The sequence below is a fragment of the Streptomyces sp. NPDC027185 genome (genome assembly GCF_055567035.1).
In genome coordinates, this window is record NZ_JBVHRF010000005.1 from 256,707 (window position 1) to 314,377 (window position 57,671).

A 57,671-nucleotide genomic window follows, 5' to 3' on the forward strand; every position below is an offset into this window, starting at 1 on the left:
TTTCGGTGATCAGGTCATGAAGTCATGAACGGTGCGGGCAGCGTCCCCGTGACGGTGCGCCTGGCGCACGGCACACGGGCGGAGTTGTGCGAATTGTTGCGGCGTCAACGGGACAGACGGCGCGAACTGGCGGCCGACGAGAGGTGGAACACCGGCGGGCTCGGCCGGCGGGAGGCGGCCGCGGTACGCGCCGGATGGCGGCAGGAGCTGGCTGAATTGCGGGAGCGCGGCCGTCTTCTGGACTCGCTGGACGCCCTGGCCGCCCTGGGCGTACGCCGCGAGATGGCGGCGCGGGGCTGGGACCGCCCCTGGCCGGACTGTCCGCCGCAGGCGCGCGGCCTCGGGCGGTGGCCCGGGTCGGCGGACGGCGGCTTTCCCGAGCAGCTGCCGCTGCGGCTGCCGGTGGCCCTGGAGAACCAGGTGCGGGCGGCGTGCTGGTACACGTCGTCCGAGGCGATCGAGGAGCTGGCGGAGTGGCGGCGCCGCTATCCGCAGGTGATACCGCGCCGGAGGTGGGCGCCGCCGGGGCTGGAGGGCGCGCTCGACGCGTACGACCGGCTGGCCGCGCGGGTGACGACCACCGGCCAGATCTGGCGGGCGGGGATCGCACGCGGTATGCACGCCGCGGCCGGGAACGGGCCCGTGGGCGCCGGCGGGCTCCCGCGGTGAGCCGGCTCCCGGCGCCGGGGCGGGCCCGCCCCCGCCCTCATGCCCGTTTGTAGTAGTAGCCGGAGCCGTGGGCGGCGCCGACGTTGTGCTGGAGGCCGGTGCCGTTGAGGGTGAAGTACGAGGGGTCGAGTGTGTCGTAGCAGTAGCCGGGGTTGGGGCCGATGCGCTTGGCGGCGCTGACATTGATACGGCTGCTCGTCCGGGAGGTCACCCGGCCCTCGTAGAGGCAGCTGTTGTAGGGGAAGTTGTCGTAGCTGACGGTGCCGGAGCGGGAGACGCGGACGGTGCCGGGCTGACCGGGGTTGTACGTGTCGCCGTACGTCCAGTTGCCGGCGAAGGACGCGGGGACGGAGCCGTCGCCCGAACCGCCGGTCGAGCCGGAGTCCGAGCCGCCGGAGGAGCCGGAGCCGCCCGAGGTGCCGCCGCCTGCGGACGAGCCGCCGGAGCCGGAGCCGCCGCCCGTCGCGGTACCGCCCGCCGGGGCGTCCGCACCGCTCCGGGCGTCACGGCCGTCGCGGCCGTCCTTGCCGTCCTCACCCTTCGAGGCGTTGTCACCCTTGCCGTCGTCCTTGCCGTCCTTGTCCTTGGGCGGGTGGGAGGCCGCGGTGTCGCCGGACGGGGCGGCCGGGGTCACCGGGGCGGTGGCGTGCGGTGCGCCGGCCGCGGGCGGCGGCGTGACGGAGCGGCTGTACGGCGCGAGCACGGCGAACGTCCCGCCGCCCGCCGCCAGGACCAGCACCACGGGCACGGAGATCCGCCAGCCCCGCCGCCGCTCGGACTCCTTGCCTGCCTTTTTCCCCGATGGTTTGCCGGTCCTCCGGCCGGCGCCCTTGCCCGCCCGGGTGACGGGCGCGGCGTCCTCGGGCGCGGCGTCCTCGGGCGCGGCCCCGGACGGCTCCCCCGCCGGTCGCGCCTCGCCCTGGTCCGGTTCCCGTACGGTCGCCGGGGCCGCGGGCGCCGCCGGGCGGAGGCCGACGGTCTTCCGGTCCGGGGCCGCGGGGCCCGGGGCCTCGGCGTCAGGGGCTCCGCCGCCGGGCGTCTCCCCGGCGGGCGTCTCCTCGGCGGGCGCCGCCTCGCGTACCGGGGCCGCCTCCGCGTCCAGGAGGCGGGCCGACTGGCGGGCGAGACGGCCCAGGACCTCCGGGGGCAGCCACGCCGTCCCGGCGCCCTCGCCCGGGTCGTCCCCGTACTCCGCCAACAGCGCGTCGACGGAGGGGCGTTCGGCGGCGTCCTTGGTCAGGCAGCGGCTGATCAGGGTGCGCAGCGCGGGGTCGCGGACGGCGTCGAGCGCGGGCTCCTTCTCGACGATGTGGTACATCACCGCGTGCTGGTTGCTCACGCCGCGGCCGAACGGCAGCTCGCCGGTGGCCGCGTACGTCAGGACGCAGCCGAGTGTGAACACATCGCTCGCCGGGCCCGCGCCGTCGCCGAGGATCTGCTCGGGGGACATGAAGCCTGGCGAGCCGATCACCATGCCGGTGCTGGTCAGCAGCGATTCGACGGAGGTGCCGACGGCGCGGGCGATACCGAAGTCGATGACCTTGGGGGCGTCGGCGGTCAGCATGACGTTGGACGGTTTGAGATCGCGGTGGACGATCCCGGCGCCGTGGATGTCGCCCAGGGCGCGCAGCAGTCCGCCGGCGAGGGCGAGGACGGACGCGGCGGGGAGCGCGCCGTGGCCGCGGACGGTCTGTTCGAGGGAGAGCCCGGGGACGTAGCCGGTGGCGACCCAGGGTTGCGGGGCGTCGGGGGCGGCGTCCAGCACGGGGGCGGTGTAGCGCGCGCCGACCCGGCGGGCGGCGTTGATCTCGCGGCGGAAGCGGGCGCGGAACTGCGGGTCCGCGACGTGTTCCTCGTGCACCACCTTGACCGCGACGGTGCGGCCCGCGGCGGAGCGGGCGAGGTAGACGCGGCCCATCCCGCCGGCGCCGAGCCTGCCGAGCAGCAGATAGGGGCCGATGCGGGCGGGGTCGGTGGCGGTCAGCGGGGTGATGCCGCCGTCGGGGCCTGCGCCGCCGTTCCCGTGATCCTCGCTGTCCTCGTGCGCGGCGTTGTGGACGTCGGTCATGGCCGTGTGATCCCCCGGTCGTCCCCGCCGTCGGTCCGGTGGCGGGGAGAGGTCGTCGTTGGAGCGGTGTCAGAGGGGACGCCCTCGACGGCGCCGCGGGTTTCCGCGGCGCCGTCGGTGGTCCGTACGTTCCCGCCGTCCGGCCGGCGGACGGCGGGAACGTGCGGACGCGGCCCGGCGGGGGCCCGGCGCGGACGCCGGGCCCCCCGCCGCGCTGCGTCCGCACACGCAGTGTGGTGCACGCGCCGACTTTCCGGAATAACTTCCGGAAAAAATTCCGGAATATTCTTCTATGCTGACCGCGAGGCGCCCCGGGGCGCAGGGCCCAACCGGGAACGAGGCGGCGGCGATGAGTCCGAAGCAGCAACGCGGCGCGGCGACCGCCGCGCAGATCCTCGACCGCGCACTGGAGATCTACGCGGCGGACGGCGAAGCCGGCCTCACCGTGGGCGCGCTCACCGCGGCCAGCGGCGTCAGCGCCGGCAGCATCTACCACCACTTCGGCAGCCTCCCCGGCGTGCTGACCGCACTGGCGCAGCGCTGGCTGGGGCGGCTCCTGGAGGAGTTCGTCGCCGAGTTGGGCAAGGTGGCGGACGCCCGCTCCGGCGTCCACGCGATCGTCCGGGTCTATCTGCGCTTCATCCGCACACACCCGGACGCGTCCCGGCTGATGCACTCGGCCCCGGTGGACCGCGAGGGCATGGCGCGCGCCGTCCAGCTCCGCGGCTCGCAGGAGGCGCGACTGGCCCCGCTCGCCGCCTGGCTCCAGGACCGCCAGGCCGCGGGCGAACTGGCCGCGCTCCCGCTGCCCGTCCTCGAATCGCTGATCCTGGGCCCGGTGACGGCCCTCGCCCGCCGCTGGCTCACTCTCGGCGACATCGACCTGGAAACGGCCATCGACCAGGCACCGGAACGGATCTGGCGGTCGGTCAGTCCGTAGGCGTGACACGGGCGGGGCCGCGACGCGGGGGGGGCGGCGGCGCCGGGCCCGCGGTCGTACGGCGGTGGGCCCGGCCGCGGGGCACGACGTCCGGGCCCGCGGGCGGAACGCGACGGGCCCCGCGGACCGGAGTCCACGGGGCCCGAAAGTGCGCGAAGCGGTCAGTCCGTGCCGGATTCCATCGCGGCGCGGTCCAGTGCCTCGTCCTCGGCGGAGACCTGGCCGCGGGAGGCGATGGCCTCGGCGCCGCCCTCCGGCATGGAGCCGATCAGACCGGTCGCGGCGGCCTGGGCGGCGCCGACGGCGGGGCTGGTGGTGCCGATCAGGCCGATGCCGGCGTACTGCTCCAGCTTGGCGCGCGAGTCGGCGATGTCGAGGTTGCGCATGGTCAGCTGGCCGATCCGGTCGACGGGGCCGAACGCGGAGTCCTCGGTGCGCTCCATGGACAGCTTGTCCGGGTGGTAGCTGAAGGACGGGCCGGTCGTGTCGAGGATCGAGTAGTCCTCACCGCGCCGCAGCCGCAGGGTGACCTCGCCGGTGACGGCGGCGCCCACCCAGCGCTGGAGCGACTCGCGGACCATCAGCGCCTGCGGGTCCAGCCACCGGCCCTCGTACATCAGCCGGCCCAGGCGGCGGCCCTCGTTGTGGTACTGGGCGAGGGTGTCCTCGTTGTGGATCGCGTTGACCAGGCGCTCGTACGCGGCGTGCAGCAGGGCCATGCCGGGCGCCTCGTAGATACCGCGGCTCTTGGCCTCGATGATGCGGTTCTCGATCTGGTCGGACATGCCCATGCCGTGGCGGCCGCCGATCGCGTTGGCCTCCATGACGAGGTCGACGGCGGAGGCGAACTCCTTGCCGTTGATCGTCACCGGGCGGCCCTGCTCGAAGCCGATGGTGACGTCCTCGGTGGCGATCTCCACCGACGGGTCCCAGAACTTCACGCCCATGATCGGCTCGACCGTCTCCAGGGAGACGTTCAGGTGCTCCAGGGTCTTCGCCTCGTGGGTGGCGCCCCAGATGTTGGCGTCGGTGGAGTACGCCTTCTCGGTGGAGTCGCGGTAGGGCAGGTCATGGGCGACCAGCCACTCCGACATCTCCTTGCGGCCGCCCAGCTCCGTGACGAAGTCGGCGTCCAGCCACGGCTTGTAGATCCGCAGGTTGGGGTTGGCGAGCAGACCGTAGCGGTAGAACCGCTCGATGTCGTTGCCCTTGTACGTGGAGCCGTCGCCCCAGATCTGGACGTCGTCCTCCAGCATCGCCCGGACCAGGAGGGTGCCGGTGACGGCACGGCCGAGCGGCGTGGTGTTGAAGTACGCGCGGCCGCCGGAGCGGATGTGGAACGCGCCGCAGGTCAGCGCGGCCAGGCCCTCCTCGACCAGGGCGGCCTTGCAGTCGACGGCACGCGCGATCTCGGCGCCGTACGCCTTGGCGCGGCTCGGCACGCCGTCGATGTCGGGCTCGTCGTACTGGCCGATGTCGGCGGTATAGGTGCACGGGACGGCGCCCTTGTCGCGCATCCACGCGACCGCGACCGAGGTGTCGAGGCCGCCCGAGAAGGCGATGCCGACACGCTCACCGACGGGGAGGGAGGTAAGGACCTTGGACATAGGAAGAGTATGCAGTGTTTCGAATTTTCATGCAAGCCCTCGTGTGACTCCTTCGCCGAACACGTTGCCGCCCGGCCCACCGCCGCCCGCCGCCGGACGGAGAAACACGACCGCCCGCCGACCGGGCGGTTCCGGTCGGCGGGCGGTACGCGGCGCTGCGGCGCGGCGGCGGTCAGTCCCGGCCGCGGCGGAGCGCCTTACGGATGAAGTGGACGATCAGCCAGATCACCAGCACCACGACGACCAGGAAGATCACGAAGAGCACGATCAGGAAGATGCCCAGCTTCTTGAAGAAGCCCTTTTTCTTCTTCTTGGACTTCCCGTGCGCGAGGTGCACCTTCTTGAGCTTCTTGACCTTCGACGCGGTCACGGCGGTGCCCTGCCCCGCGCCCTCGAAGCCGGCGGCCACGACGGCCGTACCGGACGAACCGGCGCCGCGCGCAACCGACTTCGCCTCGGCCGGAGCCGCGGCGACGGTGTGCGGGGCGACGGCCGCGGCCGGGCGCGGCGCGGCAGCGGCGGCGGGCGCGGCGGCCGCGGCCAGCAGGCCGAAGAGCAGCGCGAGCACCATCGCGGGCCGGCGGCGGGCCGCCGCGCGGCGCGAACCCCCGCGCCGGTGCGCGGAGTTGCCCCCGGCGGCGGCCGTCGCCGCACCGGATACGCGGTGTGTGTCCTTGTCCATGTGTGTTCCCCCTCGGGCGTACGTCGGACGCGGTGCCGCGAAGACCCTCCGCGGCGTACGCCATTATCGGCGGCGCCGACGCCCCCTCGGACCGCCCGCGCGCACGCACCGTACCGCCCGGCGCCCACCGCCCGTACCGGACCTCCCGCACCGGACGACACCCGCCGCCCGCCCGTGCGAGGGCCCGGGGAAACCGCCCGCGCGAGGGCCCGCAAGGGGAGGGCGCGGAGGAGGAGAGAAGGCAAAGAGGAGAAAGAGAGAGGGGAAGCGGCCCGTCGGGGGTGTCGGGCCGCTTCCCCGTTCCGGGTCCGAGGGTCCACGCCGCGATCGGGGGAGGACGCGGCGTGGGCCCCGCAGTGGGACCCGGCCCGGCCCCGCGGCTCCTGCCGGGCCGCCGGGCGTCTCTCCATGCTGCCGCGCGAGGCGCCCCGGCGGACCGGGCAAAGGGCCCGCACCGACGGGCCTTTGGTCCCCTTCACCCCGCGCGGGCGGCGTACGGCCCCGGCGCCCGGCCCGCACTCCGCCCCGTGCCCCCGGCGGGGAAGTGGTTACACTCGCCCGGTCGTACCGGGGAGCGTGCGGAAGAACTGCCGAGGGGGAGACGGAACCGATGGCGCAAGCGAAAAAGATCGCGTTGTACGCGGTGGTCGTCTTCGTCCTGTACACGATCATCACCTCCCCCGGGCGGGCCGCCGACCTGGTGCAGATAGGCTTCGAAGGCATCTCGTCCGCCGCCCAGGGCGTCGGCGAGTTCATGACGCAGTTGGTCAGCTGACCGCCCCCGGCCGGCCCGGCCACGCACCGCCCGCCGTACGGAGGTCCCCGTGATCCGCCATCTGGTCCTGTTCCAGCTCAACGACGGCGTCTCCCGGGACGAGCCGCGCGTCCAGGAGGCCGCCCGCGCGTTCCTGGAGCTGGGCGACAAGATCCCGGAGCTGACGCACTGGGAGTGCGGCTGGAACGTCACCGACCGCCCCATCGCCCGCGACTTCGCGATCAACTCCGCCGTCGCCGACCGGGACGCCCTCGCCCGCTACCTCGCCCACCCGGCCCACCAGGCGGCCGCCGGCCAGTGGCGCGCGTTCGCCACCTGGGTGATCGCCGACTACGAATTCTGAGCGCCCCGCGCGCCGACCCGCCCCCCGCTTCCCGGCACCCGCCGGACGGGGGGCTTTTCCGTGCCGCCGCACCGCCCCGGCCACCCGGGCCCGCCACCGCTCCCGCCCGCGCGGGTACCGGCGTGCGCGGCCCCGCGCACGCGGGCGCCCGGCGCGCGTGACCGTACGCCGTTCGGGCCTGCCCGACGCGCGGCGACGCACCGCGTTACGCGGATCAACTCGCCGCCCAACACGGAGTAATGCGGTACTTGCACACACTGCGCATGTCTTGTGATGCTATGACCGCTTTGCCGGATACATGCATTGTGAAGGGTGGCGTGACCGTGACGGCCCGTACTGCGCCCAGGGCGCCATCCCGCGAGAGCCGGAGCGCGGACACCCGGGCGCTCACGCAGGTGCTCTTCGCCGAGCTGGCCGGACTCGAAGCCGGCACCCCGGAACACACCCGGGTCCGCGCCGCCCTCATCGAGGCCAACCTCCCGCTCGTCCGGTACGCCGCCGTACGGTTCCGCAGCCGCAACGAGCCGATGGAAGACGTCGTCCAGGTCGGCACCATCGGCCTGATCAACGCCATCGACCGCTTCGATCCGGACCGCGGCGTACAGTTCCCCACCTTCGCGATGCCCACCGTCGTCGGCGAGATCAAGCGGTACTTCCGCGACAACGTCCGCACCGTCCACGTACCGCGCCGGCTCCACGAGCTGTGGGTGCAGGTCAACGGCGCGACGGAGGACCTGACCGTGCTCCACGGGCGCTCGCCGACCACCGCCGAGATCGCCGACCGCCTCAAGATCGGGGAGGAGGAGGTCCTCGCCTGTCTGGAGGCCGGACGGTCGTACCACGCCACCTCACTGGAGGCGGCCCAGGAGGGCGACGGGCTGCCCGGACTCCTCGACCGCCTCGGCTACGAGGACCCGGAGCTGGCCGGCGTCGAGCACCGCGACCTCGTCCGGCATTTGCTCGTCCAGCTTCCCGAGCGCGAACAGCGGATCCTGCTGCTGCGTTACTACAGCAACTTGACGCAATCTCAGATCAGCGCGGAGCTGGGGGTGTCGCAGATGCACGTCTCGCGGCTACTGTCACGGAGCTTCGCCCGGCTGCGATCCGCAAACAGGATCGAGGTCTAACCGGCAGGGGCTATGCGGACCACACGTTCCTGCACAGATATGTCGACATGACGCTACAGCGCGTTGCCGACATGTGACATTCTGCTGGAACCGCGTTTGCCGCGGCGCCGCCTCCGGTATTCAGGTGGAGGTATCACTCTCCGGTCCGCCTCGGTCCGGGGACGCCGCAGCGACCCGACCCGCGACCTCAAGGGGGTGGCATGTCCGTAGAACTGGACAGCTCAAAGGTACTTCCCGCGATTCCCGCGCCCGCATCGCCCGTGCACGACGACGACGCCATCAACACCCGCACGCTCTCCCGCTCCCTGTTCCTGCGGCTCGCCACGCTCGACAAGGACTGCGCGGAGCGGACCTACGTCCGCGACACCCTGATCGAACTGAACCTCCCGCTCGTGCGGTACGCGGCGGCCCGCTTCCGCAGCCGTAACGAGCCGATGGAGGACATCGTCCAGGTCGGAACGATCGGTCTGATCAAGGCGATCGACCGTTTCGATTGCGAACGCGGGGTGGAGTTCCCGACGTTCGCAATGCCGACGGTCGTCGGTGAGATCAAGCGGTTCTTCCGCGACACCTCGTGGTCGGTGCGGGTCCCGCGCCGCCTCCAGGAGCTGCGGCTCGCCCTGACCAAGGCCAGCGACGAGCTGTCGCAGAAGCTCGACCGCTCGCCGACCGTCCCCGAACTCGCCCGCGCCCTCGGGGTGTCGGAGGAGGACGTCGTCGACGGACTCGCCGTCGGCAACGCCTACACCGCCTCCTCGCTCGACTCCCCCTCCCCGGAGGACGACGGCGGCGAGGGCTCTCTCGCGGACCGCCTGGGCTACGAGGACAGCGCACTGGAGGGCGTGGAGTACCGCGAATCCCTCAAGCCGCTGCTGGCCAAGCTGCCGCCGCGGGAGCGCCAGATCATCATGCTGCGCTTCTTCGCCAACATGACGCAGTCCCAGATCGGCGAAGAGGTCGGCATCTCCCAGATGCACGTCTCGCGGCTCCTCACCCGCACCCTCGCGCAGCTGCGTGAAGGGCTCATCGCCGAATGAGGAAGGGTCCGCCGAGCGGTCGTTGACCATCACGTCATCGCACCACCCGCACCACGCGCACCACCGGTCGCACGATGCGCACCACTCGGCGGACAGCGAAAAGAGACAGAGCGACAAGCGACACCGGGCTCGGCACCCGCTGGCCGCACCTCCCTTTCCGGCCGACTCTCCGGCCCGCCTCCCCGGCTACCTCTCGCCGCTTCTCCGGCCCCCTCGCCGCCCCTCCGGCCTCCCCTCGGCGCCGTGCCCTTCCCGCGCGCCTCCCCGGGCCTCCTCGGCTTCTCCGGGGCGCCCGACCCGTTCACCGGACCGTCCCGGGCGCACCTCGCGCGTCTTCCGCGTCACGCTCGGGCCCGCGCGGCTCCCGCGCCCGCACGCCGCCATGCCCGCTGCGCCTCTCGCGCCGCCGCACTCCCGTGCCCGCTGCCCGCGAACGGACCTCGGGCCCCATCACCCCCTCACCCGGCGCCACTCACCCCTCAGCCGCCGCGCTCGGGCCACCGAACCGGCCGGGGAGGCTCATCGGCGACGACCGTTCGCCGGGGGCTAGGAATCTGACGGGCTGTCATCAACACTGGGCCGATGCGACAGTCACCCCGCATACCCGCCCGTGACACGCCCCCGCGGCCCGCCCGCGACGCCGCACACCCACCGGCGCCCGCTTCGGCGCCCCACCGCTCCCGCCCCTCCCGTACCGCCGCCGCGGTCGCCGTGTGCTGCCTGGGCGGCGCGCTGCTCGCGGGCTGCGGGAGCGGAGCGGGCGCGGGGTACGCGGCTGTCGGCGCCGCCGGGGAGAGCGCCGCGACCGGCGCGCCACCGGGGAAGGACGTCGAGCTGACCCCGCTGGACGGGGGCGACGGGCCGGCCCATCGCACCCCCGGCGGAGGCGCAACCGGGAATTCCGGCGAGGGGCCAGATCCGGCCAACTCGGCGGGTGGAGAAGGCGGTTCCGGAATTCCGGATCATTCAGGGAAGGAACCTGATAGTTCCGGCGCCCCCGGTATGCCCAACGCGCCGGGGGCGCCCGGTATGCCTGGGGGCGGGGGCCCGGGTTCGTCCGCCTCGCCTCCGGCGCGGCCCGGGAAGCCCGGGGGCCCGGACCCGTCGGGTTCGCCGTCGGCGCCCGGGGTCCCCTCCCCCACCGTTCCCGGTGGCAAGGGGGCACCCGCGGGGCTGGTGATCGGGAAGCCGGTGCGTGCCGACGGCGGGGAGCGGTGGTGCGAGAAGGTCACGTTCCCGCTGCTCAACACCGGTACGAGGCCCATCACCGTCGGCGCGGTCACGTTCGGGACGCACATCATCGGCGGCCTGGGCATCGACTGGGACACCCGGACCTCGACCCGGAAACTGCCGCTGCCGCTACCGCCCGGCGCGCGCCGCACCGCCTCGTACCGGATCTGCGTGGCCGCCTGGCGCGTACCGCTGGGCATGCACCTCGACACCAAGGACGTCTCCTTCGACTGGCAGCGCCACCCGGCGGACACACCCTCCGCCGCACCCGAGCGCGAGGCCGCCCCGGGCGTTTCCGCCGGACCGTCCCTCTGACCGGATGACGGACGAGGACGGTGGGCCCGGTCCGACAGGACAGGGGACGGCTGCCCTGCTGTAACGGCCCCGGACCGAACCCCCGGACCCGCCGGGACCGCCGGGACCGCCGGGACCGCGGGACGCCCGTCCGTGGCGCCGCCGTGCGGAGCGGACCGGCCCGGTCGTTCGGTCCGGCCGGTCAGAGCCAGCCGTTGGACTCCGCGAGCCGGACCGCTTCGGCACGGGTGCGGGCCTGTGTCTTGCCGATCGCCGACGACAGGTGGTTGCGCACGGTGCCCGGCGACAGACACAGTGCCCCGGCGATGTCGGCCACGGTGCCGCCCTCGGCGGCGACACGCAGCACCTCCGCCTCGCGCCCGGTCAGCGGGCTCGCGCCGCCGGCCAGCGCCTCCGCGGCGATGCCCGGGTCCACGAACCGCAGGCCCGCGTGGACCCGGCGGATCGCGTCGACCAACTGCTCGGGCGGCGAATCCTTCACCACGTAACCGGCCGCGCCCGCGGACATCGCCCGCGCGAGATAGCCGGGACGGCTGAAGGTCGTACAGATGAGGGCGCGGCAGTCCGGCAACGCCCGCCGGAGATCGGCGGCGACGGTCAGCCCGTCCCGGCCGGGCATCTGCACGTCGAGCAGCGCGATGTCGGGCGCGGTACGCCGCGCGGCGGGCAGCACCTCGGTGCCGGTGCCGATCTCGGCGACCACGTCGAGATCGGATTCGAGCCGGAGCACGGCCGCGAGGGCGCCGCGTACGAGCGCTTGGTCGTCGGCGAGCAGCACACGGATCATGCCGGGTCGGCCTCCTGCCGGGGTGTGAGGTGGTGCGCCGGGGCGGGTGCGCGGGCGACGACCCGGAACCCGCCGCCCGGGGCGGGCCCGTGTTCGAGGGTGCCCGACACGGCGGCCAGCCGTTCGGTGAGACCGGTGAGACCGTTCCCGGCGCGCGTCCCGCCGGTGGCGCTGCCGTTGTCGGTGACCTCGACCCAGTCGGGCCCGGTGCGGACGGTGCACCGTTCGGCGTCGGAGTGCCGCAGCACATTGGTGACCGCCTCCCGTACGACGTAGCCGAACACCTCGCGCAGTTCGGTGCGGACGGCATCGGTCGTGGCGGGCAGTTCGGCCCGGACGCCGGCGGCGCGCAGCGCCATGCGGGCGCCGGCGAGTTCGCCGGCCAGGGAGAGGGTGCGGTAGCCGGAGACCGTGGCCCGTACGTCGGTCAGCGCCGTGCGTGCCATGGCCTCCAGGTCGGTGATCTCGGCGACGGCGCGCGCCACGTCCCCGGAGGACTCCAGGACGCGCCGCGCCAGCCCCAGCTTGACGGTCATCGTCGAGAGGCTGTGGCCGAGGACGTCGTGCATGTCCCGGGCGACCCGTTCCCGTTCCTCGTTCACGGCCAGCGCCCTGACCTGCGCGCGGGCGGCCCGCAGGTGGCCGATCGTGAAGTTGAGCGCGAAGACGGTGCCGAGCGCCGCGGTCACGCCGACGAGGATGCCGACCTGCGCCCACGCCACCTCGCCCCGGGCCAGACGCATCCAGACGAGCTGCCCCGCCACCGTGACGAGGCCGAGCAGCAGTGCGCGCCGCAGCGGCAGCAGCATCAGGCCGATGGAGAGGGCGTAGGTCAGATCGGTCAGCCGGGACGGCGACGCGAGGAGCACCGCCGGTGCCGCCCCGAGCAGGAACAGCGCGGCGACGAGGACGGCACGGCCCCGGCGCGGCGCCGCCGGCCCGAACCAGGACGCCAGGACGCAACCGGCGCCGTAGCAGGCGACGAGGCCGAGCGTGAGCGGGACGAGCCAAGGGGGCCGGGTGCCGTACGCGATGTCCCCGGCCCGCGCGATCAGGGCCAGGGAGGCCGACGCCATGGCCGCGGTGACGGTCGTACGGACGCGGCGGCGGGCCCTGGGGCCGTCCGGCTGGTCCTTCCAGAAGCTCCAGTCCGGCCACTGGCCGGCGGAGAACTCGTCCGGATCGCGTGTACCCACGTCGGCGATGGTAGGGCCCGGACGCCCGCCGGGGGTACGGGCGGCGGCGCCGGGGAGCGGTGGCGGGAGCATGCCGGTGAGCATGGTCCGTCCGCACCGCGCGCGCCCATGACAGATGGCATGGGTCCGGCCTGCGCGCCGGTGGTGCGATGAGGTCATGACACACCTGAAGAGGGTTCATCCGCCCTGTGGGGAGAACGAGTTCGGCGCGGGCGGCCGGGTGCCGGCGGCGTCCCCGCCGGGCGGCGGCCGTCCGGCGGACCGGCCCGGCGGCCGTCCGGCGCCTGCGCGGCGCGCTCCGGCATCCCCCGCTCTCCCGGTATGAGGAGGACAACCATGCGCAGGACCTGGCTCGCGGCGCTCGCTCTCACCGTGGGCGCGGCGGCGGTGACGGTGACCGCGGGCATACCCGGGACGGCTACGGCGGGTGTGCCGTCCCGGTCGCCGGCGGATACGCCGCCCCGGTCGCCGCTGCGGTGGGGCGCGTGCCCCAGCGGGACGGAGGCGGCGCTGTCGTGCGCGAAGCTCACGGTTCCGCTCGACTACCGGCACCCCGGCGGGCGGACGATCGAGATCGCGGTGTCCCGTCTGGCGAGTACGGAACCGGCCGCGAAACGTGGCGTGCTGCTGCTCAACCCGGGAGGGCCCGGCCTTCCCGGGCTCCCCGCTCCCGCACTGCTGAAGCTGCCCGAGAAGGTGCGCGACCGCTACGACGTGATCGGCTTCGACCCTCGCGGCGTCGGCCACAGCACGCCTGTGACCTGCAACTTCACCCCGACTCAGGGGGGAGTGGCAAGCAACCCGCCCACCCCGGCCGACGCGGGCGACGTAGCGAGGCAGGGCACGGTCGCGAAGCGGCTCGCCGCCGCATGCGCCACGTCGAGGACCGCGTACCTGCTGCCGCACCTCACCACCGCGAACACCGCACGGGACATGGACCGCATCCGGGCGGCACTGGGCGTACCGAAGATCTCGTACTACGGCGAGTCCTACGGCACCTATCTCGGCGCGGTGTACGCCACGCTCTTCCCGCACCGCGGCGACCGCGTCGTCCTCGACAGCAGCCTGCCGCCCGAGGGCTACGACATCGACGCGCTGCGCGGTCAGGCCGCCGGTTTCGAGGCCCGCTTCCCCGACTTCGCCGCGTTCGCCGCGGCCGCCTCCCGGAAGTACCACCTGGGCGGCACACCGGCCGCGGTACGCGCGAAGTACTTCCAGCTCGCCGCGCGCCTCGACCGCCGGCCGGTGCGGGGGTACGACGGCACGGCCTTCCGCGTCGTCACCTCGGGCCTGCTCCGCGCGGACAGTCAGCGCGCCGAACTCGCCGAGACCTGGCACGCCCTGGACACGGACCAGCCGCCCCCGGGCTCAGGCGGTGCGGGCGGCGGCAGGTACACCGACAACTACCCCGCCGCCTATCTCGGGTTGATCTGCGGTGATTCCCGTTGGCCGACGTCCCTCGCGACCTACCGGCGCCACGTCGCGGTCGACCGTGTCCGCTATCCGATGTACGGCGCCTTCGCGGCCAACATCAGGCCGTGCGCCTTCTGGCCGGCCCCCGCGGAGCCGAAGGTGAAGATCACCGACCGGGGCCCCTCCGACGTGCTCATGGTGCAAAACCTCCGCGATCCGGCGACCCCGCTGCCCGGGGCGCTGCGGACGCGCCGGGCCCTCGGCGGACGGGCCCGGATGGTCACCGTCGGCCAGGGCGGACACGTCGCCTACCTGAACGGCGCGAACACCTGCGGGAACAACGCCGTGACCGACTACCTGGTCAACGGGGTACGCCCGCCCCACGACGCGTTCTGCCCCGCGGAGCCGGCCACCCGGTGATCACCGGCACCCCGGGGAGGAGCGCACACGGCTGAGGGCCGGCCGGGGCGGGGCCTGCCGGGGGGCGGGGCCGGCTTCGCGCCCGGCTTCGCGCCCGGCTTCGCGCCCGGCTTCGCGCCCGGCTTCGCGCCCGGCTTCGCGCCCGGCTTCGCGCCCGGCTTCGCGCCAGGGCCGGGCCCGCCCCGGCCCCGGCTCCGGTTCGCCCCGGTCCGCCCCGGCCCCCACCCGTCCCGGATCCGCCCCGCCCCCGCACCCGCCCCCGCACCCGTCGCCGGAGCAGCGAAAACGGGGCCCGGAAGCGTTCCGGGCCCCGTCACGTACGGAGGGTCGGGGTGTCGGGTGGGCTCAGCCGAAGGCGAGCCAGAGCGCCGCCGCGACGACGACCACGGCGAGGACGACGCCGACGATCAGGCCGACGCGGGGGCCCGACGACTGGGCGGAGGCCGGGGCGCGGCGGCCGCCGGACTGCGGGGTGCCGCCCTCGTCGACGAAGGCACGGAACATCTGCGTGCTGCCCGCCGGGTCGTAGTTGCCCTCGGCCTGGTTCTGCGGGTTGGTCGCCATGGGCAAGGACCCTAGCGAACCGCGCCCCGCACAGCACCCCTGGACCGCGCGGGAAGCGGCGCCGGAACGGCCTGCGGAGACAACCGGCCCGCACCGCGCGCACCCCGCCCCGCCGCCCCGGCCCGCCGTGACGGCCCGCCCTCCCGGTACGTAGAGGAAGGAAAGCCGGAGGAAGGGATCAAGAGGGCGAAGGGAGGGTGGGCGGCACATCGGGGTGCAGTACGGGGTGGAACGGGCGGGGTGAAGGGCCGTGCGCGGCGGCGGTGGGTGGCGGCGGCGCCCCGGAGCGCCCTCGCGCGGGCGCCGGAACGCGGCCGGAGTGACGCTGGACACAGTCGGCCGGGCGCCGATCATCCCGTACGGGCGGGTCTGACCTGCGACTTCCTGGCGATCATCAACTTCCTTGACCCCGGGCAGAGATCGCCTTTTCTTCCCCTTTACCGTAGGCCCCACCTATTCGTTTGCCTTCAGCAACCAACCGACCCTATGGTTGCCTCAAGCAACAAAACCGCGTGGAGGAGCCCATGGCCGCCCAGAGTCAGTACGAGGAACTGGCCCGGCAGCTCAGCGCCATCGGAGCCGTCAAGCGCGAAATGGGGCGGATCCTGCCCCAGGACTGCCCGCCCGCCTCGGCAGGCGTGCTCACCCTCCTCGACCGCCACGGCGAGATGCGGATGAGCCAACTGGCCGAGCTGCTCGCGATCGACATGTCGGTGACCAGCCGGCACGTCGCCCACGTCGCGGAGCGCGGCTGGATCGAGCGCAAGCCCGACCCGGCGGACAAGCGGTCGCGTCTGTTGCGCCTGACCCCGAGCGGCAAGGACCTCCTCCGGGAGCTGTCCGAGCGCTACACCCACACACTCGCCCGGTACCTGGACGACTGGTCCGACAGCGACGTCGGCCACCTCGTCGAACTGCTCACGCGACTGCGCACGAGCTTCGGCGACTGCCGTACCCGGGCACATCACGACTCCCCCACCCGTACACCCGCAGGATGAAAAGGAACTACATGGCTACGACCACACCAGCCGGTGTGCGGGGCGGCCACGCCAAGCACGGAGGCGCACCCGCCTCCGGACAGCCGCCCATGACGCACCGTCAGATCATGGAGGCGCTCTCCGGGCTGCTGCTCGGCATGTTCGTCGCCATCCTGTCGTCGACCATCGTGTCGAACGCGCTCCCCGAGATCATCCACGATCTCGACGGCGGCCAGTCCGCCTACACCTGGGTCGTCACGGCGTCGCTGCTGGCGATGACCGCGACCACCCCGCTGTGGGGCAAGCTCTCCGACCTGTTCAGCAAGAAGCTGCTGGTCCAGATAGCGCTGGTCATCTACGTCGCGGGCTCGGTCGTCGCCGGTCTGTCGCAGAACGCCGGGATGCTCATCGCCTGCCGTGTGGTGCAGGGCATCGGCGTCGGCGGTCTCTCCGCCCTGGCGCAGATCGTCATGGCCGCGATGATCTCCCCGCGGGAGCGCGGGCGGTACAGCGGTTACCTCGGTGCCACCTTCGCCGTCGCCACCGTCGGCGGCCCGCTGCTCGGTGGCGTCATCACCGACACCAGCTGGATGGGCTGGCGCTGGTGCTTCTACGTCGGCGTGCCCTTCGCGGTGATCGCGCTGATCGTGCTGCAGAAGACCCTGAAGCTCCCCGTCGTCAAGCGCGAGGGCGTCAAGGTCGACTGGGCGGGCGCCTTCTTCATCAGCGCGGCGGTCTCGCTGCTGCTGGTGTGGGTGACGCTGGCCGGTGACAAGTACGACTGGATGTCGTGGCAGACCGCCGCGATGGTGGGCGGCGCCGTCGTCCTCGGCGCGATCTTCATCTTCGTCGAGTCCAAGGCGAAGGAACCGATCATCCCGCTGCGGCTGTTCCGCAACAAGACGATCACCCTCGCCTCGCTGGCCTCGCTGTTCGTCGGTATCGCGATGTTCTCCGGCACCGTCTTCTTCAGCCAGTACTTCCAGCTGGCGCGCGGCAAGTCGCCGACGATGTCCGGTGTGATGACGATCCCGATGATCGGCGGTCTGTTCATCTCCTCGACCGTCTCGGGCCAGGTCATCACCAAGACCGGCAAGTGGAAGGCGTGGCTGGTCTCCGGCGGCGTCCTGGTCACCGCGGGCCTCGGCCTGCTGGGCACCATCCGCTACGACACCGCCTACTGGCAGGTCGCGATCTTCATGGCCCTGATGGGCCTGGGCATCGGCATGATGATGCAGAACCTGGTGCTCTGCACGCAGAACCAGGTCGCCCCGCAGGACCTCGGCTCCGCCTCGTCCGTCGTCACCTTCTTCCGCTCCCTCGGCGGTGCGGTCGGCGTCTCGGCGCTCGGCGCGGTCATGGCCACCCGGGTCACCGACTACGTGAAGGACGGCCTGGCCGAGCTGGGCCCGAAGGCGGCCAAGGCGGCGGCCCAGGCGGGCGGCGGCGGGGGCATCCCGGACCTTGACGCCCTCCCGGCACCGCTCCGTACCGTCATGGAGAGCGCCTACGGTCACGGCGTCGCCGACATCTTCCTGATCGCGGCTCCGTGCGCCCTGCTCGCTTTCCTGTTCACCCTGTTCATCAAGGAGGTCCCGTTGAAGACTCGCGGCGGACTGGCCCAGAACGCGGACGGCGAGGAGACGGCGGCCACCCCGGCCGTGGCCCCCTCGGCCACCCCGGCCCCCGCGGCCGCGGCCGCTGCCGAGGAGCGGGAGCCCGCCCTGGTGGGCGCCCCCGCACCCTCCGACGAGCACACCCCCGCGTGGGCGCAGCCCGCCGCGGCGACGGCCACCCAGCCCCTGGCGGCGTACGCGTCGGCCGGCGGCGGTGACGTCCCGGCCGGGCCGTCCATCACCGGCTTCATCCGCAACCCCGAGGGCCACCCCGTGCCGCGCTCCGCGGTCACGCTGATCTCCCTCAGCGGCCGTCAGCTCGGCCGCGCCGTCGCCCAGGCGAACGGCTCGTACGCGCTGAACGCCCCCGGCGCCGGTTCGTACGTGCTGATCGCGGCGGCGGACGGACACCAGCCGCAGGCGTCGACGGTCGTCGTCGGCGACCAGCCGCTCGGCTACGACATCCTCCTCAGCGGCACCAGCGGCCTCGGCGGCCAGGTGCGCAGCGCGGTCACCGGGCAGCCGGTGGGCGGCGCGATGGTCGTCGTCACCGATGTCCGCGGTGAGGTGCTGGCCACCGGCGCCACCTCCCCGGAGGGGTACTTCTCCTTCGACGAACTGGCGGCGGGCACCTTCACCGTCGCGGTGAACGCGGCGGAGTTCCGCCCCACGGCCGTGCCGGTCGAGGTCGGCGGTCAGGGCACCACCCGCATCGAGGTCGAGCTGCTGTCCGGCGCGAAGGTGCAGGGCGTCGTGCGGGCCGGTGCCGCGCGGCGGCCGCTGGCCGACGCCCGCGTCACCCTCGTCGACGCGGCGGGCAACGTCGTGGCGACCTCCACCACCGGTGAGGACGGCGCGTACGCCTTCACCGACCTGGACGCCGGCGACTACACGGTCATCGCGAGCGGCTACCCGCCGGTCGCCAACGGCCTGGTGGTCGACGCCCGCGGGGTCGACGGCTACGACGTCGAACTCGCCCACCCCGGCGACTGACCCGGACCCCGGGCGGGTGCCCGGGGGACGATGAACCCCGGACCGGGGCGCGCATTTCGAGCGGAGACGCGCCCCGGCCCGGACCCCAGGGCTCCGGCAGCGGTGCTGCGCACAGGCAGGGGACGGCCTGCAGGCCGCTGCCGGAGCCCGATACGTACCAGGCAAGAAACGGGAGTGGGAATGACTTCGACGGGCGCGGGACCTGCGGGCGTACGGGCACAGGTCCGCACACGGGACGGCTGGGCGGTCCAGCACGCCGTACTGACCGTCACCGACATGACGGGCGCGCAGATGCTGCGCGCGACGGCCGACGAGGACGGCGCCATCCGCAGCACCGAACCGCTGCGGCCCGGTCCGTACACGGTGATCGTGACGGCCGTCGGCTACGCGCCGGTCGCCTCCAGCGCCATCGTGACGGCGAGCGGCCGGATGGACGTCGGGACCGTGACGCTGGCGCGGCAGGGCGGCGCGGAGCTGCCGCCGCCCGGCACCTGGACGATCGACCCGATGCACTCGACGGTCGCGGCGACCGCGCAGCACCTGGGCATCACCAGCGTGCACGGCCGGTTCACCGAGTTCAGCGGCCGTATCGAGATCGCCGAGAACCTGGACGAATCCGCGGTCGAGGCGGTCATCGTGGCGTCGTCGATCGACACCGGCAACGGTATGCGCGACGGCCACCTGCGGTCCGACGACTTCCTGAACATCGCTCAGTACCCGGAGATCACCTACCGCAGCACCGGCCTGGAGCCGGCCGGACCTGACCGCTGGACGGTCCACGGCGACCTGTCGCTGCACGGCGTCGTCCGCCCGGTCGACCTCAGCCTGAGCTACCTCGGCACCGGCCCCGACCCGTGGGGCGGCGTCCGGGCGGCGTTCAGCGCCACCGCCGAGCTGCGCCGCGAGGACTTCAAGATGAACTACAACCAGGTCGTCGCCGCCGGTATCGCCGCGATCGGCACGACCCTGCGGGTCCAGCTCGACATCCAGGCCGTCCAGGGCGACTCCCTGCCGACGGCCGGCTGACCGGCACCGGCCCGCGCGAGGAGATGAGCGGCCTGCGCGCGGGAGCCGGACGCACGCCACGCGACGGCCCGGCGGCCCACACGCGGCGGGACGAACGGCGGACGGGACCGGCCCGGACCCGGGCACCTTGGGGGGTGCTCGGGTCCGGGCCGGTTTCTTCTGTGCGGGGGGGCGGGTCCGTGTGGGGCCCTTGGGACCGCCGGTGGCCTGCGGAGCATCCCGTACGGGGGCGGGCGCGGGCCACGGCTCGGCCGTACGGGTTCGTCCCTGCGGGAGCGGGGCCCGCGGCCGGACCCGTACGGGGTCCGCCACCGCGGGGCGGCCCCTACGGGTCAGGCCCCCGCGCCCCGTTCCCGCAGCGTTTCGATGCCCGCGATCTGGAGGTCGAGGGCGAGGGTGAACTCGCGGTCCAGCATCTCGACGATGCCGCGGCCCTGGCGGGCGTAGCCGGCGCGGGCGGACAGCTCGCGGGTCTCCGCGTACTCGGGGCGGTCCGCCATCGCGGCGGTGACCTGCGCGAAGTAGGCGTCGAGGGAGATCCCGGCGGCCCGGCAGCGGGCCTCGTGCAGGGCGCGGATCGTCGCGAAGCCGTAGACGAAGTGGAAGACCGTGGCGAGGGCGCCGGAGGCCCGTTCCGGCTCCAGACCGCTGCGGGCCATCACCCGCAGCGTGGCGTTGGAGAACGCCAGCGCGCGGGGGCCGATGTTGAGGTACTCGCCGAGCAGCCGGGCCACCCACGGATGGCGCAGCAGCATGTCGCGGTAGGCGGTGGCGAGCACCCGCAGCTGAGCGCGCCAGTCACCGCCGTCCTCGTCGGGCAGCCGCATCTCGCCCGCGACCGCGTCCATCGCCAGCTCCAGCAGATCGTCCTTGGTGTCGACGTACCAGTAGACGGACATCGCGGTGACGCCCAGCTCGGCGGCGAGGCGGCGCATCGAGAACTTCGCCAGACCGTCGGCGTCCAGCAGCCGGACGGTCGCCCCGACGATCTTGTCGAGGTCGAGTCCGTCCGGCTGGTCCGCCTTCCGTTTCAGCGGCCCGCGCCCGGCCAGCCAGACGCTCTTCGGCCGCTGCCCGGCGCCCTCTCCTGCCGCCGCCATGACGCCTCTCCCCTCGCGCTTCGCCTCCCGCCGAGCGGGACGTGCTCCGCTTTCGATGCTATTCCGCCGCGGCGGGCGCCCCCTCCGCCGCCGTCGCCCGCTCCGCCCGCCGCAACAGGACGGCGGCGAGCAGCCCACCGAGGAACACCGCGGCCGAGCCCGCGAGTTGACCGGTGCCGATCCCGGTGGCGAACGCGTCGTGGACGGCGGTGCGCTCCGCTTCCGTCCCCGCCGCCACCAGCGCCGCGGCCAGCGAACCGGCCCCGGCGGCGGCCACCGGCAACAGCGCCTGGAACCGCGCGGTGAGCACCGCGCCCAGCACCGCCACGCCCAGCCCCTGGCCGAACTCCATCAGCGTGCCGTTGACACCGGCGCCGACGCCCGCCCGCTCCGGCGGGATCGCCGACATGATCGCGTCCGCCATGGCCGGCATGGCGAGCGCGACACCGGCGCCCATCACAATCAGCCCGGCGAGCATCCCGCCGTAACCGCCGCCGCCGAGCGTCGCGACGAGGACGAGCCCCGCGGCGAGCAGCGACATCCCGGAGACGATCATCCCGGGGGTGCCGAGGCGGGGCAGCAGCCGCGCGCCGAGACCGGTGAAGTTGATCAGTACGACGGTGACGGCGAGCGGCGCCATCCGCAGCCCCGCCTCCAGCGGCCCGTAGCCGAGGACGAGTTGCAGATGCTGGGTGAGCAGGAACATCGAACCGCCCATGCCGAACGCGACGAGGATGCCGCCGGAGACCGCGCCGATGAAGCGCCGGTTGCGGAAGAAGCGCATGTCCAGCATCGGATGCGGGGTGTGCAGCTCCCACAGCGCGAAGAGCGCCAGACCGGCGCATCCGACGGCGGCGGAGACCAGCACCTTGCCGGAGAGCCAGCCGTCGACCGGCCCCGAGATGATCGCGAAGACCACCCCGACCATGCCGGTCATCGACAGCACCGCACCGAGCGGATCGGGCCGCTCCGTCCCCGGACTCTTCGACTCCGGTACGAGGGTGACGACCGCGCAGAGCGCGAGCAGCGCCACCGGCAGGTTGACCAGGAAGAGCGAGCCCCACCAGAAGTGGTCCAGCAGCGTCCCGCCGATGAGCGGACCGGCGGCGAACCCGAGGGAGTTGACGGAGCTCCAGATGCCGATGGCCTTGGGCCGCTCCGTGTCGTCGAAGATCTGCATGACGACGGCGAGGGTGGTGGTGACCAGCAGCGCACCGCCGACGCCCATCCCCGCGCGGGCGGCGATCAGCATCCCCGGCGAGGCCGCCAGCGTCGCGCCCAGCGACGCGATGCCGAACAGCGCCAGACCGACGGCCAGCATCTTCCGGCGCCCGTAGCGGTCGGCGGCGTTCCCCGCGGTGAGCAGCAGTCCGGACTGGACGAGCGAGTACGCGTTGACCATCCACTGGACGTCGGCGGTGCTGGCGCCCAACTCCTCGGTGAGGGAGGGGATCGCGACGTTCAGCACGGTGTTGTCGAGGACGACGGTCAGCTGCGCGAGACAGATGACCGCCAGGATCAGCCACCGCGCACCGGACCGTTCGGGCCCCGCGGGCGGGACGGGTGCGGACGAGGGCGCGGCATCGTGGACGGCAGGGGGCATGTGCGGCTCCCGGGAGGGGCGACGAGCGGAAGGGGACGTGCCGCCGGGAGCCCGTGACGGCCTCCCGAACGCTCCGGCCGGGTCGGACACCCGGCGTTCCGGGGCCCGGCCCCGGCCCCACCGGCGCCGGTGGGACGGTACGGGCATCCGGTACGGAGCGGAACTGACCGCGCCGGACGCCGGGGCGGCCGAGGTGGCGAAGGGCCGGGATACCGAAGTGCCGAGATACCGAAGGGGTCGAAGGGCCGGGTGGCCGTGGGGCGGAGGCGGCGTCGCACAGCGTACGAGGGCGAGCTTTACGGTGTACAACGCTTTTCGGCAGACGGAGGGTGGAGGGTGGAGGCGGAGGGAGAGAGCGGCGGGCGAAGGGCGGGAGTAGTGGGGCGGGGATCGGGCGTCGGGGCGGGCGCACGGAAACCCCTGGCTCGGTTTCACGTGAAACCGAGCCAGGGGTTTCCGTGTTTCACGTGAAACCGATGGACTGCGGGGTGAGTTCCGCGGTGGTGGCTGCCTTGGAGGCTTTCTGCACGGGGAGTTCGCGGACATGATCACGGTCAAGGACGACGACCCTGCGGGGCGCGTTCGGAAGTGCCGTCAGCATGGCGGGCTTTCGGAGGGCGCGGCGGAAAAGGGCGCCGCCCGACTTGAGGCCGCGGGGCCCGTGACCGCCGTTCGGATCGCCCCGGTGGCGGCCACGGGCCGAGCCTTCACCTCGTCGGCTCGTCAGGTCTTCCCATTTCCCGGGTGGCATCAGGTGTCACAGGTGTCATCAGCTCCTTCCTGAGTACTGCCAGGTCGCTTCGCTCCTTCCGCTCGCCGGTCGCACCGCCCCTCGGTACGTGGAACCCCCTCGTTTCTTCGGGCCGTCGGACCGTCCTGCCCTGCTGCCCTGCTGCCCTGCTGCCCGGCAGGGCATCTCACGTCTTCGGTGCCGTCAGGTCGTAGAAGGTGGCGCCACCGGCGGTGACCTTGGTGAAGGTCTGCGTCACCCAGGAGGAGATCGCGGCGGCGGTGCCCCGGCTGCCGCCGCCCCGGAAACCTCCTCGACCGCCGCCGGGGCTCTCCCCCGGGCCGCCGCCGGGGAAGGCGCCGCCGCCCGGACCGCCCTCGCTCGCGAGGAAATAGTGGATCCGGCCGTCCGCCACCAGCTCCTTGAAGCGGGCGAGGGTCGGGGACGGATCACTGCCGTTGAAGCCGCCGATCGCCATCACGGGTTTTCCGGTGGCGAGTTGGTAGCTCGCGGCGTTCTGGGAACCGACCCCCGCCGCGGCCCAGGTGTAACGGTCCGCGTCCTTCGCCACCAGCTCCCGCGCCGCCGCGCCGACCTCCGCGCCGTCGAGCAGCCCGCCCATGCCCCCCGCGCCACCGCGCTCGCCGCGCCCACCGGCCCCCGGGAAGCCGCCCCGGCCCGGGAACCCGGCCCCGCCGCGGCCCGCGCCCGTACCCGGCGGACGCCCTGCCCAGGCGCCGCCGTTCGCCCCGGGGAAACCGCCCTTGCCGGCCCTCCCGGCCGGGCCCCCCTTCCCGGCGGGCCCGGCGCCCGGCGGCATCCCGCCACCGCCCGGGAAGCCATGGCCGCTCCGTACCGACGGGCCCGCCGTGATGATCGAGCCGTGGTGCGGGGTGACGACCGTGTTCAGCGTGTACGCGACCGGACCGGCCAGCGCCACCGCGACGCCGAGTCCGGCCGCCACCGGCGCCACCCGGCGCCGCGTCGCACCCCCGCCCGCCGGCACCAGCAGGCCGAGCGCGGCGATCAGCCCCACGGCCACCACCGCCCAGCGCAGCCACGGAAACCACTGCGGCGAGCGGTCCAGCAGCACGTACGACCAGACCGCCGTCACCGCGACCACCACGGCGAGCACCACCCGTCCGCCACGACCCGGGTGGCGCCACAGCAGCACCGTGCCCATACCGGTCAGCGCCGCCACGTACGGCGCCAACGCGATGTTGTAGTACTGGTGGAAGATCCCGGACATGAAGCTGAACGTCACGAACGTCAGCAGCAACGCTCCGCCCCACAGCAGGAACTCCGCCCGCTGCGCCGCCCCGTGCGCGTCGGCCGCCCGCCGGGGTCGCCGCAGCAGCCAGACCGCCGTGACCAGCAGAATCAGCGCGGCCGGCAGCAGCCAGGCGATCTGCCCGCCCATGTCCGAGGAGAACAGCCGGGTCAGACCGGTTTCCCCCCAGCCGCCGCCGGGCCCGCCCTTGGAGCCGCCCACGCTGCCGGTCTCGTCGCCGGTGATCCGGCCGAACCCGTTGTAGCCGAAGGTCAGCTCCAGAAAGCTGTTGTGCTGCGAACCACCGATGTACGGGCGCGACCCCGCGGGCCACAGTTCGACGAGCACCACCCACCAGCCGCCCGTCACCACGGTCACCGCCCCGGCGAGCAGCAGTTGCCCGACCCGGTGGGCCCGGCCCACCGGCGCGCAGCACAGGTACACCACCCCCGCCGCCGGCAGGATCAGCCACGCCTGCAACGTCTTGGTGAGGAATCCGAACCCGAAACACGCCCCGGCCAGCAGCAGCCACCGCGTCCGCCCCGCCTCCAGGGCCCGCAGCACGGAGGCGAGCGCACCCACCATCAGCAGGCACAGCAGCGCGTCCGGATTGTTGAAGCGGAACATCAGCGCGGCCACCGGCGTCACCGCCAGCGCCGCACCGGCCAGCAACCCGGCGCCCGCCCCGAACCGCCGCCGCACCGCCGCGTACAGCACCCCGACCGTCGCGACGCCCATCAGCGCCTGCGGCACCAGCACCTGCCAGGCACCGAGCCCGAAGAGCCGCACCGACAACGCCATCGGCCACAGCGCGGCCGGCGGCTTGTCGACGGTGATGGAGTTCGCCGCGTCCGACGAACCGAAGAAGAACGCCTTCCAGCTCTCGCTCCCCGCCTGCATCGCCGCCGAGTAGAACTGGTTGGCATACCCGGAGGCCGACAGGTCCCACAGGTAGAGCACCGCTGTGACCAGCAACAACACCAGGAATGCGGGACGCGCCCAGCGGGGGTCACCGGGCCGGCCCCTCAGGACGCGGGCGGGGAGGCCCGACCGGCCGGACGGCGTCGTACCGGGCCCGGCGGCGGGCGCCGTCGCCCCCGGTACAGCGCCAGGGGCCGGGCCGGGCACGAGCCCGTACCGGGACGGGGCCGCCGGGCCCCTCCGCGGCCGGGGACGGGGATCGGGACGAGTGGTCATCGGGTGCTCCGAGAGATGCCGTTCGGGGTGTGGTCATGGGGCGCGGAGGCGCGGCCGGGCCGAAAGCCGGAGGCCGGGGCACCCGGGGGCGGGGCACTCCGGACGCCGGGAGCGGCGGAACCGGACGGAGCCGGGCCCGGGGCGTCCGGAACGCCGGAGGCGGGACCCGGCACGGCCGGCCCGCGGGCGTCCGGCACCGCGCCTCCCGCCGTACCTGCGGCCCTACCTCCCGCCGCCCGGCGCCGCCCGCGCTCCCGCTCGGGGAAGACCCACGCCCGGAAGAGCAGGAAGCGCACCACCGTGGCGGCCAGGTTCGCCACGATCAGGACGGCCAGTTCGGTGGCGTGACCGGGATGGCCGGAGGCGGCGTCCAGCGCGGCCAGGGAACCGCTGGTCAGGGCCAGACCGATGGCGAACACGGCGAGCCCCTGCGCCTGGTGGCGGACCGCCCGGTCCCGGCCCCGTACGCCGAACGTCAGCCGCCGGTTGGCCGCCGTGTTGGCGAACGCCGACAGCAGCAGCGCGACGGCGTTCGCCGGTTGCGGCCCCACGCCCAGCCGGGCCAGCGAGTACAGCCCGAGGTAGCAGAGCGTGCTGAGCGCGCCAACCGCGCAGAAGCCGACGAGTTGCCTGGCCAGCCCGCCCGGTACGCCCGCCAGCGCCCGGTCCCGGGGGTCGTCCCCGAACGGCCGCGCCAGCCGGTCCAGCGGCAACGCCCCGGTGGCCAGCGCCCGGCCCACCCGCCACACGCCCTTGAGATCATCGGTCGCCGTCCGGACTAGGTGCACGGTGCTGTCCGGATCGTCGATCCAGTCCACCGGCACCTCGTGGATCCGCAACCCGGCCCGCTCCGCCAGCACCAGCAACTCGGTGTCGAAGAACCAGCCGACGTCCTCGACCAGCGGCAACAGCCGCGCCGCGACATCCCCGCGGATCGCCTTGAACCCGCACTGCGCATCGGAGAACCTCGCCGCCAGCGACCCCCGCAGAATCAGGTTGTACGTCCGCGAGATGAACTCCCGCTTCGGCCCGCGCACCACCCGCGCGCCCCCGGCCAGCCGCGACCCGATCGCCAGATCCGAATGCCCCGAGATCAACGGCGCGACCAGCGGCAACAGCGCGTTGAGATCCGTGGACAGATCGACATCCATGTACGCCAACACCGGCGCCCCCGACATCGACCACACCTGCCGCAGCGCCCTGCCCCGCCCCTTCTCCTCCAGCCGTACGGCCGTGACCTCGTCAAACGCGTCATCGAGCCGGGCCGCGACCTCCGGCGTCCGATCGGTACTGGCGTTGTCCGCGACGGTGATCCGGAACCCGTAGGGAAACGTCCGCCCCAGATACGCGTGCAACCGCCGCACACACGGCCCGAGATCACGCTCCTCGTTGTAGACGGGGATGACGACGTCGAGGACCACCCCGCCCCCCTCGGCACGCAGATGATGCCGCGCGGGGAGGGCGTCCCAGGCGGGCCAGGCGGAGGCCGGTGCGTCCGTGGTGGGCACGGGCCCGTCCGTGGTGGGGACCTCCGTGGCGGGGGCGGGCGCGTCCGCACCGGGGAGGCGCCGAGGGACGGGTACCTCCGTCGCGGGGGCGGGCATCCCTGCCGAGGAGACGGGCGGCGGGGCGGACGGCCCCGCCACAGGGGGCGCCCCACCGATCACTGAAGCGTTCGCCCGGCCGGGCCCCGCGACGTCCGCCCCGCCGGTCGCCGCCGCGTCCGTTCCGCCGCCGGGGCCGCCTTCGGCGCTGCGCGCCGTGCCCCCGTCGTGCGGCGGCGCCGGGTGATCCGGGCGGCCGGACCGCTCCGTCCCGGCGCCCGGCCCGCCCCACGGCGTACCGCTCGCACCGCTCCGCGCCCTGTCGCCGGGCGTCCTGTCCCTTGGTGTCGTATCCCTTGGCGTCACAAGGTGACGCTCACCAACTCCGCTGTCAGGAAGGTGTGCCGGCGCTGTGGATGGGCTGTGCGTCCAGCGCCCGGCACGGGCCCTCCGCCGCCCCCGGCAACACCACCGCGAACACCGTCCGCCCCCGTGCGCTCTCCACCTCCACCGTTCCGCCGTGCGCCTGGACCACCGCCTGGACCAGGGCCAGGCCCAGCCCCGTACTCCCGGCGGTGCGGGAACGGGAGGAGTCGCCGCGGGCGAACCGTTCGAAGACGTGCGGCAGCAGCTCCGGCGCGATACCGGGGCCGTCGTCGTGGACCTCCAGCCGGACGTCGCCGTCCACCGCCCGCAGCCGGGCCGTGACGGTCGTCCCCTCCGGCGTGTGCACCCGGGCGTTGGCCAGCAGGTTCACCAGCACCTGCGGCAACCGCGCCCCGTCGCCCCGCACCGTCATGGGCTCGGCGGGCAGATCCAGCCGCCACCGGTGCCCGGGGCCGGCGGCCCGCGCGTCGCTCACCGCGTCCACGACCAGCGGTGACAGGTCCAGCGGCGCGCACTCCAGCGGGCGCCCGGAGTCGAGCCGGGCGAGCAGCAGCAAGTCCTCCACCAGCCCGGACATCCGCTCCGCCTCCGACTCGATCCGCCCGAGGGCGTGCCGGGTCCGCGGGCCGGGACGCTCGTCGCCGCGCCGGGTCAGCTCGGCGTACCCGCGGATCGAGGCGAGCGGGGTCCGCAGCTCATGGCTGGCGTCCGCGACGAACCGCCGCACCCGCATCTCGCTCTCCTGCCGCGCCGCCAGCGCCGAACCGACGTGCCCGATCATGCGGTTGAGCGCCGCGCCGACCTGCCCGACCTCCGTCCGCCCGTCCGACTCGCTCTCCGGTACGCGCACGTGCAACGCCACCTCGCCCTGGTGCAACGGCAGTTGTGCGACCGACGTGGCCGTCGCCGCGACCCGGCGCAGTGGCCGCAACGCGAACCCGACCATCGCCGCCCCCGCCATGCCGGCCGCGAGCAGCCCCGCGCCCGTCACACACGCCTCGACCGCCACCAGCGTCCCCACCGTGTCCTGCACATCGCCCAACGGCAGCCCCATCACCAGCGACCCGTCCGGCGCGAACGCCGCCCGGTAGTCACCGAGCCCCGGCAGCGCGACGGTGTGCGGCCGGCCGTCCCGCGGCACGGACCCGAGCGCCGCCACCTGCCCGGCGGACAGCGCGTCCAGCCGCTCCGACGGCACCCGGCTCAGCGAACCGTTGCTCCGCGCCCCGGCCCCCACCGACCCGTCCGGCGCCACCCGCGCCCCGACGGTCCCCCAGTGCTGCCCGCCCAGGACGACGAAATCGAGGCTCCCGGCATGCGCCGCCACCTCCCGCGGCGGCCGCGCCGCCCGCCCCACCGCTTCCTGGAGCCGCCCGTCCAACTGCTCCTGCAGGTACGAGTGCAACGCCACCGCCGTGACCACCCCGATGACCGCTCCCACCACCGCGATCAGCCCCACGGCCGCCACCACCAACCGCGTCCGCAACGACCAGGCCCGCCGCCGCCCCGCCCGCGCACGCGCAGACGCCCCGGGCAGGGCACCCGGCCCGCCGCCGTCTCCCCCGCCGCCTCCCCGATGCGCCACCGCCACGTCCGCTCCGTGCCCGCTTCCGCGTCAGCCGGCGGGTTTGATCAGGTAGCCCGCGCCGCGCCGGGTGTGGATCATCGGCTCCCGCCCGGCGTCGATCTTCCGCCGCAGGTACGAGATGTACAGCTCGACGACGTTGGCCTGCCCCCCGAAGTCGTAGCTCCACACCCGGTCCAGGATCTGGGTCTTGCTGAGCACCCGCCGCGGATTACGCATCAGATACCGCAGCAGTTCGAACTCGGTGGCCGTCAGCCGGATGTCGTCCCCGCCGCGCGTCACCTCATGGCTGTCCTCGTCCAGCGTCAGATCGCCGACCGTCAGCACCGAGGCGCTCTTCGCCGCCGCGGCTCCCGCCCGGCGCAGCAGCCCCCGCAGCCGCGCCACCACCTCCTCCAGGCTGAACGGCTTGGTGACGTAGTCGTCGCCCCCCGCCGTCAGTCCGGCGATCCGGTCCTCGACGGAGTCCTTGGCCGTCAGGAACAGCACCGGGACATCCGGCAGTTCGCGGCGCAGCCGGGCCAGCACCGTCAGCCCGTCCATGTCCGGCAGCATCACATCGAGCAGCACCGCGTCCGGCCGCCAGCTCCGGGCCGAGCGCAGCGCACCGGCACCGTCGCCCTCGGCCCTGATGTCCCACCCCTCGTAGCGGAGCGCGAGCGACAGCAGATCCGCGAGCGAGGGCTCGTCGTCCACCACCAGCACCCGCACCGGGCCCCCGTCCGCCCGCCGCAGCCCCGGCTGCCCACCGGGCGCACGTGCCTCCCCGCCGCTCCCCACGGCGGACCGGTACGGCCGGGCGCCCGAGGGCCCCGCGGAAACAGCGGACGGCGATGAAGTCACGGTCATACCCCGAACCTCCCCCTCCTCCGTGAGAACCCCCTTTCCCCTTCCTGTGAATCCCCTGAGAATCCCTCTGCCCCCTCCGCGCTTCCTCCCCAGCCCTCCCCCTGGCGGACCGCCGCGCTCTTCGCCGACACCCGCAGGAGCCCTCCCCAAGGCCGGCGCCGGCCCTCCCCCGCCCGCCTCTCCGGCCTGGTCCTACGCCCTGACGCCCGGCACCCTCGCGCCACTCCGGCTCGGGCCCGTCACAGCCCGGCCTCCTCGCGCCACTCCGGCTCAGGCCCGTCACAGCCCGGCCCCCACCACTCCTCTTCCTCTCCGCCTCCTCCCTCTCATCCCGTGGCCCCTTTGGCAGTCAAGGGGCGCGGTCCCGGGCCGGCGCAGTCTTGCCCCTGTCCGCCGTTCCCGCGCCGCCCTTCCCCCGGCCTGCCCCCGCCTCTCGTCCCCCGTCCCCCGTACCCCGCCCCCCGTACGAGCTGACCTCGCCCCCCGTGGTGCCCGTCGGCCCTCTCCGACCCAGGCCCGTCACGACCTGCGCACCACGCTCAGGCACCGCCCGACCAAGGCCCCTCCTTCCCTCTCTCCTCAGCTCGCCGGGCCTCAACCCGCCCCGAACAACCTGGCCATGACCGAGCTGGGCCGCCCCCCGCGCGGCCCACCCCGATCACTGCACCCCACTCTCCCACCCACCACTGACAATCGCCCTGACCTGCAACAACCCATCGCACAAGGCAATCTGACACTCCATCCCATCTGCGTCTCGCGCACCCCTCCCGCCGCACCCGGGCACCCCAACCGAACTCTCCAGCCGACCCCTCACCGCGCCCCGCCCACACCACCACGCCCGACACATCACCCCGTCCCGCCGAGGCCCCCGCAAGCACGTCGAACAGGACCAGGGGCCCGCACCACCCTCGCCCCTCCCCACCCGAGCAACACCGACCGACCACAGCCCCCGCCGCAGCCCCCGCCCCCACCCGAGCCCGCCGACCACCCCGGCTCCCACCACCCCCGCGCCCGGCCGTACGGTCACCGCATGAGACTCGTCGCCCTCTCCGGCAGCCTGCGCGCCCGCTCCTCGAACGGCGCCGTGCTGCGCTCCGCCCTGGACCTCTTCGACGGCCCGGCCACCACCGGCGACATCGCCGCGCTCCCGCACTTCAACCCCGATCTGGACGGCGAGGGCGCCACCCCGCCCGAGCCGGTCGCCGCCCTCCGCGCCGCGGTCGCCGCCGCCGACGCGCTGCTCATCGTCAGTCCCGAGTACGCCCACGGCATCCCGGGCGCACTCAAGAACGCGCTGGACTGGCTGGTCAGCAGCGGCGAATGTGTGGAAAAACCGGTCGCCGTGATCACCGCGTCGCCGTTCCCCACCGGCGGCGATCACGTCAACGCACAGCTGCGTGAAGTGCTCCGCATGATGACGGGCCAGGTCATCACGGCCGCCTGCCTCGAAATCCCCGCCATCGGCCCGAAGGTGGACCCCACCACCGAACGCGTCACCGACGAAGCAACCCTGACCGCACTACGCACCGCCCTCCACACCCTCACCACAGCCGCAGCGGCAACGCCCACCACCCTCTGACCCAGCGCGGCCACCCCCACCATCCCGAGGCACCACCCCGCGCCCGGCACCACCACGCACCGAGCCACCACGCCGCAGCCCGGCCCACCGAACCACCCACCAAGCCGAACCGGACCGTGCCACCCCACCCCGGAACGGCCCACGGCCCACGGCCCACGGCCACTCCCTCAGCGCCACAGACGCCGCCCCGCCCGCCTCCCGCGTCAGGACCGCCCGCCCCACGTCACCACCCCTCAGAACAACCCCTCCTGCTCATCCCCTCCCCTCTCCACTCCTCCGGCCCCGCCCCGGCGCCGCTGCCTCCCCCCGTACGGCGCCTCCCGCACGGGAACCGTCGTCACCTCCCCGCGCGCGGCCCCGAGCACCCACCCGGACAACAACCGGGCATCGAGCACCGCGACCACCTCACCGACCTCCCCGTCCTCGGCCACCCGCACCCGCACATACACATCCGCCCCGGCCCCCGCCAGGACCTCTCCCACCACCTCGGCCCCCGTCGCCATCGCCCCCAGCTCGGCGGCGCCCGCCGGCAGCCGCGCCAACCCGAACACCTCGCTGTGGTCGCCGAACACGAAGTCCACCGGCGCCAACGTCTCCGGCCACCCGCTCAACTCCCGGGCCCGCGCATGCAGTCCGGCCAGCTCAGCGCGCCGCTCCGCCACCGGCGGCAACGCCCCACGCGCCGCCCGCTTCGCCTCCTTGGTGAAGCGGTCCGGCACCCCGAGGGCGCTCCCCAGCACCGCCTCGGCCCGCCGCGCCGCCATCAGCGGCCCGCGCCCCAGCCACGCGTACGCCACCGCCCCCTGCTCCACCAGCCGCGCCGCCCCGCGCTCGGCAGCGGTGATCCCGACCTTCACCAGACCGGGCCCGAAGTACGCGAGGTAGACGCCGTACGGGCGCGGATCATCGGCCATGGTGTCCGCCGCGACCGACCGCGACCGGTCCAGCCGGGCACACGCCTCACACTGATCCCGGGCCGCCGCGCCCCCGATCACCGCCTCGTACGGGCAGACGAGCCACCGCCCGCCCCGCCGCACCCCCAGGCACCGCCGCTCCCCCGCCACGGAGAACGCCAGCCGCTTCCCCGCGGGCAGCGCACTGACCCGCTCCGCACCCCGCTCGGCGCAGTACCACCCGAGCCCCTGCCGAAACCTCCGCTCTCCCCCTGTCGCCCCCTCCGAAACCCACCGCGGACCCGTACATCGCCACACCCCGCAAGCGTACGACCACCCACTGACATCGCCCCCGACGCCGAAAACGCCCCCGCCACCACACCGGCCCGCGCCCACCCACGCCCGCCGATCCCCGGCCCGACAGCCGGCCGCGCCGCCGATCGCCCCACCCGGTGGACACGCACTCGGGCCTGCCCGCCACGCCTCCACCATCACGGCCCGCCCCGCGCCACCGCCAAGGACACGTACCGCACGCAAAAAGCCGTAGGCCCGGTGGACGAATCCACCGGGCCTACGGCGTCAGTAGCGGGGACAGGATTTGAACCTGCGACCTCTGGGTTATGAGCCCAGCGAGCTACCGAGCTGCTCCACCCCGCGTCGGTAAACAAAACAGTACGCGAACTCCGCACCAATGCCTAATCCTTTCCTCACCCGCCCCCTCACTCCCCGCACCCACTACGCCCCCAGGGCCCGGTCCCTCCGCCCCTCAGCCCCGGAACCACGCCCCGAAGCCCCGCTCCGACCGACCTCTCCACACCCCCCGGCCCCCGCACCGCGCCCCACGCCTCCGCGTCGTAGCCCCTCCCTTCCCCACCCCACCGGCTTCCCGGCCCGTGCGGCCACACCCCGCACCAGCCCACCCGAAGGAGCCCCGTGTCCCCACACCCCCGCCCGGCCGGTTTCCGCGCCGCCCCCGTCGATCCAGCCCTCCCCCACTACATCCGCTTCCAGGGCGCCACCCGCAACGACCACGGCCACTTCCCCGGCGTCTTCGCCCTCGTCAACAACCTCGCCCGCCAGGGCCTCCTCACCCCGGCCCAGGAGCGCTTCCGCCGCACCTCCAACGACTGGTACGACACCCACTTCACCAACCCCGCCGATGTCGACCCCACCGTCTACGACCGCACCCGCCACCCCGGCGCCGCCGCCTGGTTCAAGTCCACGTCCCCACACCTGATCACCCGCGTCGACGGCTACCTCGCCATCCTCCGAGCCCACCGCGTCCCCTGCCACCGCCTGCACTCCCACGCCCCCGGGCACGTCATCTACGAGGACCCGGACCAGGTCGTGGTGGTACCGCGGCACCGGCACCCGGCGTGAACACCCCCGCCCCGGCCACAGGAGCGCGGCTCCGCTGAGTACCACCCCCGACCGCGTCTGAGTACCCGCCACCATGCGGAGGCCGGTCACACGCACCAGGGTGGCCACCATGACCACACCGGCCGCCCGCTCCGCTTCCGCCGCCCCCACCCCACCCGCGATTCCCGACCCGTTCGCCCCCTCCGCGCGGGCGCTCCGCGTCTTCGCCGGGCTCGGCTTCCTCCTGCTCGCCGTCGCCTACGGGGCGTTCGTCATCGTCGTCCTGGAGCAGGCGTATTCCGGAGACGGCGCGAGCGGCCCCTTCCTCGGCGTGGCCCAGCTCTCCATGGGACTCTCCGCCGTCACGGGCCTGGCGGCGCTCTGCCTCCCCACCGACGCGATATCCCACACGGCCCGGCGGCGCACCGTCACGCTCCAGTACGCCCTGGCCCTCGCCGGCCCCGCCCTGGCAGCGATCGACTTCGCCTGACAGCCCCGGGGAAGGACCGGCCGGACAGACTCCCGCGGACCACGGACACCGGCCCCGACAGCGGAGCCGTACACGTAACGCCTCGTGTAGCGCCCCTTCCTCGCTCCGGCGTCCTCCCCACCGGAGGCGCACCACCGCCGACGGCGTGGCGAGCACCCCGCCCCCGCAGAACGATCGCCGTCACGACAAAAGCCGGAGGGCCCGTCGATTTCTCGACGGGCCCTCCGGCTTGCTGTGCGCTCGGCAGGATTCGAACCTGCAACCTTCTGATCCGTAGTCAGATGCTCTATCCGTTAAGCTACGAGCGCTTGGCTTCCCGGCGGTTTTTCTTGCCGGTCGGCGTTGCGGGAACAACATTACATGAACCGCGCCGTGACGCGAAATCCATTGCCCACACCCCATCTGACCTGCGGAAACGTCCCTGGGGCGGCGTTCTGAGGAGCGGCGGCCCCGAGGGCGCCCCGGGGGGAAACGTCGAAGATCGACGGGGCGGGACGCGTTCCAAGGGATCTTCGGGGCCCCGGGCCGGGCCGGAGGGGCGGTCAAGATCGACGCCGGGGTGCCGCGGCGGCCCGGCGTGGGGCGGAGCCCGCGTCCACCGGTCGCGGGGAAGGCCCGCTCGCCGCTTCCCGCCCATTCCGGCTTCGCGCCCGTCCTGTGTGCCACTGCGGGCGGACGCCCCACCGGGCTGGCGCCTCCCGCGCGGGGGCGGCGGGGCACGCGTAGGGGGCGGAAACGCCTCCGGGCCCCTTCTCGTGGTGAGAAGGGGCCCGGAGGACTGGGAGCGGAGGCGGAGGGATTTGAACCCTCGATGGGGGGTAAGCCCCAAACCGCATTAGCAGTGCGGCGCCATAGACCGGACTAGGCGACGCCTCCACACACCTGCGCGTGAGCGCTGTGGCGTGTCCAGATGATGGCACAGCTCTGCGGGCTGTCACCAATCGCCCCCCACGGTACTCGGCGTATCGGGTCCGCGGCAAAGACGTTCCCGCGGCGAAACGTCGGGGCGGGAGGCGCGTTAGAGGGGTGGGGCCGGGTGCGGCGTGGCCGCGGGGCGCCCCGGTGGGTGCGTGCCGCGCGCCCGTTCCGTTCTCTATTCCTGGAGCACTGATGCCGTATCGCCGGAAGTCCCTGCTGACCGTCGTCGCGCCGGTGGTGGCCGCCGCTGCCGCGCTGGCGCTCGCCGCGCCCGCCGCCTCGGGGGCGCCGATCCCGCTGCCGCAGCACGGGGAGCGCGCCACGGGGCCGAACCCCACGGGCCCTGCCGGAGTGCTCGACCGTACGGGTCTGCGGCCGCCCACCGGGCACCGTCACCACCGGGGTGTCTCCGGGCTGCCGGGGCCCGTCACGCGTGCGGCGGGCGGGGGTGCGGACGGCGCGGGGCGGCTGCGGCCCGCGGATCATCTGACGGTGACGGTGACGCGGTCCGGGGCGGCGGGGGTGGACGGGCGGTACGAGCTGTTCTGCCACCCCGACGGCGGGAACCACTTCGACGCGGCGGGGGCGTGTGACCGGCTGGACCGGATGACGCGGTGGGGGCAGGACACGTTCGCGGCGGTGCCGCAGGCGGCGAAGTGCACGATGATGTACGGCGGTCCGATCACCGCGCACGTCTCCGGGTACTGGGCCGGGCGGCCGGTCGAGGCCGACTTCCGGCGGACCAACGGCTGCGAGATCGCCCGCTGGGACCGGTTCGAGCCGCTGCTCCCGACGACCGGTTCATGACGCGATGCCCGAGCCCTTTCGTGGTGGAGTGGGCGGGCAGGTCAGGACGCGGGGCACATGTCGGGCGTGCGGCGAGTCGCACCCGGCCGGGGTGTCACCTGCCCCTCGTCCGCCTCGGCGTCCACGGCAACTGCCCGTAGACTCCCTTCCAGCGGCCCGCCCAGCCGGGCCGGCACTGTGCGGTAACAGGGAGGAAGCGTCGTCGTGAGCAGCAGGCCATCCCGAGGCGCTGCTCGCCTCGCAGCCATACTGGACGCCCTTCCTGACGCGTTGTTGCTCGTCAACTGCAACGGCACGGTCGTCAACGCCAACGCCATCGCCCTGGAGACGTTCGAGGCGCCCGGTACCGCCCTGGTGGGGCGCGGGCTCCTCGACCTCCTGCCGTCGTTCGACTCCAAGCGCATCCCGGGGTCGATGCGGCGGCACGACGCCGACGCCGAGGGCGGGCGGACGAAGCCGACGCGGATGGTGGCGCGGCGGACCGACGGCAGTGAGCTGCTCGTCGAGGTGACCAGCGCCAATCTGGAGGACGGCCGCACGCCGTACGAGTCGGCCTTCGAGGCGGCGTACGCCGATCACCGCAACGGCTACACCGGCAACGAGCTGCTGATGCTGGTGGTGCGGGATCTGACGGGGACGCTGGACACCGAGACGGAGCTGGCGCGGCAGCAGCGGCAGACGGAGATGATCCTGCGGGCCGCGGCCGAGGGGGTCGTGGGGGTCGACGCGGACGGCAAGGTCGTCCTCGTCAATCCGTCGGCGGCGCAGATCCTCGGGTACCGGGCGAGTGAGCTGGGCGGCAAGGAGCTGCATCCGCTGATGCACCACTCCCGGGCGGACGGTTCGCCGTTGCCGTGGGAGGAGACGCCGCTGGCGGACACGTTGCGGTCCGGGCGCAAGCACCGGGTGCGCGGGCAGGCGCTGTGGGCGAAGGACGGCAAATCGGTCTCGGTCGATCTGACGACGGCTCCGGTGCGCGACGGTGATCAGCTGGTCGGCGCGGTGATGACGTTCACCGACCGGCGGCCGTACGACGCGCTGGCGGCGCGCCACGCGCAGCTGCTGGCGGTGCTGGAGCAGGCGCTGCGCGGGCCGTTGGAGGAGCTGACCGGGGAGCTGCGGGGGCTGGCGTCGGACCCGGCGGGGCAGCTGTGGCCGGAGGCCAACCAGATCCTGCACCACCTGGCGGCCGGGCACGCGCGGATGACGACGCTCGTCGACAACGTCCTCAGCTACCAGCGGCTGGACGCCGGGGCGGAGAAGCTGCGGCGCGCGAAGGTGTCGCTGGACGGTGTGGTGGCGGCCGGTGTGGAGGGCGCGATCGATCTGATCGGGCCGGGCCGGGCGCAGTTCGCGGTGCACGCGCCGCCGATCGAGGCGATGGTCGACGCGGAGCGGGTGGCGCAGGCCCTGTCGCATCTGATCGCGGATGTGGCGGGTGTCGACTCGACGGGCCGGATGCCGGCGGCGGACGCAGCCGGTCAGGGCGCGGGCGGCCGGGGTCCGCAGGACTCGACGATCGTGGTGGCCGCGGCGCGGCGCGGCGATGTCGTACGCATCGAGGTGCGCGGCCCGTACGGCGGCGGTGACCCGGTGCACGCGCCGATCGCGCGGGGCATCGTGCGGCAGCACGGCGGGCTGATGCAGACCCACAAGGTGCCGGGCGGTCAGGGCGCGGGCGGCAGTGCGTACGTGCTGGAGCTGCCGGTGGCAGCGGACGGCACGGTGCCCGCGGGCGGCGGCCGGACGCCGGAGACACAGGGCGACGGGACGACGGTGATGCCGCTCCCGGCGCAGCGGGCGCGCGGGACGGAGCCGTCGGGTGCGGACGGGGCCGGGGCCGCCGGTGGTTCGGACGGGGCCGGGCGCGCGGTCGGCGACGGTACGTCCGCCGGTGGGCACCGGCGGGTCCGGCAGGACGGTGACGGGACGGACGGCGGGGCCGGTGGGACCGCCGGGGCCGGGCGTCCGGGCACCGGTGCGGCCGGTGGCGACGCCTCCGGGGCGCCCGAGGGCGCGGCGGGCGGGCGGCGCCGGGCGGCGCAGCCGGAGAGCGCGGCGGGCGGGCTTCCGGCGCTGCCGGGCGGCGCGGGCACGGGCCCGGCGTCCGGTGGTGCGGGCACGGGCCCGGCTCAGGCCGGTGGTACGGCTCAGGCCGGAGGTACGGGTGCGGCGCAGTTGACGCCGGTCGGGCATCCGGGACAGATGCAGCAGGTGGCGGCGCAGGGTGCCGGGCAGCAGGGCGGCGGGCGGCGGGCGCGCCGGGCGCTGGCGGAGGCGCCGGGCCGGGCGGACGCGGCGGAGCGCGGCGGGCCGCAGCAGGCGGCGGGCGGTGCGCGGTCGCCGTTCGCGTTGCCGCCGGCGGCGGCGGACCGGACGCCGTCCGGGGCGGCTGCGGGGTCCGGGCTGCCGGCGCTGCCCGCGGTCGCCGGGCAGTTGCCCGCACAGGCCGAGGGCACCGGGCGGCGCCGGGCGCGGCGGCCGGTGGCGAACGGTCCGGGGCAGCCCGCCGAGGTCCCGGTGGGCCCGGCCGGGCTGGAACCGGCGGTCAACCCGGGTGTGCCGCAGGGCGAGTGGCAGGAGGAGCCGACCGGCCGCCGGCGGGCCCGGCGGGCCGCGGCCGAGGAGCGGGCGGCGGCCGCGATGGCGGACTCCGAGGCGTCCGGGATGTTCGTGGCGGGCCCCGAGGGCCTGGTGGCGCAGTCCGACGAGGAGACGGCGGCGGCCGGTGCGGCGGGTCCGCACGCGGTGGGTCCGCAGCAGCGGCCGGGGGCTCCGGTGCGGCCCGGGACGGGTGTCCCGGGGCAGCAGCCGGGTGCGGTGGTGCCGGGGCGGTCCGGTCAGCAGGCCGGTCCCGGGCTTACGGGGCAGCAGAGTCAGCAAGGTCAGCAGGCCGGTGCGGGGCGCCCCGGGCAGCAGGGGCAGCAGGCCGGGCCCGGTCTCCCCGGGCAGGCCGGGCAGCAGCCGGTGCGGCAGGGCAAGCACGGGCAGCACGGGCGGCCCGAGGAGCAGGGGCCGCAGCAGGTCCGGCCGGATGTGCCGCAGCAGCGACCGGCGCACGGCGGCCCCGTACCGCCGCAGGGCGCGGGTGCCGTCGGCGTGGCGCAGCCCGTACCGCCGCAGGGCGTGGGGGCTGCCGGTGCGGGGGAGCCCGTGCCGTCGCAGGGTGCCGTGCCGCAGCAGCCCGCGGAGCCGACGCGTGCGGTGCACGGGAGTGCGCCGGGGGCCGTGCCGGCCGAGGGGGAGGCGCCGGCGCCGACCGGGCGGCGGCGGGGGCGGCCCAGTCCCGTCGAGGCGGAGGCGGAGCAGCGGCCGGAGGAGGACGGCGGGCCGGGACCCGGTCAGTCCCACGGGCGGGCGTTCAGTGTGCGCACCCTCGGGCAGGGGGTGCCGTTCGCGCAGCAGCTCGTCGATCCGCAGGCGCAGGGGCCGGCCGCCGGGGGTACGCCGTCCGGGGGTACGCCGGCCGCGGGGTCGGGGCGGCGCCGTAAGCTCGCCGCGCCGCAGGAGAGCGGGCGCGGGGAGGCGGCCGCCGGGCGTCGGCAGGCGGCCGGGCCGGGTGCACCGCAGCCTCATCTGCTGGACGCGAGCGAGGGCCGGGCGTTCGCGGTCTCCGCGCCGGACGAGGGCAGTGAGGGGCCGGAGCCGCTGGACGGGCCGGACGGCGCCGTGGAGGTGCTCGGTCCGCAGCAGCCGCCGATGGACGACGAGTTGCCGCCGGAGCCGCTGGACAATCCGCGGCGGTTGCTGGTGTGGCCGGCGCCGGACGTCTCCACGCAGCAGGCGCTCAGCGACCGCGGCTACCGTCCGGTGATCGTCAACTCCCGGGAGGAGGTCGACGCGCAGATCGCCGCGTACCCGGCGGCGCTCTTCGTCGATCCGCTGACCGGGCCGATCACCCGTACCGCGTTGCAGTCGCTGCGTCAGGCGGCGGGGGCGGCGGAGGTTCCGGTGCTGGTCACGGCCGGTCTGGGGCAGGCGGCGCGGGAAGCGGCGTACGGCGCGGATCCGGCGGTGCTGCTGAAGGCGCTGGCGCCGCGGGACAGTGAGCAGCATCCGCCGCGGGTGCTGCTGATCGAGCAGAACGACGCGATCGCCGGGGCGTTGACGGCGTCGCTGGAGCGGCGCGGGATGCAGGTGGCGCGGGCCGCGGCGGACAGTGACGCGGTGGCGGTGGCGCATCAGGTGCGGCCGAATCTGGTCGTGATGGACCTGATGCAGGTGCGTCGCCGTCGGGCCGGGATCGTCGACTGGCTGCGGGCGAACGGGCTGCTCGACCACACCCCGCTGGTCGTCTACACCTCCGTCGATCTTGATCCGGCGCAGCTGCCGCGGCTCGCGGACGGGGAGACGGTGCTGTTCCTCGCGGAGCGGTCCACCAGCGCCGAGGTGCAGTCCCGGATCGTGGACCTGCTGGCGAAGATCGGGACGAACTGAGTCCGTCTCCGCGTACGACGGCGGAGTCCCCGTAGGTGCGGTACCTACGGGGGCTCCGGTGCGTCGGGGGCGGTTCAGCCGAGGTGGGTGATGTCCAGCTCGCCGTCGGCGTACCGCCGTCGCAGGACCTTCTTGTCGAACTTGCCGACGCTGGTCTTCGGGATCGCGTCGATCCGGGTCCAGCGCTCGGGGAGCTGCCAGCGGGCGATGCGGTCGGCGAGGAAGGTCTTCAGTGTGTCGTGGCCGGTGGTGGCGCCGTCGGTGAGGACGACGGCGGCGAGCGGACGTTCGCCCCACTTGTCGTCCGGGACGGCGATCACCGCGGCTTCGGCGACGTCCGGGTGGGCCATGAGGTGGTTCTCCAGCTCCAGGGAGGAGATCCACTCGCCGCCGGACTTGATGACGTCCTTGGCCCGGTCGGTGAGGGTGAGGAAGCCGTCCGGGGTGATCGTGCCGACGTCACCGGTGCGCAGCCAGCCGTCGGGGCTGAACTTGTCGTCCGGGCGCTGCGGGGCACCGTCCGCGCCGCCGTAGTAGGCGCCCGCGATCCACGGGCCGCGGACTTCCAGTTCGCCGGCGGATGCGCCGTCCCAGGGGAGCGCTTCGCCCGCCGGGCCGATCAGCCGTGCCTCGACGGAGGCGGGGAAGCGGCCCTGGGTGGTGCGGTAGCGCCACTCCTCGTCGCCGGTGGCGCCGGCGGGCGGGTGGGCGACGGTGCCGAGCGGGGAGGTCTCCGTCATGCCCCAGGCGTGGACGACGCGGATGCCGTGGCGTTCCTCGAAACCGCGCATGAGGACGGGCGGGCAGGCGGAGCCGCCGATGATGACGGTCCGCAGACAGGCCACGTCGCGGCGGGTGGCGTCGAGTTCGGCGAGGAGGCCCTGCCAGATGGTGGGGACGGCGGCGCCGATGGTGGGCCGCAGCGTCTCGATCATCTCGGCGAGCGGCGCGGGCTGGAGGAAACGGTCCGGCATCAGCAGTGACGCCCCGGCCATGAACGCGGCGTGCGGCAGGCCCCAGGCGTTGACGTGGAACATCGGGACCACGGGAAGTGCCAGGTCGGCGGCGCCGAGGGCGAAGGATTCGGCGCTGTTGACCTGGAGGCAGTGCAGGTAGAGGGAGCGGTGGCTGTAGAGGACGCCCTTGGGGTCGCCGGTGGTGCCGGAGGTGTAGCAGAGGATGGCGGCCTCGCGTTCGTCCAGCTCGGGCCAGTCGTAGCGCTCCGGGTGGCCGTCGAGGAGTTCCTCGTAGTCGTGGACGGCGGGCCGGGCGCCGGTGAGGACGGAGCGGTCGCCGGGGCCCACGACGACGAGGTGTTCGAGGGTGTCCAGCTGCGGCAGCAGGGGCGCGAGGAGCGGCAGCAGGCTGCCGTTGACGAGCAGGACGCGGTCCTCGGCGTGGCGGACGATCCAGGTCAGCTGCTCGGCGGGGAGCCGCAGGTTGAGGGTGTGCAGCACCGCGCCCATGGAGGGGACGGCGAGGTACGCCTCCAGGTGTTCGGCGTTGTTCCACATGAGACTCGCCACGCGGTCGCCGCGTCCGATGCCGAGGCCGCGCAACGCGTGGGCGAGGCGGGCGGAGCGGGCTCCGGCCTCCGCGAAGGTCCGCCGGTGCGGTTCGCCTCCGGTCCAGGTGATGACCTGCGAGGAACCGTGGACGGTCGAGCCGTGTTCCAGGATCCGCGAGACCGTGAGCGGTACGTCCTGCATCGTGCTGAACACCGGGTGCCTCCGCTGGGTACGGGCGCTGCGGGCGCTTGTTACGGACGAGTAGTGGTGGCGCTGGCTGCGATTCTCGGCCCGTACCGGGTGGCATGTCACGCGCTTCGGGGTGTTCTTCGGGGCACATGGCCGGATGGGACGGCCGGAGGGGAGGGGTGGCGCAGGCGCCGGGGCGCTCAGCTGCTCGCCGCCGCCGCGCCCGCTGCCGCCGTGGTGCGCTGCCGCTGCCAGCGCAGCAGCAGCACCGCCGTGACGAAGACCTGCACCTCGTCGGCGAGTCCGGGCAGGTCGGCGGTGGCGCCGAACTTGATCCCGCCGGCACGGGAGATCGAGCCGACCGGCTCGCCGTCCGTGCCCAGCAGTTCCTGCCGGCGGCCGGTGAGCGAGGCGCGCCGGAACGCGAACTCCTCGCCCGAGGCGCGCACGCTCCAGTTGCGGCGCCCCACGTGCTCCGCCGTCGCCACGCACGCCCCGGTCTCGGTCAGCAGCTCATAGGTGCCGCCGAACGCGTGCGCACGGACGGTGAACTCCGCCCCGCCCAGGCGGAAACTCCCCTTCGACTGCCCCTTTCCCGACGTGAACGTCGTCAGCTTCTGTCCGTCCCGGCTCATCTCGTACCGGCGGGGCCACGAGCCCGCCTTCTCCGCAAGCAACATTCCCCCATCAGACCACTCGCGGGGCGGTCGTGGCCCCTGCCATTTGTCATGGATCCACCCTGAGATTTGTCAGGGGTGGGACCGGGATCCGGGCGCCGTGGGGGGTCAGGCGGCTTTCTCGATCGCCTCGAAGATGTCCGCGTCCGTCTCCCGCTGCCACTCGGGCAGGTCGGGCCAGTCGGCGACGTAACCCGGCTTCGGGTCCGCGAAGTGCCGGTACATCTGCGCGGTCCAGCACACCGCGACGAACCGCCCCTTCTGCTCCCGCGTGAGCCGGGCGGCGGACCCGCCGCTCACCTCAAGAAACTGCCTGACCTGCGCATACACCGCCCCGGCCGCCGCACGCTCCCATTCGGGCGTCCCCTCCCACGGCGTGACGTACCCGGCCTTCGGCTCCCCGGGGAAATGCCGCCGCACCCCGGCGATCCACGCCTCGCGGAACACGCGCGCGCCTTCGGTCGCCATCTTTCGGTCCCCTTTCGTCGGGCCGGGATCGCGGGACCCGCGCCCCGGTGCGGGTACGGGCCGTCCAAGTACCGTGCCCGCGCGGAGAATGCGCCTGGAGTGTGACAGATCATTCGTCCTGCCGGGCGTCGGCAGGCCCGCCCCCGCACCCCACCCTCTAGGTACCGTCGACACACGAGCCCCACGGATGGAGCGCCGCTGATGCTGGAAGAAGCCGAAGAGATCGGACGCCGGGTGCGACGCGCGCGGCTTCGGCTCGGGATGCCGCAGGCGGATCTTGCCGCGGCTCTGGGCCGGACACAGGGCTGGGTGTCCAAGATGGAACGCGGGCAGATCGAACTCGATCGGGTCGGTCTGCTCAACAAGGTCGCGTCCGAGTTGCACGTCCATCCCAATGACCTCATCGGACGCCCGTACAGCAGCTCACCGGCGGAGAACCGGTGGCAGGTCGCCGCCTCGTCCATCCTGCGTGAGCTGCGACGTTACGATCTGGCGCCGGTGTTCGAGGGGGTGCCCCGCCCGGCCGACCGGCTCTGGCGGGAGACCGCGCGGCTGCACCGGCTCCGGGACGCCGCAGCCAACGTGGCGATCATGCAGGTGCTGCCGGATCTGCTCCGTGAAGCCCGTGCGCTGGCCGAGGTGTCCACCGGCCACGAGCGGGAGGAGGCGTTCGCGATCTACGCCGTGTGCTGCAAGTTCGCGCATACCGCCGCGCACGCTCTGGGCCATCCCGAGCTGGTGGCGATGGCCTGCGAGCGGGCGGCCTGGTCGGCCCGGCTGTCGGGGGACGCGGTGATGCCTGCCGTGGCCGACTGGATGCGGGTGTGGGACATGTGGGCCACCGCCGACTGGGACGACGCCGTCACCCTCGCCGACAAGGCGCTGCGGGACGTACAGCAGGGCTACGACCGGGGCGAGCCGTTCGCCGTCCGGGCATGGGGGACGCTCCAGCTCCGCACCGCGGTCTCGGCCGCCCGGGGCGGGCGGAAGGCGGAGGCCCGGGACCGTATCGGGCATGCGCGGAGCGCCGCACGGCGGCTGGGCGAGCACACCGGTCCGCTGTTCGACCGGCACTCGCTGACCTTCTCCGCGGGCAATGTGCAGGTCCACGCGATCAGCGTGGCGCTGGAGATGGGCGAGCAGGGCGATGCCCTGGCCATGAACCGCCGTACCCCGCGTGAGGTGGTCACCGCGTTGCCCCACTCCCGTCAGGGCCATCACCACATGGACCTGGCGCGGGCCTGGCTCTGGGACGGCGACCGGGACACGGCGCTCAAGGAGCTGGAAAAGGCTGAGCAGTTGGCGCCGCAGCTGATCCGTAATCACCCCATCGCGCGCTCGACGCTGCGGGGCATCGTCCACGCCGAACGGGCCGCCACCCGCGAGAAGCTGCGGCGGATGTCGGACCGTTTTCACCTCGACGGGTGACGCCGATATTCCCGCGGTTCATATTCGCCCCCGGGGCCGCTCCTAGCTTCGGGGTATGACCGAATCAGAGAAGCAACTCGTTTCACGTGAAACCGAGTTCGCGGACGGCGGCCCGTATCTCCCCCGGCTCGGCGACCTCGCCATCGACCTAGGAAAGGGTGGCCGGGTCGGGGTGGTGGTCGCCCTTCCGAGCTGCATCACCGCCTCGTACCACCTGCGGCCTCCCGGTGGGGGCCGGGAGTGGACGGCGAAGAGGGACGGCAGCACGCTCCGTCCCCTCACCGCCCCGGCGTTCCTCCGGGAGCCCGGCCATGACCGTTGACGCCGCCGCCCTCACCCGTGACCTCACCGACTACCTCCGGCATCACCCCGATGAACTCGGGCCGTTGATGCCGCTCTACGACGCGTTGCGGGATCACGCGCGGCGGGGGCGGTGTCCGCATCGGGGGCGGTGTCCGCAGGTGCGGGCGGGGGCGTTGCTGAGTGATGAGCGGGGGCGGTTGTTGTTGCTGCGGTACGGCGGGGGGTGGGCGTTTCCGGAGGGGGTGCCGGTGGCGGGGGACGGGTCGTTGCGGGAGAGCGCTTACGGGCTGTTGCGGGAGTTCGGCGGGGTGCGGGAGGCGTGGGCGGTGCCGGGGGCGGAGGGGCCGGTGCTGGTGGACGTGGGGTCGGTGGACGGGGGCGGGGCCTCCCGGCTGCGGGTCGGGTTCCGGTATCTCTTCGCCGCCCGCGCGGAGGCGGTGCCGCGGGTGGTGCTCCGTACGGGGCTGGCGCGGTGGGCCTGGCCGGAGGAGGTGGACGGGCGGATCGCGGGGCGGGTGCGGGCGTATACGGGGGCGGTGGGGGCGGAGGGGCCGTGACGGCGGGACGCGTTCCTCCGTAGGCCCGGGAGAGCCGGGAGGCCCGGGAGAGCCCGGGAGAGCCGGGAGAACTGCTGGTGGGCGCGTTCCTGTGGAGAGCTGCCGGCGGGGCACGCGGCGGTTTCGTCCGCTTCGGAGACACGGGGGTGGTCACGACCGGCGCGTCACGGGGGTTCCTTAGCCCAGACTTACAGTTGGGCTTGTAGCCTGCCTGCAAGTAGTCCGAGGCGAGGAGAGGCAAGGAACATGACGGCTGAACTGCGCAAGCTCGATGTCGGGATCCTGGTGTGTCCCGGGTATCTGCCGGTCGATGTCATCGGGGCCCACACGTTGCTGGGGTCCCAGCCGGAGGTGAACGTGCACCTCGTCTGGAAGGACCGGGACGAGATCGAGGGCGCGCCGAACTTCCCGACGCGGGCGACCACCACGTTCGAGGAGTGCCCGGCCGATCTCGATGTCCTGCTGGCGGGCGCGGTGCCCGCGGAGATCTTCGAGGACACCGAGACGCTGGAGTTCCTCGCCGACCGCGGCGGGCGCGCGAAGTGGGTCGCGGGGGTCTGCCTGGGCAGCCTGCTGATGGGCGCCGCCGGACTGCTCCGCGGGTACCGGGCCACCACCAACTTCCACGCGTACGACCTGCTGCCGTACTACGGGGCGACCCTGGTGCCGACCAACCGCGTCGTGACCGACCGCAACCGCATCACCGCGGGCCCGGCGAGCGGGAGCATGGAGATCGCGCTGCGGCTGATCCGGGACCTCCGCTCCACCGAGGCCGCGCGCCGCTCCGAGCTGAACTGGGAGTACGCCCCGGAGCCGCTGTTCGGCGTCGGTACGCCGGAGCTGGCCGGGCCCGAGCTGGCCGGGGCCTCGATCAGGGACTTCGCCGGGCAGCACACCGCTTTCCAGGAGGTGTCCGAGCGGGCGGCCGAGCGGCTCGGCATCGTGGTGCCGACGGCCTGAGAGGCGCCTGGGACACTGAACACCGGGGGCTTCGCCGCGTGAGCCCCCGGTAGGGAGTCTCAGGTGAGCAAGGCGCCGGAGGGTGCACTGTCGACCGTCATCCTGGTCATCGCCGCAGGTCGGCGGCTACAGGAGCGGATGGAGGAGCGGCTCGGCGACATCGGTCTGTCGGTACGGCTGTTCAGCGCGCTCGGGCATCTCTCGCGCGACGCCGACCTGTCGTACAGCGATCTCGCCCGCCGGGCCGGTGTCACCAGTCAGAGCATGCGCGCCACCGTTCTCCTGCTGGAGGAGCGGGGCGCGGTGGAGCGCACCCTTCAGGGGCAGGGGCACCGCGCCCGGCTGGAGCTGACCGACGAGGGCCGGGCGCTGCTCGCCAGGGCGCGGGACCTCGTGGCGGAGCTGGACGCGGAACTCCTCGCGGACGCGGACGAGGAGACCAAAGAGGCGCTGGAGGAGGCGTGCCGGCGCGCGTTGGGACGGTCGCGGTAGGGGGCCGCCCGGGGCGGGGCCGCCGGGCGGCTCCGCGCGGCGCGGGTCAGCCGGTCCACACGCGGTGGAACTCCTCGGCCGTGATCGGCTCCACCGGGTCGTCGGGGGTGATCGGCTGGTCGGTGAGGAAGCCGTGGGCGTCTTCCAGGTGGTGCCAGGCGTAGCGGTGACGGTCCCCGCCGGGGGTGAGTTCGGCCTGTTTGACGACGGCCAACGCGCCGCCGTCGGGGACCGCCTCGAAGTACCAGAGGCCGCCGTCCTCGTCCGCGTGGCGGAAGTGGTGCCGTACGGCGGCTCCCTCGTCGAGCGCGCGGTAGTACGCGGAGATCTCTGCCGTGGTGCGTGCGGGGGCGGTCATCCGCACAGGGTGCCAGGGGGGCGCCGGGCGCGGTGCGGCGGGCCGGGCGGCGGCCGGTCCGGGCGTCGCCCCCGGCGCCGGTCCCCGGGCGCCTCCCCGGAAAGCGGACAGATTCTGTCCGCTGTCTCTCCTAGCCTCCGGCGTGCACACCTTCCGCACAGCGCCTTCAGGGCCGTCAGCGCCTTCAGGGCCACCGGCCCCTTCAGGGCCTTCAGCACCGCCGAGGAGATCTGGTGGACTTCGTTTCGATCCGCATCATCACCGGGGATGTGGCGCGCCTGGTCGCGTTCTACGAGCGCGTCACGGGGGCGCGCGCCGCGTGGGCCACCGAGGACTTCGCCGAGCTGCGGATCGGGGGCGTGACGCTCGCGATCGGCGGGACCCGTACCGTCCCGCTGTTCGCGCCGGGTTCGGCGCGCCCGGCGGAGAACCGCAGCGTGATCACCGAGCTTCTCGTCGACGACGTGGACCGGGTGTACGAGGAGCTGTCCGGCTTCCTGACCGATGTCGTGGCGGAGCCGGCGACGCTGCCGTGGGGGAACCGGTCGCTGCTCTTCCGCGACCCGGACGGGAACCTCGTCAACCTCTTCACGCCGGTGACGGCGGCGGCCAGGGCGAAGTTCGGGCGCTGACGGGCGTGGGGCGGCGGCGTACCGGGACGCGGCGGCCGGGTGCGCCGTGCCCGGTTGCGCGGACCGGTCCGGGGCAGGGTGGTGCCGTCGGTCGTGCGAATGCCGACCGGCGCCGGCACGAACGGCGAAGGAGACTTCCGATGGGCAAGGTCACCACCGGCATCACCACCATGTCCCTGGACGGCTGTATCGCCGGGCCCGGGGAAAGCGGCTTCGACCTGCTGTTCCGGTGGTACGGCGACGGCGACGTCGAGATCCCGACGGCCAGTCCCGCCGTACCGCCGTTCCACGTCTCGGCGGCCGACGCCGCGCTGCTCCGGCGGGAGTGGGGGCAGGCGGGCGCGCTCGTCGTCGGGCGGCACCTGTACGACCTGACGGACGGCTGGGGCGGGCGCCATCCGATGGGGGTGCCCACGGTCGTCCTGACCCACCGGCGTCCGGACGACCGGCCCGCAGACGACGGGAACTTCGTCTTCGTCACCGGCGGCATCGAGGCGGCGGTGGCCGCGGCACAGCAGCTGGCCGGGGAGAAGGACGTCGTGGTGAACGGCGGGCAGATGGCCCGGCAGTGCCTGGAGGCGGGGCTGCTGGACGAGGTCCGGATCGCGCTGGTGCCGGTGGTCCTGGGCGGCGGCACCAAGCTCTTCGGTGAACTCGCCGGGGTGCCGGTGCGGTTCGAGGGGCCGGTGGCGGTGGTGGAGGGCGCGGGCGTCACCCATCTGCGCTACCGGGTCAGGAAGTAGGGGCCCGCGGCCGTACCCCTGGCGGGCCCGGCTTTTGGCCGTCAGCCGCTGCCCCGGGCGCGGGCCGCCGGGGGGACCGCCTGGAGGACGAGGACGGAGAGGTCGTCCTCGACGGGGCCGGGGCCGAAGTCGTGGGCGGCGCGGCGGACGTGTTCGGCGAGGGCGTTGGCGCCCAGGCCCCAGCCGTCGCGGAGGATGGCGGCGAGGCCGTCGTTGTCGTCCAGCTGCCAGCTGCCGCACCGGCGTTCGGTGACGCCGTCGGTGACGCACACCAGCGCCTCGCCGGGGGCGAGGGTGAACGGGCTGGCGCTGAACTCGGCGCCCTCGTCGATGCCGAGGAGCATCTGCGGTTCGGAGACGGGGACGACGCTGCCGTCGGTGCGCAGGTGGAGCGGGAGCGGGTGGCCGGCGCTGGCGACCGAGCCGCGGGCGCCGGCCACGCCCGGTTCGCTGGTCAGCTCGCCGCACAGAAGGCTGAGGAAGCGCGGCCTGGCCTGCTCGCCGCCGGCCTCGACGGCCTCCGCGCTCTCCTCGGCCATGGCGAGGTTGAGGCGTTCCAGGACGGATTCGACGCCGTGGCCCTCGCGGGCGAGAAGCCGGACGAGGTGGCGGGCGAGGCCGGTGACCGACATGGCCTCGGGGTCCTTGCCCTGGACGTCACCGAGGAGGAAGCACCAGCGGCGCTCGGCCAGCGGGAAGATGTCGTAGAAGTCGCCGCCGACGGTGAGGCCCTCGCCGTGCGGTTCGTAGACGACGGCGGTGTCGACGCCGGTGATGCTGGCGAGGGTGGTGGGCAGCTGGCGCCGCTGGAGGGCGCGGCTGATGGCGCGCTGGCGGGTGTACTGGCGGGCGGTGTCGACGGCCTGGGCGACACGGTGGGCGACGGCGTCGACGGTGCGGGTGACGCCGTCGGCCATCCGCAGCAGTCCGCTGCGGCCGAGCAGCAGGATGCCCTGGTCACGGCCTTGGAAGACGAGGGGGAAGGCGAGCGCGGAGCCACCCTCCGGGCCGCCGCCGGCGCTCTGCGGCCAGGGCCAGGCGGTGGCGGGGGCCAGGGCCGCGGTCGTCGGGGGCGCCGCGTGTTCCAGTTCGGTGCGGAGCGGTCCCAGGCGGCGTTCGTCGGCGTGCCAGACGCGGGAGAGGCGCAGGCCGGAGGGCTCGGCCCGGAGCCAGATACCGCACCAGTCGGCGAGCCGGGGGACGAGGAGCTGGGCGACGAGCGCGGTGACGAGATCCTGGTCGAGCTGGCCGGCGAGGAGTTCGCTGGTCTCGGCGAGGAGGGCGGGGCCGCCGAGATCGGCCCAGTCCGCGCGGGGGGCGCCGTCGGTCCCGTCCGGCGGGTGCTCCCGGGGCGGCGGCGGGTGCGTCCCCGTCCTGTCCGGGGCCGGTGCCGGTGCCGTCGGCGCCGTGTCCTCGTCCACCGCGTCCACCCCCGCGGCCGTGACCAGGCCGGCGAGGTCGGGGCGGGAGGCGGCGGGCGGGGCGCCTTGGGCGTCCGGGCCGGGGCTTTCCAGGCGGAACCAGACGGACTTCTCGGAGCGGCGGTAGGTCACGCCCCAGGCTTCCGAGAGGGCGCGGATCAGCTGGAGGCCGTAGCCCGGTTCGGCGTGCGGGGCGGGGCCCGGGGCGGTGGAGGGGTCGCGCGGGCTGCGGGACGGGTGGCGGTCGACGACCTCGATCACCACGCCGACGCCTTCCGGGCGGTCCTCGGGTCCGGCGCCGGGCGGGCGGTGACCGCCGCGTTCCAGACGGCAGCCGACGTCGATGTCGGTGCCCGCGTACATCACCGCGTTGGTGACGAGTTCGCTGGTCAGGAGGGTGGCGTCGGCGACCAGCTCCTCGGTGACCGCGTCCGTGCCGGACGCGCGGCCGGTGAGCGCGGCACGGACGAAGCGGCGGGCGGCGGCGGGTGCGAGCTGGTTCGCCGGGATGCCCTTGCGGGACACGGACGCGGACGTCTGCGCGGACAGCGGTCCCACGGCGGCCCCCTGCGTACGCCTGAGCAGAACGATTTACCTGCCCTTAAACTAAGGCATATATGACTAATTGGACAGTCCGCCGGCGGTGCGGAGACGGTCGGCGGGCCGTACACAGCGGATCGCTTGGGGAGAGTGCGCCATGGCACACGACCCGGTCCGGCGTGGGCCCGCCACGCCCCCCTCAGGCTCCGGTCCGGCCGCCCGGCCCGGAGCGCCGAGCCCCGGAACACCGCACCCGCCGCCCGGACCCGGACGGCCGGACGCCCCTGATCCCGACGGGTCCCCCACGCCCGGCGGGATCTCCGTACGGGAGCTGCGGCCACTGCTCGACGCGATGCGGGCCCTGTGCGACGGGGACTTCTCGGCGCGGGTGGCGGGCGAGCCGGACGGGGTGCTCGCCGAGATCACCGGGGTCTTCCACCGGATCGTCGCCCGCAACGCGCATCTGGCGGGCGAACTGCAACGCGTACGCCACGAGATCGTCCGGGAGGGCCGGCTGGACGAGCGGATCGCGCCGGGGCCCGGACAGGGCGGCTGGGCGGCGAACGTGGAGGCCGCCAACACCGTGCTGGACGCGCTGGTCGTCCCCGTCGCGAAGGTGTCGCGGGTGCTGGAGGCGGTGGCGGACGGCGATCTGACGCAACACGTCGATCTGCACGACGGCAGCCGCCGGCTCCGCGGCGAGCTGCGCCGGCTGGGCAGCGGCGTCAACCGCATGGTCGATGAACTCTCGCTGTTCACCGGTGAGTTGAAGCGGGTCGCGCGGGAGGTCGGCACCGAGGGGCGGCTCGGCGGGCGGGCGAGTCCGCAGGGGCTGTCCGGGGACTGGCTCCAGGTGACGGAGGCGGTCAACACGATGGCGTCGCGGCTGACGGCGCAGGTGCGGGACATCGCGGTGGTGACGACGGCGGTGGCGCGCGGCGACCTGACGCAGCAGGTGACCGTCGAGGCGACCGGGGAGCTGCTGGAGCTGAAGCTGACCGTCAACACCATGGTCGATCAGCTCTCCGCCTTCGCCGACGAGGTCACCCGCGTCGCCCGCGAGGTCGGCACCGAAGGACGGCTCGGCGGACGCGCCCAGGTCCGCGGCGCGTCGGGGGTGTGGAAGGACCTCACCGACAACGTCAACTTCATGGCGTCCAACCTGACGTCGCAGGTCCGCAGCATCGCGCAGGTCACCACGGCGGTCGCCAACGGCGATCTGAGCCAGAAGATCGTGGTGGACGCGCAGGGCGAGATCCTGGAGCTGAAGTCGACGATCAACACCATGGTCGACCAGCTCTCCGCCTTCGCCGACGAGGTCACCCGCGTCGCCCGCGAGGTCGGCACCGAAGGACGGCTCGGCGGACGCGCCCAGGTCCGCGGCGTCTCCGGGGTGTGGAAGGACCTCACGGAGAGCGTCAACTTCATGGCGGACAACCTGACGACGCAGGTGCGCAACATCGCGCAGGTCGCCACCGCCGTCGCCGAGGGCGACCTCGGCAAGAAGATCACCGTGGAGGCGAAGGGCGAGATCCTGGAGCTGAAGTCCACGATCAACACCATGGTCGACCAGCTCTCCGCCTTCGCCGACGAGGTCACCCGCGTCGCCCGCGAGGTCGGCACCGAAGGCAATCTGGGCGGTCAGGCGCAGGTCAGGGGCGCGTCGGGGGTCTGGAAGGACCTCACCGACAACGTCAACTCCATGGCGCTGAACCTCACCTCGCAGGTCCGCAACATCGCCCAGGTCACCACGGCGGTCGCCAACGGCGATCTGTCGAAGAAGATCGATGTGGACGCGCGCGGCGAGATCCTGGAGCTGAAGGACACCGTCAACACGATGGTGCAGCAGCTGCGGGCGTTCGCCGACGAGGTCACCCGCGTCGCCCGCGAGGTCGGCACCGAGGGACAGCTCGGCGGCCAGGCGGAGGTGCACGGCGTCTCGGGCGTGTGGAAGGGGCTCACCGACAACGTCAACTTCATGGCGTCCAACCTGACCTCGCAGGTCCGCAACATCGCGCAGGTCGCCACCGCCGTCGCCGAGGGCGATCTGTCGAAGAAGATCGACGTGGACGCGCGCGGCGAGATCCTGGAGCTGAAGACCACCATCAACACGATGGTCGACACCCTGTCGTCGTTCTCGTCCGAGGTGACCCGGGTGGCCCGCGAGGTCGGCAGTGAGGGACGGCTCGGCGGCCAGGCGCGCGTCGAGGGCGTCTACGGCACCTGGAAACAGCTGACGACCAGCGTCAACGAACTGGCGCTGAACCTCACCACGCAGGTGCGGGCGATCGCGGAGGTCGCCTCCGCCGTCACCCAGGGCGATATGTCCGGGTCGATCTCGGTGGAGGCACAGGGCGAGGTCGCGGCGCTGAAGAACAACATCAACCTGATGGTCGCCAACCTCCGCGAGACCACCCGCGCCAAGGACTGGCTGGAGTCCAACCTCGCCCGGATCGCCGGGCTGATGCAGGGCCACCGCGATCTCGTCGAGGTCGCCGATCTGATCCTGCGGGAGCTGACCCCGCTGGTGAACGCGCAGTTCGGGGCGTTCTTCCTGGCGAAGGCGGGCGCCGAGCCGGGCGAGGGCCTGGAGTTCATCGCCGGATACGGCACCGGGCGGTCCGAGGTCCGCCACGAACCGGCCGGGCGCGGCTCGCCCGCCGGCGGACTGGTCGCCCAGGCGGCGACGGAGAAGAAACGCATCCTGGTGGAGTCGGTCCCGGCGGACTACCTCACGATCAGCTCCGGGCTGGGCGCGGCGCCGCCGGTCAGCCTCGTCATCCTGCCGGTGCTCTTCGAGGACCAGGTGCTCGGCGTCATCGAGCTGGCGTCGTTCAGCCGCTTCAGCGATGTCCACCTGGCCTTCATCGACCAGTTCGTGACCACCATCGGCGTCTCCGTCAACACCATCATCGCCAACGCGCGCACCGAGTCGCTGCTGTCGCAGTCGCAGCGGCTGACGGCGGAGCTGCGCCGCCGCTCCGACGAACTCCAGCTGACCAACGCGGAGCTGGAGGAGAAGGCGGCGCTGCTGGCGACGTCCTCGCAGTACAAGTCGGAGTTCCTGGCGAACATGTCGCACGAGCTGCGCACCCCGCTGAACTCGCTGCTGGTGATGGCGCGGCTGCTGGCCGACAACCCCGAGGGCCGGCTGTCGCCGCAGGAGGTGGAGTTCGCGGTCACCATCCACCGCTCCGGCTCCGACCTGCTCCAGATGATCAACGACATCCTGGACCTGGCGAAGATCGAGGCCGGGCGGATGGACGTCCACCCCAAGGAACTGCCGCTGATCAAGCTGCTCGACTACGTACGGGCGACGTTCCGGCCGCTCGCCCGCGACCGGCATCTCAGCTTCGACATCACCGTCGCGGACGACGTGCCGCGCGCGCTCTACTCCGACGAGCAGCGCCTCCAGCAGATCCTGCGCAATCTGCTCTCCAACGCGCTGAAGTTCACCTCGACCGGCGGTGTCGAGCTGTCCGTCACGGTCGCCGCGCCGGACGCCGCGGGCCCCGGTCCGGCGGACGCGCCGGGCCCGGTCCTCGCCTTCGCCGTCAAGGACACCGGTATCGGTATCCCCGCCCACAAACTCGGCGCGGTCTTCGAGGCGTTCCAGCAGTCGGACGGCACCACCAACCGCAAGTACGGCGGCACCGGACTCGGTCTCTCCATCAGCCGGGACATGGCCACACTGCTCGGCGGCCGGATCACCGCCGAGAGCGAACCGGGCGTCGGCTCCGTCTTCACCCTCTACGTACCGGCGCACCACACCGGCCCGTCGGCGGCGCTCGAACTCCCGGCGGTGACGGGCGGGATGACGGCGGCACCGGCGGCGCCGGGGACGGTGCCGGAGGCAGGGCCGGGGACGGCCGGTGCCGGGCCGGGTGCCGGGGCCGGTGGGCCCGGGGCCGCGGAAGGCCGCGGCGAGGTGGACGGTGCGGGCGGGGTGAGGGGCTCTGCGGGCGCGCCGGACGGCGGGCCGGGGACGGCCGGTAGGTCCGGTGGGTCCGGCACCGCGCCCGGTGGGACGGGGCCGGAGCCCGTACGGCCCGGGGCGGAGCAGGCTGCGCCAGGTGCGGGTGCGGGCATGCCGTCGCCGCGGGCGGATCCCTGGGCCGTCGGCAGTCCGGAGGTCAGCTGGCCGGAGACCACCCGGTTGGGCGACTGGCTCAAGGGCCACTCGGGCCGGGTGCTGTCCGGCCGGCGGATCCTCATCGTCGACGACGACATCCGCAACGTCTTCGCCCTGACCCATGTCCTGGGCCGGGCCGGGATCCACGTCAAGTACGCCGAGAACGGCCGCGAGGGGCTGGAGGTCCTGGACCGGACACCCGACGTCTGCCTGGTGCTGATGGACATCATGATGCCGGAAATGGATGGTTACGAGATGATCCAGGCTCTGCGGAAGGCCCCGCGCTACGCGAAACTGCCGGTCATCGCCCTCACCGCGAAGGCCATGCCCGGCGACCGGGAACGCGCGCTGGAGACGGGCGCCGACGACTACATCCCCAAGCCCGTCGACGTGGACCGGCTGCTGGCCGCCATCTGCCGCCTCCTCGACCCCGAGGGCGGGAACGGCGGCGCGGCACCCGGGCAGGAGGGCCGGTCCGGGGAGCCGGACGAGCGGGGCACCGGACCGGACGGCGCCGGTCCCGGGCAGGCGGGGCGGTCCTCGTGAGCGCGCCCGCGGACGGCGCCGCCCTCCTCATCGTCGACGACATGGAGGAGAACCTCGCCGCGCTGGAAGCCGTGCTCGGGTCGCTCGCCCGTATCGTCCGCGCGCGCTCCGGGGAGGAGGCGCTGAAGGAGATGCTGCGGCAGGAGTTCGCGGTGGTGCTGATCGATGTGGTGATGCCGGGCATGGACGGCTTCGAGACCACCGCCAACATCAAGGGGCTCGACCAGACCAAGGACGTCCCCGTCATCCTGCTGACCGGCGCGGAGGTCGACCCGAACTACGCCTACCGCGGCTACACCGTGGGCGCCGCCGACTTCCTCGTCAAACCCTTCGACCCCTGGCTGCTGCGCACCAAGGTCAACGTCTTCCTGGAGCTGTACCGCAAGAACCGCCAACTCGCCGACCAGTCGGCCCAGTTGCGCCGTCTTCTCACCGCCGACACCACCCCTCGCCCCACCACCCCGCCCCCTGCGGGCCCCGCCCCCGCACCCCGTACGGAACCCGCACCGCCCCCTGCGGAAGCGGCCCCCGGCACCCGTACGGGCCCCGCGCCCGGCGCCACGGCCGGCACCCCGCCCCCGGACCGCCCGGCGCAGGCGGCGTGGCTGGCCAGGATCGCCGGACAACTCGCCGAGGTGGAAGGCGAACTCCGCGCGGACAACGGCACCGCGCCGTCCGCCGCGGCCGACCGGCTCGCCGGTATCGAACGCGCCATCGGCCGGCTGCTGGCCGAGTACGGCGGCGGGAAGGCCGAGGGGAACCCGGACCCGAGCGGCGGGACGGGGGCGGGCGGCGGTGAGTCCGCGGGCGAGGGGCCGGACGCGGGCGGAGCCCCGGCCCCGGACGGCACCCCGCCCCCGGGCGGGGTGCCGGCTCCGGGCGGGGCCCCGGCTCCGGGCACCGGCCCGACGGCAGGCAACGGCCCGGCCCCCGGACCGGCCCCCGGACCGGACCGCCCCTGACCCGGGACAAGGACCGGGCCGGGACCGCTCGGTACGATTCCGGCCGCGGCCCGGCGGTGGGCCGCGGACGCGTCGTCACACGGGGGTTCACCACATGTTCGGGATCGTCAGGCCCTGCGCCCATCGGCTGCCCGGAGGGCTGAAGGCGGAGTGGATGGCGCATCTGTGCGGGTTGTGTCTGGCGCTCCGCGCCGACCACGGGCAGTTCGCACGGGTCGTCACCAACTACGACGGGCTGATCGTGTCCGTACTGACCGACGCGCAGCGCGGTGCCGCGCCGGGCGGGCGGCGGACCGCGGGCCCGTGCCCGCTGCGCGGGATGCGGACCGCGTCGGTGGCCAAGGGCGAGGGCGCGCGGCTGGCCGCCTCGGTGTCGCTGGTCCTCGCGTCGGCGAAGATCCGTGACCATGTCGCGGACCGGAACGGGCTGCTGCGCCGCCGCCCGGTGGCCGCCGCGGCGCGGAAGGTCGCCGCCGGGTGGGACCGCGCGGGGGCCCGTACGGGTGCCGGGCTCGGCTTCGACACCGCCGTCCTCGTCGACGCGGTCGACCGGCAGGTCGGCATCGAGCGACTGGCCGGTACGGGCACACCGCTGACGGTGATCACCGAGCCGACCGAGACGGCGACGGCGGCGGCCTTCGCGCACACCGCGGTACTCGCCTCCCGTCCGGAGAACGCCGCCCCGCTCGCCGAGGCCGGACGGCTCTTCGGCCGCCTCGCGCACCTCCTCGACGCCGTGGAGGACCGCGCCGCCGACGCCGCCGAGGGCGCCTGGAACCCGCTCACCGCGACCGGCGCGTCCCTGTCCGAGGCCCGCCGCCTCTGCGACGACGCGCTGCACGGCATCCGCCTCGCCCTGCGCGACGTCACCTTCGCCGACGGGAAACTCGCCCACGTCCTGCTCGTCCACGAACTGCGCCGCTCGGTCGACCGCGCCTTCGGCACCACCTCCTGCGGCCACCGCCCCGGCCCGGCCGTCACCCCCCGCCTCAACCACCCGCACGGCGCCCCGAACCCGTACGGACAGCCGGCCCCTTACGGGAGCCCGACCCCGTACGGGAACCCGCAGGGGACGCCGGGCGGCGGCAACCCGTACGCCGCCGGGCCGCAGCACCTCAACGGCGCGCAGCAGCCGCGACCGGGCGCCGGGCCACCCCCGCCGCGCCGCTACGACGGCGGGATGGACGGCGGCGGGAACGGCGGCCACGACGGCGGCGGATGG

At 74.0% G+C, this 57,671-nt stretch carries 45 protein-coding genes and 3 tRNA genes (1 of these 48 only partly in view); 26 read left to right on the forward strand and 22 right to left on the reverse strand.

The window, feature by feature from the left end; all coding sequences use genetic code 11:
- Window positions 1-24 precede the first annotated feature (24 nt).
- Window positions 25-669, forward strand: coding sequence for a hypothetical protein (locus ACZ4M8_RS18420; RefSeq protein ID WP_467608509.1), 645 nt, complete (start codon window positions 25-27; stop codon window positions 667-669).
- A gap of 37 nt (window positions 670-706) precedes the next feature.
- Here the strand turns inward: ACZ4M8_RS18420 and ACZ4M8_RS18425 are convergent, their stop codons facing one another.
- Window positions 707-2,737: a protein kinase domain-containing protein gene (locus ACZ4M8_RS18425; RefSeq protein ID WP_467608510.1), complete on the reverse strand. Its 2,031-nt coding sequence runs from the start codon at window positions 2,735-2,737 to the stop codon at window positions 707-709.
- Window positions 2,738-3,086: 349 nt separating this feature from the next.
- Here ACZ4M8_RS18425 and ACZ4M8_RS18430 point away from each other — a divergent pair, with 349 nt between their 5' ends.
- A complete protein-coding gene (locus tag ACZ4M8_RS18430; RefSeq protein WP_467608511.1) occupies window positions 3,087-3,677 on the forward strand; it encodes a TetR/AcrR family transcriptional regulator in 591 nt (196 codons plus the stop codon).
- Window positions 3,678-3,838: 161 nt separating this feature from the next.
- On the opposite strand, the gene argG is transcribed toward ACZ4M8_RS18430, so the two are convergent.
- Window positions 3,839-5,284, reverse strand: a complete 1,446-nt coding sequence (argG, locus tag ACZ4M8_RS18435) for an argininosuccinate synthase (protein WP_467608513.1) — start codon at window positions 5,282-5,284, stop codon at window positions 3,839-3,841.
- A 172-nt stretch (window positions 5,285-5,456) separates the two neighbouring features.
- Entirely contained in the window at window positions 5,457-5,966 is a 510-nt protein-coding gene (locus tag ACZ4M8_RS18440; RefSeq protein ID WP_467608514.1) for a hypothetical protein, read from the reverse strand.
- Window positions 5,967-6,576: 610 nt separating this feature from the next.
- Between ACZ4M8_RS18440 and ACZ4M8_RS18445 the strand changes: the two genes are divergently transcribed.
- The 5 genes from ACZ4M8_RS18445 (at window position 6,577) to ACZ4M8_RS18465 (ending at window position 10,793) form a co-directional block, all read left to right on the forward strand.
- Entirely contained in the window at window positions 6,577-6,741 is a 165-nt protein-coding gene (locus ACZ4M8_RS18445; protein WP_399087925.1) for a hypothetical protein, read from the forward strand.
- A 49-nt stretch (window positions 6,742-6,790) separates the two neighbouring features.
- A complete protein-coding gene (locus ACZ4M8_RS18450; RefSeq protein ID WP_467608516.1) occupies window positions 6,791-7,084 on the forward strand; it encodes a Dabb family protein in 294 nt (97 codons plus the stop codon).
- Window positions 7,085-7,401: 317 nt separating this feature from the next.
- Window positions 7,402-8,211 carry an RNA polymerase sigma factor SigF gene (locus ACZ4M8_RS18455; protein ID WP_467608519.1) on the forward strand — a complete coding sequence of 270 codons (810 nt, stop codon included), beginning with the start codon at window positions 7,402-7,404 and terminating at the stop codon, window positions 8,209-8,211.
- 200 nt (window positions 8,212-8,411) lie between these two features.
- Window positions 8,412-9,248, forward strand: coding sequence for an RNA polymerase sigma factor SigF (locus tag ACZ4M8_RS18460; protein WP_467608520.1), 837 nt, complete (start codon window positions 8,412-8,414; stop codon window positions 9,246-9,248).
- Window positions 9,249-10,439: 1,191 nt separating this feature from the next.
- A complete protein-coding gene (locus tag ACZ4M8_RS18465) occupies window positions 10,440-10,793 on the forward strand; it encodes a hypothetical protein (RefSeq protein WP_467608521.1) in 354 nt (117 codons plus the stop codon).
- A 181-nt stretch (window positions 10,794-10,974) separates the two neighbouring features.
- On the opposite strand, the gene ACZ4M8_RS18470 is transcribed toward ACZ4M8_RS18465, so the two are convergent.
- Entirely contained in the window at window positions 10,975-11,580 is a 606-nt protein-coding gene (locus tag ACZ4M8_RS18470) for a response regulator transcription factor (protein ID WP_467608524.1), read from the reverse strand.
- The gene (locus ACZ4M8_RS18475; protein ID WP_467608526.1) at window positions 11,577-12,776 is read right to left on the reverse strand and encodes a sensor histidine kinase; all 1,200 of its coding nucleotides are present in this window, start codon (window positions 12,774-12,776) and stop codon (window positions 11,577-11,579) included. Before ACZ4M8_RS18475 ends, ACZ4M8_RS18470 begins: the two co-directional genes overlap by 4 nt.
- A gap of 336 nt (window positions 12,777-13,112) precedes the next feature.
- On the opposite strand from ACZ4M8_RS18475, the gene ACZ4M8_RS18480 reads away from it, so the two are divergent.
- Window positions 13,113-14,609 (forward strand): alpha/beta hydrolase, encoded by a 1,497-nt coding sequence (locus ACZ4M8_RS18480; RefSeq protein WP_467608528.1) that lies wholly within the window; start codon window positions 13,113-13,115, stop codon window positions 14,607-14,609.
- Window positions 14,610-14,954: 345 nt separating this feature from the next.
- On the opposite strand, the gene ACZ4M8_RS18485 is transcribed toward ACZ4M8_RS18480, so the two are convergent.
- The gene (locus ACZ4M8_RS18485) at window positions 14,955-15,173 is read right to left on the reverse strand and encodes a hypothetical protein (protein ID WP_467608530.1); all 219 of its coding nucleotides are present in this window, start codon (window positions 15,171-15,173) and stop codon (window positions 14,955-14,957) included.
- 524 nt (window positions 15,174-15,697) lie between these two features.
- On the opposite strand from ACZ4M8_RS18485, the gene ACZ4M8_RS18490 reads away from it, so the two are divergent.
- From ACZ4M8_RS18490 to ACZ4M8_RS18500, 3 genes are all read left to right on the forward strand, one after another.
- Window positions 15,698-16,171 carry a MarR family winged helix-turn-helix transcriptional regulator gene (locus ACZ4M8_RS18490; RefSeq protein ID WP_467608531.1) on the forward strand — a complete coding sequence of 158 codons (474 nt, stop codon included), beginning with the start codon at window positions 15,698-15,700 and terminating at the stop codon, window positions 16,169-16,171.
- A gap of 89 nt (window positions 16,172-16,260) precedes the next feature.
- Window positions 16,261-18,759, forward strand: a complete 2,499-nt coding sequence (locus tag ACZ4M8_RS18495) for an MFS transporter (RefSeq protein WP_467609148.1) — start codon at window positions 16,261-16,263, stop codon at window positions 18,757-18,759.
- A 180-nt stretch (window positions 18,760-18,939) separates the two neighbouring features.
- The gene (locus tag ACZ4M8_RS18500) at window positions 18,940-19,785 is read left to right on the forward strand and encodes a YceI family protein (protein WP_467608532.1); all 846 of its coding nucleotides are present in this window, start codon (window positions 18,940-18,942) and stop codon (window positions 19,783-19,785) included.
- 332 nt (window positions 19,786-20,117) lie between these two features.
- On the opposite strand, the gene ACZ4M8_RS18505 is transcribed toward ACZ4M8_RS18500, so the two are convergent.
- From ACZ4M8_RS18505 to ACZ4M8_RS18535, 7 genes are all read right to left on the reverse strand, one after another.
- A complete protein-coding gene (locus ACZ4M8_RS18505; protein WP_467608534.1) occupies window positions 20,118-20,885 on the reverse strand; it encodes a TetR/AcrR family transcriptional regulator in 768 nt (255 codons plus the stop codon).
- A gap of 58 nt (window positions 20,886-20,943) precedes the next feature.
- A complete protein-coding gene (locus tag ACZ4M8_RS18510; protein WP_467608535.1) occupies window positions 20,944-22,488 on the reverse strand; it encodes an MFS transporter in 1,545 nt (514 codons plus the stop codon).
- Between the two features lie 463 nt (window positions 22,489-22,951).
- Window positions 22,952-23,089 carry a hypothetical protein gene (locus ACZ4M8_RS18515; RefSeq protein ID WP_467608538.1) on the reverse strand — a complete coding sequence of 46 codons (138 nt, stop codon included), beginning with the start codon at window positions 23,087-23,089 and terminating at the stop codon, window positions 22,952-22,954.
- A gap of 316 nt (window positions 23,090-23,405) precedes the next feature.
- A complete protein-coding gene (locus ACZ4M8_RS18520) occupies window positions 23,406-25,685 on the reverse strand; it encodes an ArnT family glycosyltransferase (protein WP_467608539.1) in 2,280 nt (759 codons plus the stop codon).
- Entirely contained in the window at window positions 25,682-27,193 is a 1,512-nt protein-coding gene (locus tag ACZ4M8_RS18525; RefSeq protein WP_467608541.1) for a bifunctional glycosyltransferase family 2/GtrA family protein, read from the reverse strand. Before ACZ4M8_RS18525 ends, ACZ4M8_RS18520 begins: the two co-directional genes overlap by 4 nt.
- 427 nt (window positions 27,194-27,620) lie before the next feature.
- Window positions 27,621-29,084 (reverse strand): ATP-binding protein, encoded by a 1,464-nt coding sequence (locus ACZ4M8_RS18530; RefSeq protein ID WP_467609150.1) that lies wholly within the window; start codon window positions 29,082-29,084, stop codon window positions 27,621-27,623.
- Between the two features lie 147 nt (window positions 29,085-29,231).
- The gene (locus ACZ4M8_RS18535) at window positions 29,232-30,050 is read right to left on the reverse strand and encodes a response regulator transcription factor (protein WP_467608543.1); all 819 of its coding nucleotides are present in this window, start codon (window positions 30,048-30,050) and stop codon (window positions 29,232-29,234) included.
- Between the two features lie 1,030 nt (window positions 30,051-31,080).
- On the opposite strand from ACZ4M8_RS18535, the gene ACZ4M8_RS18540 reads away from it, so the two are divergent.
- Window positions 31,081-31,629: an NADPH-dependent FMN reductase gene (locus ACZ4M8_RS18540; RefSeq protein ID WP_467608545.1), complete on the forward strand. Its 549-nt coding sequence runs from the start codon at window positions 31,081-31,083 to the stop codon at window positions 31,627-31,629.
- A 233-nt stretch (window positions 31,630-31,862) separates the two neighbouring features.
- On the opposite strand, the gene ACZ4M8_RS18545 is transcribed toward ACZ4M8_RS18540, so the two are convergent.
- Together ACZ4M8_RS18545 and ACZ4M8_RS18550 are read right to left on the reverse strand one after the other, a co-directional pair.
- Window positions 31,863-32,840, reverse strand: coding sequence for a DUF2797 domain-containing protein (locus ACZ4M8_RS18545; RefSeq protein WP_467608547.1), 978 nt, complete (start codon window positions 32,838-32,840; stop codon window positions 31,863-31,865).
- Window positions 32,841-33,105: 265 nt separating this feature from the next.
- Window positions 33,106-33,179 (reverse strand) — tRNA-Met (locus ACZ4M8_RS18550).
- Window positions 33,180-33,455: 276 nt separating this feature from the next.
- Here ACZ4M8_RS18550 and ACZ4M8_RS18555 point away from each other — a divergent pair.
- Window positions 33,456-33,902 carry a hypothetical protein gene (locus ACZ4M8_RS18555; RefSeq protein ID WP_467608550.1) on the forward strand — a complete coding sequence of 149 codons (447 nt, stop codon included), beginning with the start codon at window positions 33,456-33,458 and terminating at the stop codon, window positions 33,900-33,902.
- Window positions 33,903-34,011: 109 nt separating this feature from the next.
- Window positions 34,012-34,371, forward strand: coding sequence for a hypothetical protein (locus ACZ4M8_RS18560; RefSeq protein ID WP_467608553.1), 360 nt, complete (start codon window positions 34,012-34,014; stop codon window positions 34,369-34,371).
- A 235-nt stretch (window positions 34,372-34,606) separates the two neighbouring features.
- On the opposite strand, the gene ACZ4M8_RS18565 is transcribed toward ACZ4M8_RS18560, so the two are convergent.
- Together ACZ4M8_RS18565 and ACZ4M8_RS18570 are read right to left on the reverse strand one after the other, a co-directional pair.
- Window positions 34,607-34,679: transfer RNA gene (locus tag ACZ4M8_RS18565), tRNA-Arg, on the reverse strand.
- A gap of 477 nt (window positions 34,680-35,156) precedes the next feature.
- A tRNA-Ser gene (locus tag ACZ4M8_RS18570) sits at window positions 35,157-35,247 on the reverse strand.
- Between the two features lie 234 nt (window positions 35,248-35,481).
- Here ACZ4M8_RS18570 and ACZ4M8_RS18575 point away from each other — a divergent pair.
- Both ACZ4M8_RS18575 and ACZ4M8_RS18580 read left to right on the forward strand, forming a co-directional pair.
- Entirely contained in the window at window positions 35,482-36,096 is a 615-nt protein-coding gene (locus ACZ4M8_RS18575; RefSeq protein WP_467608554.1) for an SSI family serine proteinase inhibitor, read from the forward strand.
- A 204-nt stretch (window positions 36,097-36,300) separates the two neighbouring features.
- Window positions 36,301-40,533, forward strand: coding sequence for a PAS domain-containing protein (locus ACZ4M8_RS18580; protein ID WP_467608556.1), 4,233 nt, complete (start codon window positions 36,301-36,303; stop codon window positions 40,531-40,533).
- A 74-nt stretch (window positions 40,534-40,607) separates the two neighbouring features.
- Here the strand turns inward: ACZ4M8_RS18580 and ACZ4M8_RS18585 are convergent, their stop codons facing one another.
- The 3 genes from ACZ4M8_RS18585 to ACZ4M8_RS18595 all read right to left on the reverse strand — a co-directional run bounded on the left by ACZ4M8_RS18585 (window position 40,608) and on the right by ACZ4M8_RS18595 (window position 43,375).
- Window positions 40,608-42,254, reverse strand: coding sequence for a long-chain fatty acid--CoA ligase (locus tag ACZ4M8_RS18585; protein WP_467608558.1), 1,647 nt, complete (start codon window positions 42,252-42,254; stop codon window positions 40,608-40,610).
- Between the two features lie 176 nt (window positions 42,255-42,430).
- The gene (locus tag ACZ4M8_RS18590; protein WP_467608560.1) at window positions 42,431-42,910 is read right to left on the reverse strand and encodes a hypothetical protein; all 480 of its coding nucleotides are present in this window, start codon (window positions 42,908-42,910) and stop codon (window positions 42,431-42,433) included.
- A 105-nt stretch (window positions 42,911-43,015) separates the two neighbouring features.
- A complete protein-coding gene (locus tag ACZ4M8_RS18595; protein ID WP_467608562.1) occupies window positions 43,016-43,375 on the reverse strand; it encodes a hypothetical protein in 360 nt (119 codons plus the stop codon).
- 201 nt (window positions 43,376-43,576) lie between these two features.
- On the opposite strand from ACZ4M8_RS18595, the gene ACZ4M8_RS18600 reads away from it, so the two are divergent.
- From ACZ4M8_RS18600 to ACZ4M8_RS18620, 5 genes are all read left to right on the forward strand, one after another.
- The gene (locus ACZ4M8_RS18600; RefSeq protein WP_467608565.1) at window positions 43,577-44,803 is read left to right on the forward strand and encodes a helix-turn-helix domain-containing protein; all 1,227 of its coding nucleotides are present in this window, start codon (window positions 43,577-43,579) and stop codon (window positions 44,801-44,803) included.
- A gap of 55 nt (window positions 44,804-44,858) precedes the next feature.
- Window positions 44,859-45,125, forward strand: coding sequence for a hypothetical protein (locus ACZ4M8_RS18605; RefSeq protein ID WP_467608568.1), 267 nt, complete (start codon window positions 44,859-44,861; stop codon window positions 45,123-45,125).
- Entirely contained in the window at window positions 45,115-45,663 is a 549-nt protein-coding gene (locus ACZ4M8_RS18610) for an NUDIX hydrolase (RefSeq protein WP_467608569.1), read from the forward strand. The genes ACZ4M8_RS18605 and ACZ4M8_RS18610 overlap by 11 nt, the downstream gene beginning before the upstream one ends.
- A 246-nt stretch (window positions 45,664-45,909) precedes the next feature.
- Window positions 45,910-46,623, forward strand: coding sequence for a DJ-1/PfpI family protein (locus ACZ4M8_RS18615; RefSeq protein WP_467608571.1), 714 nt, complete (start codon window positions 45,910-45,912; stop codon window positions 46,621-46,623).
- Window positions 46,624-46,686: 63 nt separating this feature from the next.
- Entirely contained in the window at window positions 46,687-47,115 is a 429-nt protein-coding gene (locus tag ACZ4M8_RS18620; protein ID WP_467608574.1) for a MarR family winged helix-turn-helix transcriptional regulator, read from the forward strand.
- Between the two features lie 46 nt (window positions 47,116-47,161).
- On the opposite strand, the gene ACZ4M8_RS18625 is transcribed toward ACZ4M8_RS18620, so the two are convergent.
- Window positions 47,162-47,473, reverse strand: coding sequence for a hypothetical protein (locus ACZ4M8_RS18625; protein ID WP_467608576.1), 312 nt, complete (start codon window positions 47,471-47,473; stop codon window positions 47,162-47,164).
- Between the two features lie 233 nt (window positions 47,474-47,706).
- Here ACZ4M8_RS18625 and ACZ4M8_RS18630 point away from each other — a divergent pair, with 233 nt between their 5' ends.
- Window positions 47,707-48,105: a VOC family protein gene (locus ACZ4M8_RS18630; protein WP_467608579.1), complete on the forward strand. Its 399-nt coding sequence runs from the start codon at window positions 47,707-47,709 to the stop codon at window positions 48,103-48,105.
- A gap of 140 nt (window positions 48,106-48,245) precedes the next feature.
- Window positions 48,246-48,848 (forward strand): dihydrofolate reductase family protein, encoded by a 603-nt coding sequence (locus tag ACZ4M8_RS18635; RefSeq protein ID WP_467608581.1) that lies wholly within the window; start codon window positions 48,246-48,248, stop codon window positions 48,846-48,848.
- A 41-nt stretch (window positions 48,849-48,889) separates the two neighbouring features.
- Here the strand turns inward: ACZ4M8_RS18635 and ACZ4M8_RS18640 are convergent, their stop codons facing one another.
- Window positions 48,890-50,827: a SpoIIE family protein phosphatase gene (locus ACZ4M8_RS18640; RefSeq protein ID WP_467608584.1), complete on the reverse strand. Its 1,938-nt coding sequence runs from the start codon at window positions 50,825-50,827 to the stop codon at window positions 48,890-48,892.
- Window positions 50,828-50,966: 139 nt separating this feature from the next.
- Here ACZ4M8_RS18640 and ACZ4M8_RS18645 point away from each other — a divergent pair, with 139 nt between their 5' ends.
- The 3 genes from ACZ4M8_RS18645 to ACZ4M8_RS18655 form a co-directional block, all read left to right on the forward strand.
- On the forward strand, window positions 50,967-55,487 hold the full coding sequence (locus ACZ4M8_RS18645; RefSeq protein ID WP_467608586.1) for a HAMP domain-containing protein: 4,521 nt from the start codon (window positions 50,967-50,969) through the stop codon (window positions 55,485-55,487).
- On the forward strand, window positions 55,484-56,449 hold the full coding sequence (locus tag ACZ4M8_RS18650; RefSeq protein WP_467608589.1) for a response regulator: 966 nt from the start codon (window positions 55,484-55,486) through the stop codon (window positions 56,447-56,449). Before ACZ4M8_RS18645 ends, ACZ4M8_RS18650 begins: the two co-directional genes overlap by 4 nt.
- Window positions 56,450-56,543: 94 nt before the next feature.
- Window positions 56,544-57,671: the 5' portion of a DUF5685 family protein gene (locus ACZ4M8_RS18655; protein ID WP_467608592.1), read on the forward strand. 303 nt of this gene lie beyond the right edge of the window; 1,128 of the gene's 1,431 nt are visible here — the first part of the coding sequence; the start codon lies at window positions 56,544-56,546; its stop codon lies beyond the right edge, outside the window.

Bases quoted from the DNA above. Each gene is read 5' to 3' on its own strand.
- ACZ4M8_RS18420 (WP_467608509.1), top strand. From the start codon at position 25: ATGAACGGTGCGGGCAGCGTCCCCGTGACGGTGCGCCTGGCGCACGGC.
- ACZ4M8_RS18425 (WP_467608510.1), bottom strand. From the start codon at position 2,737: ATGACCGACGTCCACAACGCCGCGCACGAGGACAGCGAGGATCACGGG.
- ACZ4M8_RS18430 (WP_467608511.1), top strand. From the start codon at position 3,087: ATGAGTCCGAAGCAGCAACGCGGCGCGGCGACCGCCGCGCAGATCCTC.
- argG (WP_467608513.1), bottom strand. From the start codon at position 5,284: ATGTCCAAGGTCCTTACCTCCCTCCCCGTCGGTGAGCGTGTCGGCATC.
- ACZ4M8_RS18440 (WP_467608514.1), bottom strand. From the start codon at position 5,966: ATGGACAAGGACACACACCGCGTATCCGGTGCGGCGACGGCCGCCGCC.
- ACZ4M8_RS18445 (WP_399087925.1), top strand. From the start codon at position 6,577: ATGGCGCAAGCGAAAAAGATCGCGTTGTACGCGGTGGTCGTCTTCGTC.
- ACZ4M8_RS18460 (WP_467608520.1), top strand. From the start codon at position 8,412: ATGTCCGTAGAACTGGACAGCTCAAAGGTACTTCCCGCGATTCCCGCG.
- ACZ4M8_RS18470 (WP_467608524.1), bottom strand. From the start codon at position 11,580: ATGATCCGTGTGCTGCTCGCCGACGACCAAGCGCTCGTACGCGGCGCC.
- ACZ4M8_RS18480 (WP_467608528.1), top strand. From the start codon at position 13,113: ATGCGCAGGACCTGGCTCGCGGCGCTCGCTCTCACCGTGGGCGCGGCG.
- ACZ4M8_RS18485 (WP_467608530.1), bottom strand. From the start codon at position 15,173: ATGGCGACCAACCCGCAGAACCAGGCCGAGGGCAACTACGACCCGGCG.
- ACZ4M8_RS18490 (WP_467608531.1), top strand. From the start codon at position 15,698: ATGGCCGCCCAGAGTCAGTACGAGGAACTGGCCCGGCAGCTCAGCGCC.
- ACZ4M8_RS18495 (WP_467609148.1), top strand. From the start codon at position 16,261: ATGACGCACCGTCAGATCATGGAGGCGCTCTCCGGGCTGCTGCTCGGC.
- ACZ4M8_RS18500 (WP_467608532.1), top strand. From the start codon at position 18,940: ATGACTTCGACGGGCGCGGGACCTGCGGGCGTACGGGCACAGGTCCGC.
- ACZ4M8_RS18505 (WP_467608534.1), bottom strand. From the start codon at position 20,885: ATGGCGGCGGCAGGAGAGGGCGCCGGGCAGCGGCCGAAGAGCGTCTGG.
- ACZ4M8_RS18510 (WP_467608535.1), bottom strand. From the start codon at position 22,488: ATGCCCCCTGCCGTCCACGATGCCGCGCCCTCGTCCGCACCCGTCCCG.
- ACZ4M8_RS18515 (WP_467608538.1), bottom strand. From the start codon at position 23,089: ATGCTGACGGCACTTCCGAACGCGCCCCGCAGGGTCGTCGTCCTTGAC.
- ACZ4M8_RS18520 (WP_467608539.1), bottom strand. From the start codon at position 25,685: ATGACCACTCGTCCCGATCCCCGTCCCCGGCCGCGGAGGGGCCCGGCG.
- ACZ4M8_RS18535 (WP_467608543.1), bottom strand. From the start codon at position 30,050: ATGACCGTGACTTCATCGCCGTCCGCTGTTTCCGCGGGGCCCTCGGGC.
- ACZ4M8_RS18540 (WP_467608545.1), top strand. From the start codon at position 31,081: ATGAGACTCGTCGCCCTCTCCGGCAGCCTGCGCGCCCGCTCCTCGAAC.
- ACZ4M8_RS18560 (WP_467608553.1), top strand. From the start codon at position 34,012: ATGACCACACCGGCCGCCCGCTCCGCTTCCGCCGCCCCCACCCCACCC.
- ACZ4M8_RS18575 (WP_467608554.1), top strand. From the start codon at position 35,482: ATGCCGTATCGCCGGAAGTCCCTGCTGACCGTCGTCGCGCCGGTGGTG.
- ACZ4M8_RS18590 (WP_467608560.1), bottom strand. From the start codon at position 42,910: ATGTTGCTTGCGGAGAAGGCGGGCTCGTGGCCCCGCCGGTACGAGATG.
- ACZ4M8_RS18595 (WP_467608562.1), bottom strand. From the start codon at position 43,375: ATGGCGACCGAAGGCGCGCGCGTGTTCCGCGAGGCGTGGATCGCCGGG.
- ACZ4M8_RS18600 (WP_467608565.1), top strand. From the start codon at position 43,577: ATGCTGGAAGAAGCCGAAGAGATCGGACGCCGGGTGCGACGCGCGCGG.
- ACZ4M8_RS18605 (WP_467608568.1), top strand. From the start codon at position 44,859: ATGACCGAATCAGAGAAGCAACTCGTTTCACGTGAAACCGAGTTCGCG.
- ACZ4M8_RS18610 (WP_467608569.1), top strand. From the start codon at position 45,115: ATGACCGTTGACGCCGCCGCCCTCACCCGTGACCTCACCGACTACCTC.
- ACZ4M8_RS18615 (WP_467608571.1), top strand. From the start codon at position 45,910: ATGACGGCTGAACTGCGCAAGCTCGATGTCGGGATCCTGGTGTGTCCC.
- ACZ4M8_RS18625 (WP_467608576.1), bottom strand. From the start codon at position 47,473: ATGACCGCCCCCGCACGCACCACGGCAGAGATCTCCGCGTACTACCGC.
- ACZ4M8_RS18635 (WP_467608581.1), top strand. From the start codon at position 48,246: ATGGGCAAGGTCACCACCGGCATCACCACCATGTCCCTGGACGGCTGT.
- ACZ4M8_RS18645 (WP_467608586.1), top strand. From the start codon at position 50,967: ATGGCACACGACCCGGTCCGGCGTGGGCCCGCCACGCCCCCCTCAGGC.